General features: G+C 62.5%; 40 protein-coding genes and 2 pseudogenes (1 of these 42 cut by a window edge). 18 read left to right on the top strand and 24 right to left on the bottom strand.

Translation table 11 applies throughout. From position 1 onward, the window contains the following. Nucleotides 1-112 precede the first annotated feature (112 nt). The 5 genes from ACI2KG_RS18950 to ACI2KG_RS18930 all read right to left on the bottom strand — a co-directional run bounded on the left by ACI2KG_RS18950 (nucleotide 113) and on the right by ACI2KG_RS18930 (nucleotide 6,180). Nucleotides 113-307 (bottom strand): hypothetical protein, encoded by a 195-nt coding sequence (locus tag ACI2KG_RS18950; RefSeq protein ID WP_404662931.1) that lies wholly within the window; start codon nucleotides 305-307, stop codon nucleotides 113-115. A 2-nt stretch (nucleotides 308-309) separates the two neighbouring features. Then, the gene (locus ACI2KG_RS18945) at nucleotides 310-462 is read right to left on the bottom strand and encodes a hypothetical protein (RefSeq protein ID WP_404662930.1); all 153 of its coding nucleotides are present in this window, start codon (nucleotides 460-462) and stop codon (nucleotides 310-312) included. A gap of 94 nt (nucleotides 463-556) precedes the next feature. Further along, the gene (locus tag ACI2KG_RS18940) at nucleotides 557-3,703 is read right to left on the bottom strand and encodes an efflux RND transporter permease subunit (protein ID WP_404662929.1); all 3,147 of its coding nucleotides are present in this window, start codon (nucleotides 3,701-3,703) and stop codon (nucleotides 557-559) included. Between the two features lie 16 nt (nucleotides 3,704-3,719). Next, on the bottom strand, nucleotides 3,720-4,934 hold the full coding sequence (locus ACI2KG_RS18935; protein ID WP_404662928.1) for an efflux RND transporter periplasmic adaptor subunit: 1,215 nt from the start codon (nucleotides 4,932-4,934) through the stop codon (nucleotides 3,720-3,722). Beyond that, a complete protein-coding gene (locus ACI2KG_RS18930) occupies nucleotides 4,927-6,180 on the bottom strand; it encodes a TolC family protein (protein ID WP_404662927.1) in 1,254 nt (417 codons plus the stop codon). The genes ACI2KG_RS18935 and ACI2KG_RS18930 overlap by 8 nt, the downstream gene beginning before the upstream one ends. Nucleotides 6,181-6,504: 324 nt before the next feature. Between ACI2KG_RS18930 and aroQ the strand changes: the two genes are divergently transcribed. Continuing rightward, nucleotides 6,505-6,954: a type II 3-dehydroquinate dehydratase gene (aroQ, locus tag ACI2KG_RS18925; protein ID WP_404662926.1), complete on the top strand. Its 450-nt coding sequence runs from the start codon at nucleotides 6,505-6,507 to the stop codon at nucleotides 6,952-6,954. Continuing rightward, nucleotides 6,951-7,799, top strand: coding sequence for a shikimate dehydrogenase (locus ACI2KG_RS18920; protein ID WP_404662925.1), 849 nt, complete (start codon nucleotides 6,951-6,953; stop codon nucleotides 7,797-7,799). Before aroQ ends, ACI2KG_RS18920 begins: the two co-directional genes overlap by 4 nt. A gap of 100 nt (nucleotides 7,800-7,899) precedes the next feature. Here ACI2KG_RS18920 and ACI2KG_RS18915 read toward each other — a convergent pair whose 3' ends face one another. Together ACI2KG_RS18915 and ACI2KG_RS18910 are read right to left on the bottom strand one after the other, a co-directional pair. After that, a complete protein-coding gene (locus ACI2KG_RS18915; protein ID WP_404662936.1) occupies nucleotides 7,900-8,415 on the bottom strand; it encodes a thioredoxin family protein in 516 nt (171 codons plus the stop codon). Nucleotides 8,416-8,425: 10 nt separating this feature from the next. Continuing rightward, the gene (locus ACI2KG_RS18910) at nucleotides 8,426-8,701 is read right to left on the bottom strand and encodes a DUF2790 domain-containing protein (protein ID WP_400617343.1); all 276 of its coding nucleotides are present in this window, start codon (nucleotides 8,699-8,701) and stop codon (nucleotides 8,426-8,428) included. A 220-nt stretch (nucleotides 8,702-8,921) separates the two neighbouring features. Between ACI2KG_RS18910 and ACI2KG_RS18905 the strand changes: the two genes are divergently transcribed. From ACI2KG_RS18905 to ACI2KG_RS18890, 4 genes are all read left to right on the top strand, one after another. After that, nucleotides 8,922-9,662, top strand: coding sequence for a response regulator (locus tag ACI2KG_RS18905; RefSeq protein ID WP_201207473.1), 741 nt, complete (start codon nucleotides 8,922-8,924; stop codon nucleotides 9,660-9,662). Then, a complete protein-coding gene (locus ACI2KG_RS18900; RefSeq protein ID WP_404662924.1) occupies nucleotides 9,659-10,945 on the top strand; it encodes a sensor histidine kinase in 1,287 nt (428 codons plus the stop codon). The genes ACI2KG_RS18905 and ACI2KG_RS18900 overlap by 4 nt, the downstream gene beginning before the upstream one ends. A gap of 255 nt (nucleotides 10,946-11,200) precedes the next feature. Further along, nucleotides 11,201-11,818 (top strand): ferric reductase-like transmembrane domain-containing protein, encoded by a 618-nt coding sequence (locus ACI2KG_RS18895; protein ID WP_404662923.1) that lies wholly within the window; start codon nucleotides 11,201-11,203, stop codon nucleotides 11,816-11,818. Between the two features lie 15 nt (nucleotides 11,819-11,833). Continuing rightward, nucleotides 11,834-12,322, top strand: coding sequence for a DoxX family protein (locus ACI2KG_RS18890; RefSeq protein WP_404662922.1), 489 nt, complete (start codon nucleotides 11,834-11,836; stop codon nucleotides 12,320-12,322). Nucleotides 12,323-12,458: 136 nt separating this feature from the next. Here ACI2KG_RS18890 and ACI2KG_RS18885 read toward each other — a convergent pair whose 3' ends face one another. The 9 genes and pseudogenes from ACI2KG_RS18885 to ACI2KG_RS18845 form a co-directional block, all read right to left on the bottom strand. Continuing rightward, on the bottom strand, nucleotides 12,459-13,154 hold the full coding sequence (locus ACI2KG_RS18885) for a DUF2063 domain-containing protein (RefSeq protein ID WP_404662921.1): 696 nt from the start codon (nucleotides 13,152-13,154) through the stop codon (nucleotides 12,459-12,461). Next, nucleotides 13,147-13,979 (bottom strand): annotated as a pseudogene (locus ACI2KG_RS18880) (DUF692 domain-containing protein). The gene ACI2KG_RS18885 and the pseudogene ACI2KG_RS18880 overlap by 8 nt, the downstream one beginning before the upstream one ends. Nucleotides 13,980-14,056: 77 nt before the next feature. Then, the gene (locus ACI2KG_RS18875) at nucleotides 14,057-14,548 is read right to left on the bottom strand and encodes an EF-hand domain-containing protein (protein ID WP_404662920.1); all 492 of its coding nucleotides are present in this window, start codon (nucleotides 14,546-14,548) and stop codon (nucleotides 14,057-14,059) included. Between the two features lie 174 nt (nucleotides 14,549-14,722). Continuing rightward, the gene (locus ACI2KG_RS18870) at nucleotides 14,723-15,274 is read right to left on the bottom strand and encodes a DUF4174 domain-containing protein (protein WP_404662919.1); all 552 of its coding nucleotides are present in this window, start codon (nucleotides 15,272-15,274) and stop codon (nucleotides 14,723-14,725) included. Nucleotides 15,275-15,466: 192 nt separating this feature from the next. Next, complete coding sequence (locus ACI2KG_RS18865) at nucleotides 15,467-19,918, bottom strand: NEL-type E3 ubiquitin ligase domain-containing protein (protein WP_404662918.1); 4,452 nt, start codon at nucleotides 19,916-19,918, stop codon at nucleotides 15,467-15,469. A 154-nt stretch (nucleotides 19,919-20,072) separates the two neighbouring features. Then, entirely contained in the window at nucleotides 20,073-24,545 is a 4,473-nt protein-coding gene (locus ACI2KG_RS18860; protein WP_404662917.1) for an NEL-type E3 ubiquitin ligase domain-containing protein, read from the bottom strand. A 90-nt stretch (nucleotides 24,546-24,635) separates the two neighbouring features. Further along, nucleotides 24,636-26,996 (bottom strand): DNA polymerase II, encoded by a 2,361-nt coding sequence (locus ACI2KG_RS18855; protein WP_404662916.1) that lies wholly within the window; start codon nucleotides 26,994-26,996, stop codon nucleotides 24,636-24,638. A gap of 366 nt (nucleotides 26,997-27,362) precedes the next feature. Further along, nucleotides 27,363-28,133, bottom strand: a pseudogene (locus ACI2KG_RS18850) (MFS transporter); the annotation flags it as partial. 32 nt (nucleotides 28,134-28,165) lie between these two features. Beyond that, nucleotides 28,166-29,086 (bottom strand): LysR substrate-binding domain-containing protein, encoded by a 921-nt coding sequence (locus tag ACI2KG_RS18845; protein ID WP_404662915.1) that lies wholly within the window; start codon nucleotides 29,084-29,086, stop codon nucleotides 28,166-28,168. A 160-nt stretch (nucleotides 29,087-29,246) separates the two neighbouring features. Here ACI2KG_RS18845 and ACI2KG_RS18840 point away from each other — a divergent pair, with 160 nt between their 5' ends. The 7 genes from ACI2KG_RS18840 to ACI2KG_RS18810 all read left to right on the top strand — a co-directional run bounded on the left by ACI2KG_RS18840 (nucleotide 29,247) and on the right by ACI2KG_RS18810 (nucleotide 34,703). Further along, complete coding sequence (locus tag ACI2KG_RS18840; protein WP_404662914.1) at nucleotides 29,247-30,035, top strand: YqcI/YcgG family protein; 789 nt, start codon at nucleotides 29,247-29,249, stop codon at nucleotides 30,033-30,035. Between the two features lie 2 nt (nucleotides 30,036-30,037). Next, nucleotides 30,038-30,664 carry a LysE family translocator gene (locus tag ACI2KG_RS18835; RefSeq protein ID WP_400617367.1) on the top strand — a complete coding sequence of 209 codons (627 nt, stop codon included), beginning with the start codon at nucleotides 30,038-30,040 and terminating at the stop codon, nucleotides 30,662-30,664. Between the two features lie 39 nt (nucleotides 30,665-30,703). After that, nucleotides 30,704-31,786: a hypothetical protein gene (locus ACI2KG_RS18830; RefSeq protein ID WP_404662913.1), complete on the top strand. Its 1,083-nt coding sequence runs from the start codon at nucleotides 30,704-30,706 to the stop codon at nucleotides 31,784-31,786. 137 nt (nucleotides 31,787-31,923) lie between these two features. Next, nucleotides 31,924-32,619 (top strand): sel1 repeat family protein, encoded by a 696-nt coding sequence (locus ACI2KG_RS18825; RefSeq protein WP_404662912.1) that lies wholly within the window; start codon nucleotides 31,924-31,926, stop codon nucleotides 32,617-32,619. A gap of 241 nt (nucleotides 32,620-32,860) precedes the next feature. Next, a complete protein-coding gene (locus ACI2KG_RS18820; protein WP_404662911.1) occupies nucleotides 32,861-33,553 on the top strand; it encodes an AzlC family ABC transporter permease in 693 nt (230 codons plus the stop codon). Then, nucleotides 33,550-33,864, top strand: a complete 315-nt coding sequence (locus tag ACI2KG_RS18815) for an AzlD domain-containing protein (protein ID WP_112252371.1) — start codon at nucleotides 33,550-33,552, stop codon at nucleotides 33,862-33,864. Before ACI2KG_RS18820 ends, ACI2KG_RS18815 begins: the two co-directional genes overlap by 4 nt. Next, entirely contained in the window at nucleotides 33,861-34,703 is an 843-nt protein-coding gene (locus ACI2KG_RS18810; RefSeq protein WP_404662910.1) for an AraC family ligand binding domain-containing protein, read from the top strand. Before ACI2KG_RS18815 ends, ACI2KG_RS18810 begins: the two co-directional genes overlap by 4 nt. Here ACI2KG_RS18810 and ACI2KG_RS18805 read toward each other — a convergent pair. Continuing rightward, nucleotides 34,685-35,914, bottom strand: a complete 1,230-nt coding sequence (locus tag ACI2KG_RS18805) for an MFS transporter (protein WP_404662909.1) — start codon at nucleotides 35,912-35,914, stop codon at nucleotides 34,685-34,687. The genes ACI2KG_RS18810 and ACI2KG_RS18805 overlap by 19 nt on opposite strands. A 343-nt stretch (nucleotides 35,915-36,257) precedes the next feature. Here ACI2KG_RS18805 and ACI2KG_RS18800 point away from each other — a divergent pair, with 343 nt between their 5' ends. Further along, nucleotides 36,258-36,485, top strand: coding sequence for a hypothetical protein (locus ACI2KG_RS18800; protein ID WP_023381060.1), 228 nt, complete (start codon nucleotides 36,258-36,260; stop codon nucleotides 36,483-36,485). Nucleotides 36,486-36,608: 123 nt separating this feature from the next. On the opposite strand, the gene ACI2KG_RS18795 is transcribed toward ACI2KG_RS18800, so the two are convergent. From ACI2KG_RS18795 to ACI2KG_RS18775, 5 genes are all read right to left on the bottom strand, one after another. After that, nucleotides 36,609-37,088: a copper chaperone PCu(A)C gene (locus ACI2KG_RS18795; RefSeq protein WP_404662908.1), complete on the bottom strand. Its 480-nt coding sequence runs from the start codon at nucleotides 37,086-37,088 to the stop codon at nucleotides 36,609-36,611. Further along, the gene (locus ACI2KG_RS18790; RefSeq protein ID WP_400617385.1) at nucleotides 37,089-37,697 is read right to left on the bottom strand and encodes an SCO family protein; all 609 of its coding nucleotides are present in this window, start codon (nucleotides 37,695-37,697) and stop codon (nucleotides 37,089-37,091) included. Nucleotides 37,698-38,042: 345 nt separating this feature from the next. After that, nucleotides 38,043-38,627, bottom strand: coding sequence for a Fe-S biogenesis protein NfuA (nfuA, locus tag ACI2KG_RS18785; RefSeq protein WP_003250416.1), 585 nt, complete (start codon nucleotides 38,625-38,627; stop codon nucleotides 38,043-38,045). 58 nt (nucleotides 38,628-38,685) lie between these two features. Beyond that, nucleotides 38,686-39,720: an acyltransferase family protein gene (locus ACI2KG_RS18780; RefSeq protein ID WP_404662907.1), complete on the bottom strand. Its 1,035-nt coding sequence runs from the start codon at nucleotides 39,718-39,720 to the stop codon at nucleotides 38,686-38,688. Nucleotides 39,721-39,928: 208 nt separating this feature from the next. Further along, nucleotides 39,929-42,247, bottom strand: coding sequence for a fatty acid cis/trans isomerase (locus ACI2KG_RS18775; protein WP_404662935.1), 2,319 nt, complete (start codon nucleotides 42,245-42,247; stop codon nucleotides 39,929-39,931). 179 nt (nucleotides 42,248-42,426) lie between these two features. On the opposite strand from ACI2KG_RS18775, the gene metH reads away from it, so the two are divergent. Together metH and ACI2KG_RS18765 are read left to right on the top strand one after the other, a co-directional pair. Further along, nucleotides 42,427-46,134: a methionine synthase gene (gene metH / locus ACI2KG_RS18770; RefSeq protein WP_404662906.1), complete on the top strand. Its 3,708-nt coding sequence runs from the start codon at nucleotides 42,427-42,429 to the stop codon at nucleotides 46,132-46,134. 159 nt (nucleotides 46,135-46,293) lie between these two features. Beyond that, complete coding sequence (locus ACI2KG_RS18765) at nucleotides 46,294-46,509, top strand: DUF2970 domain-containing protein (RefSeq protein WP_043201995.1); 216 nt, start codon at nucleotides 46,294-46,296, stop codon at nucleotides 46,507-46,509. A gap of 320 nt (nucleotides 46,510-46,829) precedes the next feature. On the opposite strand, the gene ACI2KG_RS18760 is transcribed toward ACI2KG_RS18765, so the two are convergent. Further along, entirely contained in the window at nucleotides 46,830-47,906 is a 1,077-nt protein-coding gene (locus ACI2KG_RS18760; RefSeq protein WP_404662905.1) for an ABC transporter substrate-binding protein, read from the bottom strand. Between the two features lie 213 nt (nucleotides 47,907-48,119). Here ACI2KG_RS18760 and ACI2KG_RS18755 point away from each other — a divergent pair, with 213 nt between their 5' ends. After that, the gene (locus ACI2KG_RS18755) at nucleotides 48,120-49,772 is read left to right on the top strand and encodes a nitrite/sulfite reductase (protein ID WP_404662904.1); all 1,653 of its coding nucleotides are present in this window, start codon (nucleotides 48,120-48,122) and stop codon (nucleotides 49,770-49,772) included. Next, nucleotides 49,756-50,250 carry a DUF934 domain-containing protein gene (locus ACI2KG_RS18750; RefSeq protein WP_400617391.1) on the top strand — a complete coding sequence of 165 codons (495 nt, stop codon included), beginning with the start codon at nucleotides 49,756-49,758 and terminating at the stop codon, nucleotides 50,248-50,250. The genes ACI2KG_RS18755 and ACI2KG_RS18750 overlap by 17 nt, the downstream gene beginning before the upstream one ends. Before the next feature lie 66 nt (nucleotides 50,251-50,316). Here the strand turns inward: ACI2KG_RS18750 and ACI2KG_RS18745 are convergent, their stop codons facing one another. Next, nucleotides 50,317-53,112, bottom strand: the 3' portion of a protein-coding gene (locus ACI2KG_RS18745) for an NEL-type E3 ubiquitin ligase domain-containing protein (protein ID WP_404662903.1). It continues 2,364 nt past the right edge of the window; the window shows 2,796 of its 5,160 coding nt (coding positions 2,365-5,160); its start codon lies beyond the right edge, outside the window; it ends in the stop codon at nucleotides 50,317-50,319.

The raw sequence follows: 53,112 nt of genomic DNA, 5'->3' as shown, positions 1-53,112 counted from the left end.
CCATGCGCCATATTGTGGGAGCCTGGCTTGCCGGCGATGGGCCGCAACGCGGCCCCAAATTGCTTAACTGACCGGCATTAGGGCAAGCCCGCGAAGGGGCCAGTTCAGGCGGTCAATCAACCCGGCCTATGACCAGGCCTCCATCAGCCACGCGCACGACGCTTACCGGCAGCACCGTCGGCAATTGCTCCAGCAGCGCCTGCGCCTGACGGCTGTCGAATTCACCCGAAAAGCGCAAATCACCCGTGTGTTGATCCGCCAGGCGCAGCGGCAGCTTGCTGTAAGGCTGCAAATTGGCATGTACCACGGTTAGCGCGCCTGCCCTTCGACCAGCTCCAGCTGCCGGCTGCGCAGGCGCCTTTCAATCCGCAGGCGGCTGCCTGAATCCAGCACCAGGTCGCAGGCAAAGTGGCGGTCGCGAAAGCGCTGGCGCATATAGCGGACGAGGTCGTCATAATGCAACGTCTGCGCGTCAAGCAGTGCCTGGTTGGGCGGTGTGTGGGCTAAGGCATGCGTTTGTCTGCCGGCGATGGGCCGCAACGCGGCCCCCGGGCCCTTAACCCTCCTGCGCCTCTTCGCGCCGGTACGCCCACTGATACAACGCCGGCAACACCAGCAAGGTCAGTGCCGTGGAAGACAGAATCCCGCCAATCACCACCGTCGCCAGCGGCCGCTGCACCTCAGCCCCGGTCCCGGTCGCCAGGGCCATGGGTATGAACCCCAGCGACGCCACCAGCGCCGTCATCAGCACCGGCCGCAAACGGGTCAACGCGCCTTCTTCGACCGCCGCCCGCAGCGTGTGCCCTTGCTCACGCAGCCCACGGATAAAGGCAATCATCACCAACCCGTTCAGCACCGCCACCCCCGACAGGGCAATGAACCCCACGCCGGCAGAAATGGACAACGGTATATCCCGCAGCCACAACGCCAGTACCCCGCCGGTCAGGGCGAACGGGATGCCGGTAAACACCAGCAGGCCGTCCCTGAGATTGTTGAACATCATCAGCAACAGCGCCATGACCAGCAGCAAGGCCACCGGCACCACCACCTGCAGCCGCTGCGCCGCCGACTGCAACTGCTCGAACTGGCCACCCCAGCGCGTCCAGTAACCCGGTGGAATCTGCACCTGGCCAATCAAGGTCTGCTCGGCCTCTTCGACGAACGAACCCAGGTCGCGCCCGCGCACGTTGGCGCTGACCACCACCACGCGCTTGCCATCTTCGCGGCTGACCTGGTTCGGGCCCAGTTGCAGCTTCAACGTGGCCACCTGCGACAATGGGATGAAGCCGATCTGCCCTGCCCCCGCTGCAGCATTGGCCGGCACCGGGATCAGCAGGCTGGCCAGGCCGTCCACATCGGTACGCAAAGTCTCAGGCAGGCGCACCACCATGTCGAAGCGCCGGTCGCCCTCATACAGCGTGCCGGCTTTACGGCCACCCACGGCAATGGCGATGGCGTCCTGGACATCGCCCACGTTCAGGCCATGGCGGGCAGCCTTGTCGCGGTCGATGTCGATGGTCAGCACGGGCAGGCCGGTCGTCTGCTCGACCTTCACCTCGGACGCGCCAGGCACGCGCTGCAGGCTGCTGGCGATCTGCGCGGCGGTGCGGTTGAGCACGTCCATGTCATCGCCGAACAGCTTCACCGCCACATCGCTGCGCACCCCGGAAATCAGCTCGTTGAAGCGCAGCTGGATCGGCTGCGACAGCTCGTGGTTGCTGCCCGGCACGCTGGCCGCCGCGCGTTGTACTTCGGCAATCAGTTCATCCCGTGGCTTGCCCGGGTCGGCCCACTGCTCGCGCTGGCGCAACATGACGTAGGCGTCGGAAATGTTTGGCGGCATCGGGTCGGAAGCAATCTCGGCGGTACCGGTGCGGGCGAATACCCGTTCCACTTCCGGCACCTGGGCGATGATCGCCTGCTCCAGGCGCTGTTGCATGTCCACCGACTGTGACAGGCTGGTGCCCGGCACCCGCAGGGCCTGCAGGGCAAAGTCGCCCTCGCTCAGGCTGGGGATGAATTCGCTGCCCATGCGGCTGGCCATCACCCCGGACAACAGCACCAGGGCGGCGGCCCCGGCAAACGCCAGCTTGCGCCGGCCCAGCACCCAGGCCAGTACCGGGGCATAGCGCTGGCGCGCCGTGCGCATCACCAGGCCTTCTTCTTCCTTGACCTTGCCGGTGACGAACAGGGCAATGGCGGCCGGCACGAAGGTGACCGAGAGCATCATCGCCCCCAGCAAGGCCATGACCACGGTAAAGGCCATGGGGTGGAACATCTTGCCCTCGACCCCGGTCAGGGCAAAGATCGGCAGGTACACCACCATGATGATCAGTTGCCCGTAGATCAGCGGCCGGCGCGCCTCGCGGGCGGCGGCAAACACCTCATGGAAGCGCTCGGCACGGGTCAGTATGCGGCCATGGCGCTGTTGGGCATGGGCCAGGCGGCGGATGGCGTTTTCCACGATCACCACCGCACCGTCGACGATGATGCCGAAGTCCAGCGCGCCCAGGCTCATCAGGTTGGCACTGACCTTGTTGCTGAACATGCCGGTGAAGGTAAACAGCATCGACAGCGGAATGACCATGGCGGTGATCAGCGCCGCACGGATGTTGCCAAGGAACAGGAACAGCACGGCAATCACCAGGATCGCACCTTCGACCAGGTTCTTCTTCACCGTGGCGATGGCTTTTTCCACCAGATTGGTGCGGTCGTACACGGTCACCGCGACCACCCCCTTGGGCAGGTTGCGGTTGATCTCGACCAGCTTGGCGGCAACCGCCTGCGACACGCTGCGGCTGTTCTCGCCAATCAGCATGAACACTGTACCCAGCACCACTTCCCGGCCGTTTTCGGTGGCCGCGCCGGAGCGCAGCTCTTCGCCCAGGCCCACTTCGGCGACATGGCTGACACGGATTGGCGTGCCATCGACACTGGAAACGACCACGTTGGCGATATCCTCGGCCGAGGCCACCTGGCCCGGTGCGCGGATCAGCAGTTGCTCGCCATTGCGCTCGATATAGCCGGCGCCGACGTTGGCGTTGTTGCGCTCCAGCGCCGCGATCAGGTCGTTGAGGGTGAGCTTATAGGCCGCCAGGCGCTTGGGTTCCGGTGCTATCAGGTATTGCTTGGCATGGCCACCAATGCTGTTTACCTCGGCCACCCCAGGCACGTTGCGCAGCTGCGGCTTGATGATCCAGTCCTGGATCACCCGCAGGTCAGTCAGGGTGTAAGGCGTACCGTCCTCCTTGAGTGCGCCTGCCTCGGCTTCCACCGTCCAAAGAAAGATCTCCCCCAGCCCGGTGGAGATCGGCCCCATGCCGGCCTCGATGCCCTCTGGCAATTGCTCGCGCGCCACCTGCAAGCGCTCGTTGACCAATTGGCGGGCGAAGAACAAGTCGGTGTCGTCCTCGAAAATGACCGTGACCTGCGACAGGCCCGAGCGCGACAGCGAGCGCGTCTGCTTGAGCCCGGGCAGGCCGGCCATGGCGGTTTCAATGGCGAAGGTGATGCGCTGCTCGGTTTCCAGCGGCGAGTAGCCCGGGGCGGCGGTATTGATCTGCACCTGGACGTTGGTGATGTCCGGGACGGCGTCGATCGGCAGCTTCTGGTAACTGTGAATACCCACCGCGGCCATCAGGACCACGGCCAGCATCACCACCAGGCGCTGCTCGATGGCAAATTGGATCAGGCGTTCGAACATGCGGGAGTCCCCGTGATCAATGGCTGTGCGCGGCCGAGCCCTTGCCCAGCTCGGACTTGAGGACAAAGCTGCCGGCGGCAGCCACCTGGGTACCGGCGGCCAGGCCGCGGGTGATTTCTACCTGGCCGGCATCGCGACGGCCGGTCTGCACCGGGCGCACCTCGAAGCCTTGCTCGGTACGGGCAAACACCACAGTCTGTTCTTCCCAGGTTTGCAAGGCGGTTTCCGGTACCACCACGGCGGCAGTGAAGCGCTCGACGCTGACCGCCACATTGACGAACAACCCGGGGCGCCATGCGCCATCAGGGTTGGCAAGGGTGGCACGCACAGTGGCGGCGCGGTTCTGCTCGCCGAGCAGGCTGCCGACGTAATTGACCTTGCCCTCGACCTGGGCGCCCAGGTCTGGCGCACTGACCATGACCTTGCGGCCGGTGACCACCTTGCCCAGGTCACGCGGGGCCACGGCGAAAGTGGCCCATACCCGGCTCAGGTCGGACAGGGTGAAGGCGTTGCTGGTCTCATCGACCACCTCACCTACGGTCAGGTGCTTTTCCACCACCACCGCATCGAATGGCGCGCGCAGCTCATAGCGGTTGCCGGCACCGGCCGGGCCCACGGCAGCGACCTTCTGCCGGGCATTGGCCAAGGCAATCTCGGCCTCCTGCAGCGCCTGGCGCGCCTGCAGGTAATCCTGCTCGGCGCTGATGCGCTCCTGCCACAGCTGCTGTTCACGCTGGTACGTCAGGCGCGCCAGTTCCAGGCGGCGTTGGGCGGCCTGCTGCTCGCTGCGCAGGTCAGAAATCTGCTGGCTGGCGATCACTGCCAGTACCTGACCACGCTTGACGGCCTGCCCCAGCTCGGCCTGCACGGTCTCGACCACACCCGGCACCCGCGGCACGACATGCGCGGTGCGGTCCTCGTCGAAGCGGATTTCACCCGGAAAGCTGATAGCAGTGCCCAGCTCACGCGGGGCGGCGGCAGCCACCTGCACGCCGGCCGCTTCGATCTGGGCGATAGACAAGTGCAACTGGCCTTCTTCATCGCCATGGCCTGCTTCTGCATGGCCATCAGCGGCCTTCTCTTCTGCATGGCCGTGGCTGTCTTCGCCATGGTCGTCGTGGCGGGCTTCTGCCTTGCTCGCCTGGCCGAGGTTGCCGGTCCAGGCCAGGCCACCGAGGCCCAGCGCGGCAATGGCAGCGGCCAGAAGGGCTAGCTTGCGTGGGTTAGTCATTGTTGCTCCTGCTGTTCATTTTGTTACCCAGGCCGTCGAAGTCGCCGTAGATGCGCTCGACCTGTGCGCGTGCGTCGGTCGCCGAGGCCAGGGCCTCGAGGTACAAGCCGCGGGCCTCGATCAGGGTGCGCTGGGCATCGAGCACATCGAGGAAGGCGAACTTGCCCATTTCAAAACCGCGGGTGGCGGTGTCCACGGCCTGCTGCGCGGCAGGCAGGATGGTGCGGTCATAGGCGTCGACCTCCTGCATGGCCGTGCCCCACTGGCTGACCGCGCTGCGGGTTTCGCTGCGCAGGCGCAACGCCACGGCGTTGCGCAGGTCACGCGCCTGGTCGGCACGGCGTGCGGCCGCCAGCACGTTGCCTTGGTTGCGGTCGAACAGCGGCAGCGGCATCGACAGCCCGACCACGTTCACCCGCTCGCGGTCTTCACGGCTGTATTGGCTGCCGAGGCTGACGGTGAGGTTGGGAATACGCTGGGCCTTTTCCGATCCCAGCGACGCGTCACCGCGCTCGACCTGGGCGGCGGCCAGGCGCCATTCCACGGTTTGTTCAACGTGCGCGAGCAAGCTGTCGACATCGGGCGCAATGCCGGGCGAAAGGTTGGCCGCCTGCAACTGCTTAAAGCTGGCCAGCGGGCTGCCGGTCAACCGCGCCAGGGCCTGGTAAGCCACACTGCGCTGGGTTTGCGCGCGGCGTACTTCGGCCTGGGCCTGGGCCAGTTGCACCTGGGCACGGGTGGCTTCCACCGGCGATGACTGGCCGGCAGTGACCCGCCCCTGTACCACTCGCAGCCCGCGTTCGGTCAGGGCCTGCGACTGCTGCGCCAGCTCCAGCGCGGTCTGCGCGCGCAAGGCCGCATGAAAGGCCTGCACCACATCGGCACGCAGGCCATTGCGCTGGCGCTCCAGGTCGAGCTGGGCAATCGCCTGGCCGACACCGGCCACGGCGATACGCGCACCACGCTTGCCACCCAGTTCCAGCGGCTGGCTGAGGGTGACGGTAGTGGTGCTGGTGTCGCGGCGGGTGTCTTCAACCTCCCAGGCCAGCTCCGGGTTGGGGATCAGCCCGGCCTGGCGCCGTTCGCCATCGGCAATGCCGATTTCACGGCCGGCCGCAGCCAGTTCGGGGTTTTGGGCAAAGGCGGCGCCCAGCGCCTGGGGCAGGCTCAGGCGCTGGCTGGCCTGGGCGCTGGCGGCAGCCGCGAGCAGCAGGCAGAGCAAGGCGATCTTGCGGGGGATGGGCACGGAACAAGTCCTCGTCGGCGAAACGTTGGCGAGGGACTGTAGAAAGCTGTGCTTATCGGGGCGGTGGCAGGAAAATTACAATTTTGTAATCAAGCAGCAAGGTGCCTGTTCCGGCCCTATCGCAGGCGAGCCAGCTCCCACAGGTGCGCCACAGGGCTCCAGCTTTGTGAAGGACCTGTGGCTCGCCGGCGATAGGGCCAGATCAGGCCACATCAAAGTTCGATAATCGCCCACTTTCCCGGCGCGGCGACCTCGCCCAATTGACGAAACTAACCAGTCAGTACAAAACTACGCGCATCCAACAACAACAAAGCGATGCCCGTCATGAAGCCCCTTATTCTCGTGCTCAACGGCCCCAACCTGAACATGCTGGGCACCCGCGAGCCTGCCCAATACGGCCACGAAACCCTTGCCGACGTTGGCCAGGGTTGTGCCAACACTGCCCAAGCCCACGGCCTGGAAATCGAATTCCGGCAAACCAACCACGAAGGCGAACTGATCGACTGGATCCACGCCGCGCGCAACCGCTGCGCCGGCATCGTGATCAACCCCGGCGCCTGGACCCACACCTCGGTGGCCATCCGCGATGCCCTGGTGGCCAGCGAAGTGCCCGTCATCGAAGTGCACCTGTCCAACGTGCACAAGCGCGAGCCGTTCCGTCACCTGTCGTTCGTCTCGTCGATCGCCGTCGGTGTCATCTGCGGCCTTGGCAGCCATGGTTACCGCATGGCCATCAGCCACTTCGCCGAAATGTTCCAGGAGCGCACTGCATGAGCCAGCACGCCATCCTTGCCGGCCTGATCGGCCGTGGTATTCAGCTGTCGCGCACGCCTGCGCTGCATGAACACGAAGGTGACGCCCAGGCCCTGCGCTACCTGTATCGGCTGATCGACGCCGACCAGTTGCAACTTGACGACAGCGCCCTGCCCGGCCTGCTCGACGCTGCGCAGCACACCGGTTTTACCGGCCTCAACATCACCTACCCGTTCAAGCAGGCGATCCTGCCCCTGCTCGACGAACTGTCAGACGAAGCACGCGGCATCGGCGCGGTGAATACCGTGGTACTCAAGGATGGCAAGCGGGTCGGCCACAACACCGACTGCCTGGGCTTTGCCGAAGGCCTGCGCCGCGGCCTGCCTGATGTGAAACGCCGCCAAGTCGTGCAGATGGGCGCTGGCGGTGCCGGTTCGGCCGTGGCCCATGCCCTGCTGGGCGAGGGGGTCGAGCGGCTGGTGCTGTTCGAAGTGGATGCGGCCCGTGCGCAAGCGCTGGTGGACAACCTGAATGGCCATTTCGGCGCAGGACGCGCCGTACTCGGCAATGACCTGGCCACGGCCCTGGCCGAGGCGGACGGGCTGGTCAACACCACGCCGGTAGGCATGGCCAAGCTGCCAGGCACACCGCTGCCAGTGGAGCTGCTGCATGCGCGCCTATGGGTGGCAGAGATCATCTACTTCCCGCTGGAAACCGAACTGCTGCGCGCTGCCCGGGCACTGGGCTGCCGTACGCTGGATGGCAGCAACATGGCGGTGTTCCAGGCGGTGAAGGCGTTCGAGCTGTTCAGCGGGCGCCAGGCGGATGCGGCGCGGATGCAGGCGCATTTCGCCAGCTTCACCTGATAGATTGGTGCTGGGTTCTTCGCGGGCTTGCCCGCTCCCAAAGGGGTTTACGGAGCCCTTGTAGGAGCGGGCAAGCCCGCGAAGAGGCCGGCGCAGGCGATCACCCTTGCTCATCCAACAACGCCTGTATCACTTGCTCCTGCCCACCGTAATCCCCCTCGCCAAAGTGCACATGGCGCACCTGCCCCTTGCGGTCGACAAAGTAATGCGCCGGCCAGAACTGGTTGCCCCAGGCATTCCACACCTTGTGGTCGTTATCCACCGCCACCGCATAACCGATCCCAAGCCTGGCCACCTTGTCGCGCAAGGTGCCGACATCATGCTCATAGTCGTACTCCGGCGTGTGCACGCCCACCACCACCAAGCCCTGATCGGCATACCGCCGTGCCCAGTCATTGACATGCGGCAAGCTACGTTGGCAGTTGATGCAGTCCCAGGTCCAGAAGTCCACCAGCACCACTTTGCCCTTGAGCCCCGGGGCATCCAGCGGTGCCGAGTTCAGCCACTGGCTGGCCCCCGCCAGCGACGGCATGGCGCCGTAGCTGTCGCGGGCCATCAGGTGCCCGGCCAGGCCCAGACCCGTGAGGGCCAGGGCTAAGCCGCCTGCTTTCACCATCAGGCGCCGATCAATTCTCATGGCAACCGCCGGTGGCGTAGGTGCGGTACTGCACGCTCTGCTGCTGGCCGTGGGAATCGAGGTAGTCCATGCGGGTATTCACCAGGCCACAGGCGTTGCTCTGGTCGTCCTGCACCGACAGCACTTTCTTCACATCCAGATGCTCACCGTAACGGTACTGCATGGCCCCGTCGTCATGCATCGGTGCACTAGCGGCCTGGGCGGCAATGGCCCCGAAGCTGAGCACGGCAAACAGGCTGGCACTGGCGAAGGTCTTGAAATTCATGGCATCTCTCCTGGGTAACACGTGGGTGTGGGGAGTGTTGCTCCCCGGTCGAGAGCCATTTCACCCCTGCCAGGTATCCCGGATGTGTCGTGCGAGGCTGTGGTGTGCTTCCTGCTGTATCTGTAGCCCAGCCAGATACACTGCAATACAAACCCCCGCAGGCAAGCGCGATTGCGCTCGGTACACTGCGGCCAACCCCACTTGCACAGGAACGCAGCGCATGGAACACGTCGATCACATTCTGATCGTCGACGACGACCGCGAGATCCGCGAACTGGTCGGCAACTACCTGAAGAAGAACGGCCTGCGCACCAGCATTGTCGCCGACGGCCGGCAGATGCGCGCCTTTCTCGAAGCGAACAGTGTCGACCTGATCGTGCTGGACATCATGATGCCCGGTGACGACGGCCTGCTGCTGTGCCGCGAACTGCGCGCCGGCAAGCACCGCAACACCCCGGTACTGATGCTGACCGCGCGCAATGATGAAACCGACCGCATCATCGGCCTGGAAATGGGCGCCGACGATTACCTGACCAAGCCGTTCTCGGCCCGTGAACTGCTCGCCCGGATCAACGCCGTGCTGCGCCGCACGCGCATGCTGCCGCCCAACCTGACCATCAGCGAAAGCAGCCGCCTGCTCGCTTTCGGCCAGTGGCGCCTGGACACCACCGCACGCCACCTGCTCGACAGCGAAGGCACCCTGGTGGCCCTGAGCGGCGCTGAATATCGCCTGCTGCGTGTATTTCTCGACCACCCACAGCGGGTGCTCAGCCGCGAGCAACTGCTTAACCTGACCCAGGGCCGCGAAGCCGACATCTTCGACCGCTCCATCGACCTGCTGGTCAGCCGCCTGCGCCAGCGTCTGGGCGATGACGCCCGTGAACCCAGCTGCATCAAGACCGTACGCAGCGAGGGTTATGTGTTCTCGCTGCCAGTGCAATTGCTCGAGTCGCCGTCATGAAATGGCCGCGCACGTTAGCCTCGCGGCTGGCACTGATCTTCTTCACCGGCCTGGTACTGGCCTACGGCCTGTCGTTCGGCCTGCAGGCCTACGAGCGCTACATCAGCAGCCGCTCGATGATGCTCAGCAACCTGGAGCAGGACGTGGCCACGTCGGTGGCGATCCTCGATCGCCTGCCAGCAGCCGAGCGGGCCGCCTGGCTGCCACGCCTGGAGCGGCGCACCTACCGCTATCGCCTCGACCAGGGGCTGGCTGGCAAGGCCATGCCCAGCAGCGACCCGCCGATGGCCGCCGAATCGATCGTCAAGGCCATTGGTAGCGACTATCACCTGACCTTCCAGGAAATTCCAGGCCCCAATGCGCACTTCCAGGCACACCTGAACCTGGCCGACGGTGCGCCGCTGACCATCGACGTAACCCCGTCGCCGGTTCCGGTGGCGCGCTGGCTGCCCGTGGTACTGCTGATCCAGCTGGCCGTGCTGTTGCTGTGCACCTGGTTGGCGGTACACCTGGCCATCGGCCCACTGACCCGCCTGGCCCGCGCGGTCGACAACCTCGACCCGGACAAACCCGGCGTGCAACTGGATGAAAGCGGCCCGCGTGAAGTGCGCTACGCCGCTGCGGCCTTCAATGCGCTGCAAGCGCGCATCGCTGCCTACCTGAAGGAGCGCATGCAGTTGCTGGCAGCCATTTCCCACGACCTGCAAACCCCGATCACGCGCATGAAACTGCGCGTCGAAGTGATGGACGACGGGGTCGAGAAAGACAAGTTATGGAGCGACCTGGGCGAAATGGAGCACCTGGTGCGCGAAGGCGTGGCCTATGCCCGCAGCATGGACACCAACACCGAAGCCCCCTGCCGGATCAACCTGGACGCCTTTCTCGACAGCCTGGTGTTCGACTACCAGGACAGCGGTGCCCGGGTCGAACGCCATGGCAGCAGCGGCAGCCTGCTGGAGACACGCCCGCATGCGCTGCGCCGGGTACTGGTGAATTTGGTCGACAACGCGCTGAAGTTTGCCGGTGCCGCCGAGCTGGAAGTGTGCCGTGAGCACAGCACCACGGTGATCCGCGTACTCGACAACGGGCCTGGGATACCCGCTGGCGAACTGGACGAAGTCCTGAAGCCGTTCTACCGGGTGGAAGGTTCACGTAATCGCAGCACCGGAGGTACCGGCCTGGGGCTGGCGATTGCCCACCAGCTGATCCAGGCCATGGGCGGTCGGCTGACCCTGAGTAACCGCGACAGTGGCGGGCTGTGCGCACAGATCGAACTGACCTAAGAGCCAGGCGCCGCTCTCTGGAGCGGCCTTGTGTCGCGATCGGGCCGCAAGGCGGCCCCGGCGATGCATGCTGCGAAGCTGAAAACCTGGGGCCGCTATGCGGCCCGATCGCGACACAAGGCCGCTCCTACAAAAGATCGATGTGTTCAACAGATTTCTACAAACCGATACACAACCAGACCCACCCCGACACACTGCAGATACCCCACCCCCACACACTCCCGGTCAATTAACCAAAACCCGGGAGCCTGTCTGATGAAACCCCTTGCCCTGCCCTCTGGCTGGAAACTGTTCACCGCCCTCGCCGGCCTGACCCTGGTGATGGCTGCCGTGGTCCTTGCCAGCCAACCTGACCCGGACGGCTTGCGCAGTGCCATTCGTGCCACCGCGCGCAGCTCGTTCGCCCTGTTCCTGCTGGCGTTCCTGGCCTCGTCGCTGGTGACCCTGCTGCCTGGCACTGTCAGCCGGCGCATCCTCCAGGAGCGCCGCTACCTGGGCCTGGCCTTCGCCTTTTCGCACACCGTGCATGGCCTGCTGATCTACCGCTACGCCCAACAATTCCCCGAGCTATTCTGGGCTGGCCGCACGCTTACCTCCAGCCTGCCCGGCAGTGTTGGCTACCTGTTCCTGCTGCTGCTCACCGTCACCTCGTTCAAAGCGCCCATGCGCCTGCTGGGCGGCCGTGCCTGGCGCGCCCTGCACAGCAGCGGCATGTGGTTGCTGGCGGCAGTGTTCTGCCTGTCGTTCTACAAGCGCATCCCCATGGGTGGCTGGTACCCACTGGCATTCGCCCTGATGTTCAGCGCTATCGCCATCAAGCTCACCGCCAGGTTGGCCCGTCAACAACGCCGCAATGCCCAAGCCCTTTCTTGAACAGAGAACAGTAAAATGACGACCTTGACCCGTACCCTGACCCTCTTCGACCAGTTCGGCACCTGGAGTGCAGACCTGCCCTTGCGGCTGTTTCTGGCCTGGGAGTTTTTCGAGTCCGGCCTGGAGAAATTTGGCGGCAGCAACTGGTTCGCCGACCTGCAATCAAGCTTCCCGTTCCCCTTCAACCTGCTGCCCGCCGAGCTGAACTGGCAGCTGTCGATGTGGGCAGAGCTGATCCTGCCGTTGCTGCTGTTGCTCGGCTTGGCTACCCGCCTGGCATCGCTGGGCTTGATGGTGGTGACGGTGGTAGCGATTGCTGCCGTGCACTGGCCGGCGCACTGGTCGAGCCTGGCTGAGTTGGCGCAGGGCTATGCGATTACCGACCAGGGGTTTGGCAACTATAAGCTGCCGCTGATCTACCTGGTGGCGTTGCTGCCTTTGCTGCTGAAGGGGGCTGGGCGCTTGAGTCTGGACCATTGGTTGCGGGGGCGGTTCAACAGGTGAGATCGCCGGGGCCGCTCTGCGGCCCATCGCCGGCAAGCCACACACACAGGTACAGCGCAAGACTAAAGATTTGCGCTATACCTGTGGGAGCTGGCTTGCCGGCGATTGGGCGCAACGCGCCCCCAGATACACGCAACTAGCAGGAACCGATGATGACGCCCTGCTCGCGCAACCCCTCCAGCAACGCCAAACCCTGCGTCAAATCCCCGCCCAACGCTGCCAGCCGCGCCCGCCCGCTACCCTGCGCCACCAGCAACTGATAGGCCATCGGCGCCAACCGCGCAAAGCGCACCTGCAGCCCGGCATCGCGATAAACCAGCAACAATGTCGGCGACTCTGGGGCGACTTCCGGCCGGTATTCCCCACCAATGCGCTCCACCGGCCAACGATAGGCCAGCACCCGTGCCACACAGGACAGCAGCGGCTCACCCTCCAGCAAATCGCCAGCCGGGTCATGCGCCGGGTCTTGGGCATCACTCAGGTACAGCTGCGCCTCGACCCACTCATAATGCGCCAACTCAAGCTGCCAGGGCGCATCCAGCTCTACCCCCTGCAAATAATCGACGAAGGCTTCGGCAATCTCGGTAAACAATGGCGTCTGGCTGCGGTAGTTGGCGTAGAAGTCACGCATGCGGGCATGCCAGCGCTGCTCGCCCAGCGCCTGGCGCATGACCGGGAAGCTGCCCGCCAGCAAACCCTCGATGGCGCCGTAGAACAGCTCGCGGTAAACCTTCAGGCGCCGGGCCTCGACCCCAGGTGGCGGTGCATGACGCTGTGGGTCACGCAGGTGCCGGGCCAGCGTGTATTGCTGCTCGCGCAAGGTCTCACTCATCGGCTTGCCCTCCCACTGTGCGCTGCACCGCGCGAATGCGCGCCGTTTCGGCCAGCAGCTCGGCCAGTGGCGGGTAGTTGAAATCCCGCTCCAGCACCGTCGGCTGCGCGCCGAAGCGCGCACAGGCAAGCGCATAAAGCGCCCACACATCTTCCTTTACCGCTGCCCCGTGGGTATCCACCTTGAGGTCTGGTGCCTCATCGTAATGGCCGGCCACGTGCATGCCGGTTACCCGCGCCAAGGGCAAACCGTCGAGAAATGCCCGGGCGTCATAGCCATGGTTGCAGGCATTGACGAAGACATTGTTGACGTCCAGCAGCAAGTCACAATCGGCTTCATCGAGCACCGCCCGGATGAACTCAAGCTCGCTCATGGCCTGGTAAGGCGCGGCGTAGTAGCTGATGTTTTCCACGGCAATGCGCCGTTCCAGCTGCTCCTGGGCCTGGCGTATGCGCGCGGCTACATGGTGCACGGCTTCGTCGGTGAACGGGATGGGCATCAAGTCGTACAAATGGCCGTCATCGCTGCAGTAGCTCAGGTGCTCGCTGTACAGGCGCACCTGGTACCGGTCGAGAAACTGCCGGGTCTGGTCGAGGAAATGGCGGTCCAGCTGCGCGCTGCCGCCCAGTGACAACGACAACCCATGGCAAGTGATGGGAAAACGCTCGGCCAGCTGGGCCAAGCCCTTGCCGTAGGCGCCGCCCACGGCAATCCAGTTTTCCGGCGCACATTCAAGAAAATCCACAGCGCCAGCTTCCAGGTCAGCAGCTCGGGTAACAGGCCGCGGCGCAGGCCAAGCCCGGTGTTAAACGGTTCAGGGTGCATGAACAAGTCTCCGCAACAGGCACAACGCCCCGCCTGACCAGCAGGAAGGGCGTTGCGAGGTTTCATGGGGTAGAAGGTCAGGGCTGGCCGGTCAAGTGGCTGAACAAGCCATCAGGCATGGCTTTGCCATTGGCCTGGTAGATCGCCTTGAGGTGGTCTGCCGCTTCCTGTTCGGAGATGAAACCGTCATGGTTGCTGTCGATCTTGTCGAAATCACCGGCGCGGTCCTTGGCCACCGCCAGAAACTCATCACGCGAGACCTTGCCATCGTGGTTGCTGTCGGTGTTGGCGAAAGAGGCGTCACCACACTTGCCTTCGCCACACTTGCCCTCCGCGCCGGCCTTGGCGCTGGCGCCGCATTTGCCCTCACCGCATTTGCCTTCGCTCTGGCTGGCCTTGGCGCTGCCGCCACACTTGCCTTCACCGCACTTGCCCTCGCCCGCCACCTTGGCTGAGGCCAGCTGGTAACCCTGGGCCAACGGTTCGACGGCAAACGCGCTGCTGCTCAATGCCATGCTGCCGATCAGGGCGGCGCCGAGCAGGCCGAGGCTGTTTCGTACCTGAGTCATGGTGATGCTCCACTGTTGTTGAAAAGTGGAGCCATTAGGCCGGGAGGGTTTGTCGTGGATGTATCGTGCAGGGCGCACTTTTGTATGAGAACGGGTCTGGCGTGCGGCCAGATACAGAGGGATACACAACCGCCGGCAAACGGCCCCGGATTACCCTGAGGCCGTCACCTGCGTTCAGTCCTCCAGCGGTTTGGGCGGCGCTGCCGGTTTGGCAGGCTTGGCCGGTTTGCTGTCCTTGGCCTTGGCCTCCGGTGCTGCCGCAACAGGTTCAGGCGCACTCACTGCCTTCTCGCTGGCAGGCAGGTCGTCGACTGCCTTGAAGATCACTTCGGGGTCAAGGGCAGTATTCTCTTCGTCATCCTTGAGCATATGCCGCTCACCATCCTTGCCGACCAGAATCACCTTGGTGCCCTTGCTCGCGCCCAGCCTCAGCTCACGGATCAGGGCCATGGTGGTCTGCTGCTCCAGGTTTTTGTCTTCCCGTTTACCCATCATTTGCGCCACGCTATACAGCACCAGGCTGCGCTCCTTGAACTTCGCCTGGGTAGCCGGGTCTTCAAGCGCCTTGTTCAAGCCGCGCAAGGTCGGGTCGGCACTGCTGGGGGCAATCACGACCAATGGCCTGGCCTTGCCCAGTTCCTTGGCCAGGGGACCATCACTGTCGGCAGCAAAAACAGGTGCGGTAACCGCGACCAAGGCGGCGAGGGTCAATGACCGGACGAGCATGCGTATCTCCTTATTCTCTCGATAAACCAGAAGACTACAGATCAGGGAGAAAGATCCGATAGGCGAGCGTAAACCACCCGGGGCATCAATGTTTCAACGAAAGGTAACCGGCCATTACCGGTCATGGCCACGCTCTCGCAAACCCATGGCAGGTTCCATACGCACTGGTAAGGTGAGCATAGTCCAAAGCGCTCACACCCACCGCTGCAAAGCCGCAGTGGTCAGTTGCAGTTCAGTCTGTTCGGTCCACTGTTTTATCTGCACCATCAATGCCTCGGCAGCCAGTTCGTCGGCATCCGGCTGCAGTTGGTTCTGCAAATGCTCCGGCACCTCCAGTTCGCGGGCATAGCGTTGTTCCATGTAGCGGCGCCAGAACGGTTGTTCCGCCATCCACACCGACACGGCTTCCGCTGTTTCGTTTTCCCTAATGCGGTCACGCACATTGGCGACCTGCGCATCGCTCAGGTTCGGAATGCCTTCATGAAGCATGCTGCGCACATTGCCCGGTAACTCCAGCGCGTCTCGCAGGCGGATCGAATAGGCCAGCGCCCATTCGATCGACTCTCTGCCAACGCCTCGGGCATTGGCCTCGTGCAAGGCAATCAGGTCGATCTGTCTCTGTCTCCACAGCTGCCGGGCGATTTTCACCAGAGCACCTTCCTGATCAGCGGCCGGGGCCGCGCGTTCCGCTTGCCAAACCAGCTTGCGGATTTCCAGTTGCCCAAGCACTACCGTAGCGTTGTCAGCGCAGTTCTCGATCAGCGCACTGGAGAATATCTCCTCTGCCAACTGCGGCTCGTCCTGCATACTCACCATTAGTTCCAGCACTCGAAGCGCAAGTGTTTCACCGTGAAGAGGGTGTTTGAAGTCACGTGACCGAGTGAGCTGTGACAACAGGCTCAGGAAATTACTGGAACCATCCATCTGCTCGACGCATATCCAGGCGCTTGCCAGCCCTTCACGCTCTATACCCTCCAGCCGATCCAGCCAACGCAGCCTGAGCGGCACCAGGCTGGTACTGGGGATCTCCCAGTCGACCTGCATTTCAGCCGCCTGATGCGCTGTAAGTGGATTGCCCGATAACCGTACGTAACCCGTCTGCCATAACTGCGAATCAAGGAAGCCGGCTGGCAGCGAGGTCAGGCGATTGTTTGCGGCATCCAGGAAGTACAGCTCCGAACAACTCAACAGGCCTGCCGGAATCGCAGCCAAACCGGTATTGCGCAAACGCAACTCCATCAAGTGGGGCATGCGGCTGACAGAAAACCCGGTGGACAGGTTGTTGTTCGACAGGTTCAGGTACCGCAGTTGACTGCAGGATCCGAGTACATCAGCGTGAGTGCGGTCAAGCACTATCCTGTTGCCAGAAAGGTCCAGAATCCGCAAGCTGCCGAGTTCGCTCAAGCCTGCCGGCAAACGACGCAGCAAGTTGCTGCTCAGCCCCAATGTCACCAGATTGGGAAAACATCGCAAAAAGCCGTCCGGCACCTCCGTGAGCAGCAAACTGCCGAGGGACATTTCTGAGACATGTGTAAAGTTGAATGCTGCCCCAAGCTCCGGCAATGAGCGCAATTCATAACCGAAGTAATGCCATGCCGTAGCCAACCGACCCGGTTGCGAATAGTCCTGATAAGGGATCAACTCCCGCCAGCACAGCATCATCGCCTTGCGAAACCTCTTGCGCTCGCTCTTGTCACTGGTCAGCGTTGCTTGCCACTCCCAGTTCCTCAACTGCCTCTCCAACGCACGTGCCTGCTGTTCTAGCATGCCCAGTTCCCGCTCGGTATCACGTCCTGCCGCATGCAAGTTCACCAGCCAGGTGTTGATTTGTTCATCACTGTAGGCCGGGTACAAGTCGCGCAGCCGGGTAGCAAACGCACGCGGTCGTGACGACGGGCGGGCAAGACGCCCCTGGATACCGCCCAGCGGATAACCGACCCTGCCGTCAGCCAACCGCATGGGTGTCAGCAGCCAAGGTTGCCTGTAATCCTTGCCAAGCACCTGTGCAACCCTGTCGGTTCGCCCGTTTACCTGCGCTGCCAAAGATCGGCGCAGGCTTTGCGGGTCGGTTTCATTGATGCCCATAGCGGTAAAATCTGCACTGTCGAGCGCGACCCTGAGGGTTTCAAACAGCTCACCTGGGCCTGCCAACTCGCCCCCCAGCGCATCTTCAAGTTCGAACAACCCTGCCTTGTGCACCAGCCTGAAGGTCAACCCGCCACCCTCGGTGACGAATACCGGATTTGGCGCATCACCATCGTAAAGGCGCCAACGCGGCCGCACCGCCCTTGCGTCCTGGCTTTGCAGCAAGGTCAGCGCAGCCTTGGCCTGGTCAAGGGTCTGCGGCGTATCAATAAACAATGCCTCGCAAGCCCGGGCAACGCGAATGCGCAGTGCGCTCAGCCTGGCCTTGTCGACCATGCGGAAAGGCACCGTACCCTTGACCAAGGCGCGGTAGTCTTTCCCATCCACCGCCAGGCCTTTTACCAGCTCACTCGCGGCCGCCCGGTGCAAGCTTGGGAACGCGCGGCGCAATGTCGCCAACGCCTCGTTTTCAGGTGCTTGCTGTTCGTTGTACAACTGCTGGAAAAGCTGACGCCGCTTTAGCGAAAGCTGCGCGACCAGTTCCGGCCCTTCCTGTTCAGTCACCCCTGGCAATGCGCGGGCTTTGAGCAATAACGCCTGATCATCAGACCATCGCCCGGCCTTCAAACAATCAAGCAAGGCCTGAATGCGACTGTCGATCAACAGCCTATCCAGCGTGTCGAACACTTCTGCTTCGGGTGGCCGGCCATACACATGCAGTGCCCGCAGGTTATCCGTTTCCAGGCCATGCATGGCCATGGCCTGGTCGATCTGCTGATCGTCAAGGCGCGCGAAGCGTTCACCCAGGCGCCGGAACATCCGATGCTTGTCCGTCCAGCTGGCAGGCTGCTCGGTCCACAAGCGCCATGCGCCGGCACCATTGTGGCGTAATAATGGGGCATGACCACGGTGGGGCTTGAAATGCCATTCACCCTCGGCGGTCTGCTGCACTTCGTAGTAATGGCCGTCCAGGGTGATCCAACTCCTGTCTTGCGCGCTGTAAATACCCTTCAGGTCAGCCACAGCGCCGGTAGGTGGCGCAGAGGTGCGATAAGGCAGCAAGTCGCCGTTCCAGAGCTTCTGCGTTCCATCATCCAAGCGCGCCGGCACCCAGGTATCCAGTGCGGCCCAGGCACGGCTCGCTTCGCGCCATATCACTGCAGTAACACCAACGAACGCCAGCTCGCGGGTGACATTGAGCAAGTGATCCATGGCGGCGTTGCTGTCCCCTTCGCGCCAGTCTTCCACGGCATGGAACAAGTCGCCCAGCAGGTCCCACACCATGGCTGTCAGCAACATTGCGTTGAGCGCAGGAATGAACAAACCAGCCACACTGGCCAGTGTCCAGGCCACGTTGGCCATCCGCTTGTCATGTGCCTCCTGCTCCCGACGGTCCATATCTGCAACCGGTACCGCTATCACCGCAGCGTCGTCCTTGATATGCGCAATGCGCGCCGCAGCAAGGTGATCGAACAACGGCAGCGGATAATCCAGCAGGTGCTGGTCCATCTCCCGCGTTGCTGCATCGACTACAGCCTCCAGTTCCGCAGCAACCCTGGAAAAAAACTGCACACTGTCACGACGCCGTACAAAGCGCTTGAAGAATTTCTGATAGTCCGCACTGCGCAGCCGTTTGCCCAGCCCCTTGCGAATAAAGGTTTCCAGATCAGGCGCCACATTCCAAGGGCCCTTGGAATCGTCAGGTATGTAAACGATGACTCGGCGACTGAAATTGAAAAGCCACCCTTCGTGCAGCACATCGAGCACGACAATTTGCTGCAGGTCACAGCCGAAGACCCTGAGTTGCCTGGCCACCACCTTCGATTCGTAGAATGTACCTGGCCGCCCCTCCTTGCACAGGTCCAGCACCAGTTGCAGCTCAGCGCCGTTGAGCACGCCCTCGCTCTTGGCTTTGCACGCATCGATCACCATGCACGAGCGATACAACCTGGCCAGCGTCGAAGTCATGTCCTGCCAACCACCGGCCTGGCTGGCTGGCGCGTTCAGCACGCTGTCGAGGTGACGTTGGTAGTGCCCCCCAAGGTCAAGTTGCCGGCACATCCGCGCAAACGCGGGGGCGCCAAGCGTGCCGACACTGAGCGCCTGGCTATCGACGATGCAGTTGTCCTTGTGCTGCTCATTCCTGCCTTCGCCTTCGGTGAAGTTGCACAGCGCCGCCTCAATCAGCGGGACGTCGAAGTAGTCCTTTTCCCTCAACGGGTGGCGCCCCCACGATATACCTTGCTTGTGTGCGATGCGGGTATACCAGCTGCGCAAGTACAAATGATCAATGTCGTGGGACGTGCCCGTTTTTTCACGTACGGCGCGCTGCAGCAACGGCTTGGTGAAACTGTCGATACTCTCGATACGTGCCAACTCGCGCTTCAGCCATTGCCGACAGGCCAGGCTGTGCCTGAACGCATTTCGCAACGCTTTGTGCTGCGCCTCATACACCCCATTGACCGGGATACTCTGATCGGAGGGCGAGACAATACGCAGCTGACGAAGCCATCTGGGCAGGCGCGTAACGATCAGACTGTCCTGATAGGCCTGCTCCATGGCAAGTACATCAACGCGCGGTAATTGTTCTGACGTGAACGTGGCCACCTTTTCGAACCTCTGTCTGTTGCAAAGGCTCGACGTTAAGAAAAAAGCCGACAGACCGTAGCGTAGTTATCTACCGCACCCTCTGATCAAGTGCGGTTATCAGGCTTCAGCCCAGAGGCACTGGCGGGCGCAATGCAACAGCAGGCAGCGAACTGCTGATCGCTTCACGCGTCAGCTGCCGCTGCGTGTGCAACATACGCTGCTGCATTCGCGCTTGCAGCTGGTCATACTCCTGCTTCGGCGCCCCGCGTGCGTCCAGTGCCTCCACCTCATCGTGCAGAGACTGCGGCACTTGCAGAGAAGCCTCATGCGTTTGCGCCAGGTACTCCGTCCAGAAGCGCTGCCTCAACAGGAAGTCCGCCAACGCATCGACCGTCTGCAAGCGCCGCACGTGGTGCGCGGCGCGGGCAAGGTCATGTGCTGACAACGCGGCAACCCTCGGGTTGAGCATTTCATCATGTTCAATAGGCAGATCCAGTTGTTCAACCAGCCCCAGGCGATAGGCCAAGGCATATTCCAGAGACTCTTCTGCGTTGCCATCGCCGATAGCATGCAGCGAGGCCAGCTCATCCAGCACCTCCAGGCGCCAACACTGGCCACCGACGTACAGCAAGGCCCGCTGCCGGTTTTCCACGCCCGGTTCATGCATGGCCTTCCATACCTTCACCCGAACCTCCAGGTCACTGAAGCGCAGTGTTGCGTTGTCTTGGCAGTGCTCAGTGAGCGAGTGCGCGTACAGTTCAGTTTGTAACGCTGGGCGCGCGCTCATGTAGTCGATCATGATTCGCACGCGCAGCGCCAGGTAACGGGCCAGGGCCTCGGTGTGGGTATCGGCAGAGGATGCGAGCCTTCCCAGCAAATTGAAAAAATCCACCGAACGCCTGTCCCTTTTCAAGCCGCTCCATAGATGGGCTAAGCGATCACGCTCCTTGCCATTGACCAGATCAAGCCAGTGCAGCTGAGTGGGCAACGCTTCATCCGTCACGTCACTCCATGTGTCCTGCACGCCTTCCAACGGGTTGCCAGCAAGCCGCACCCGGCGGCTGCGCCACAATGCCGACTGATAAAAGCCGAAGGGCAACGTGCGGATTTGATTGTCCCCCAGATCCAGCGTATGCAACGCTGTCGCCTGCATCAGCGATTCAGGCACTTCTTGCAGCTGGGTGTTGCCCAGCATCAGCACCCGTAATTGCTGCATCTGCTGAAGGGAAAACCGTCGCCGTAACGGGTTGTCCGACAGGTTCAGGTACACGAGCGAACGGCAACGGGCCAACAGATCAGTGGCGCGCCCGTCCAGACGAATCTGGTTACCGCAAAGGTCAAGAACCTCCAGGCGTTCTGCCAGCCCAGCCGACAGTGGCAGGCTGCGCAGCCGACAGTGGGTTACATTCAGCGACGTCAAAGCGCGGAAGGCTTGCAGAAAATCATCCGGAATCCTGCGCAACTGCAGGGTGCGAAGCGAAACGCTCGTTACATGGGAAAAGTCCACGCTGGCGGGAATGACAGGAAGTTCATCGAGGTTACTGGCAAAAGATGTGAGTTCATAGGCATTCCCGGCAGCAGTCAGCTGGGAGGGCAAAAGACGCCGCCAGCAATCAAGCAGCCCGCGAGCAAACTCACTGCGCGACCTCCAGGCCCAGAGCTTTGGCGTTGCCCGTTTCCAGCTGCGTAATTGCCGGGTCAGTGTCTTCAACTGTTGCTTCAATGCCAACAGTTTGGCTGCAGGTGGCGTATTTGAACGGCGCGCCATGGCCAGCCAGTCGTCGATCTGCTCATCACTGAACCCAGGATAAAGATCACGCAGCTCGGCAGCGAGGTTCAGCGCCCCTCGTCGGCCTGGTGCCAGCCAATTGCGCAAGGTGCAGAGTGGATAGCCGATGCGATTCTGATCGAGCCGCTGAGGCGGCAGGAAAAGCCCGACAGGCCGCTTCATTTTCAACACCTCGGCGATGTCCAGTTGCCCCTCCATCACGCGCTGCGCGACCGCGATGCGCAAGCCCTGTGCAAACGGCTCGCCTACCCCTGTCGCCTGGCGATACCCGGCACTGCAGCCCAGGCCCAGCACCTCGAAGATACAACTGGATGAGCCTGATACTTCACCCAACGGGTCTTCCAACTGGAACAACCCCTGCGCAAAACGCAGCCGCAATGCTGGGCCGACACCTGCGGTACTGGCCAAAGGCTGCAAGGCGCTACCATCGATTAATTGCCAGCTCGGCCCGGCTTCAGCACCCGGCAGTTGCTCGATTGCCGCCAGCACTGTACGCGCCGTATCGAGATTCTGCGGCAAGTCAAACAGCAGCGACTCACGCACACGCACCCGCCGGATGCGGCGCGCCAGCTCGCCGGCATGGTAGGTCTGTTCATGGCCCGCAGCGTCCAGCAGCGCTTGCGCCGCCAATTGGTGCAAACCGGGAAAGTCTCGTCGCAGCTCACGGGTATCGGCAGTCACCGGATTCTGCTCGTAGTACAACTGTCTCAGTAGCGAGTGGCGCCGGCGCCAGACCTCGTCAGCCAGGCCCTCATTTGCCAACGCTTCGCCACCGCCCCATTGCCGTACCCGGGCCAGCAACGCTTCGTCCTCCACCCCCTCGCCGCTGCGCAACTGGTTGACCAATCGCTGAATGCGGTTGAACATCGCAACACGGTTTACCGTATCCACCAGGCAGGGGTCCGGCGCCCGATTGCAAACATGCAGCCCGCGCACATGGTCGGCATCGATATCGTGTATCGCCATGACCGGGTCAACCTGCTCGGCAGGTACCTGACTGAACGCGCCCCCCAGCCGATTGAACATGCGCGGCACGTCGTCCCACTCCACGGGCTGTTCGCACCACACGCGCCATGCCCCGGCGTCGTTGTGCCGCAACAGCGGCCCATGACCCTCCACCGGTTTGATCTGCCATTCACCATCGGCGCGTGGCAGCACCTCGAAAAAAGCCCCCTCCATCTTTACCCAGGACCGCCCTGCCAGGCGGTAGACCCCCAATGCATCGGCGGTGGCCTGAACCGGGGGCGGCGCACTGCGAAACGGCTGCAGGTCGAACCGCCAGAGTTTTTCGCCGCCGCCCTCCAGGCGCGCCGTCACCAAGGGGTCGGCCAGGCTCCATTGGCGCCTGACCGTGCGCATCACTACCGCCGTGATGCCCAACTCTACCACTTGCCTGACCACATCCAGCACATGGTCCAGTACCGCCCGGCAGTCATCCTCGCGCCAGGCCTCGACAGCATGAAACACCTCCTTTAGCAGGCCCCAGCCGGCTGCAGCCACCAACAAGTTGTTCACCCCCGGTACGAACAACCCCACAACACCGGCGATCATCCACGCGGCGTTCAGCAACCGATCTTGGCGCGCCTGCTCGACCTGTCTGTCCACCTGGGCAACCGGCACGGCAATGAATGCTGCGTCGTCCTTGAATTGGTCGATCCACGCCTGCGCCAGACAGGGGAACAACGGCAATGGATAATCTGCCAAGTGCTGGTCCATGTCACGGGACGCCCAGTCGGCAACATCCTTCAACTCGCTGCCGACTCGCGCAAAGAATCCCGGACGATCGCGGCGGCGGACGAACCGGCTGAAAAACTGTTGATAGGGTTGCTCGGCCAAGCGCTTGCCCAGGGTCCAGCGAACGAAAGCGTCCAGGTCGGTGGCAGTGCTCCACGGGCTGACCGGATCATCCGGGATATAGACCAGCAGCCGCGTGCTGGACTTGAACCCGACGAAGTTGTCGAAGATATCAAGCACGACGATCTGCTCGAGCCGGCACCCGTACACCGTCAACTGCCGAACACGAACCTCCAGCCCGGCAACGGTGCGAGGTTGGCCCTCACGGCACAGTGCAAGCACCGATTCAAGATCGTCTGCTGTCAGGCGCCCTTCGCTCCGGGCGCGGCAGGCGTCGATCAACATCGACGACCAGTGCAGCCCTTGCAGGGACGACATCACGTCGTAGCCACTTGCAGTAGCGCTCGCCGGAGCCGACAGAATCCCATCCAGGTGCTGCTGATACCGCCCCCCAAGGTCCAGCCTGCGGCTGCAACGGGCAAACGCGTCCGCCGTCATCGGTGCAAACGGGGCACCGCCGCGATCAACCAGCCGATCATGACGCGGCAGCTCATCACCGCGTGCTTCCCCCTCGGTAAAATTCGCGAGTGCGGCGGTGAGCAGTGGCACGTCATAGCTCTCCTCCTGCTGTTGGGGCAAACGGCCAAAGGGGTAGTCGGGTTTGGGCGAAATACTGAAGTAATGGTGACGAAGGTGCAGCCCGTCATTGGCGATCGGATAACCGAGTTCATCATTCAGCGCGCGCTCGAGCAGGGGTTTGCAGAACGGCAAGATATCCACGATCCGCTGCAGTTCAAGCGTCAGACGCTGCCAGCTGAGCAGGCTGGTTTTAAGGGCTTCGAGCAGGGCCGTCAGCTGTGTTGGGGTCAGGCTCATCGGCGTCGATCGCGCCTGGGTCAACTCACCTGCAACACGAAGGTTACGCAGCCAGGCTGGCAGCGCATGGGCGATCAGGCCATCCTGAAAGCCTTGTTCCAGTGCCTGGGTATCCACTGCGCCCTGCACGGATGTCATTGTGTCAGCCATTACCAGCCCTCTGCATCATCGAGGGTGCAACGCTAACCGCATGCCTTGGCCCAGCAGTGCTATCCAGATACCTCAGCTTCAGAACAACATCAGCTGACGGCCCGTCAGGGCAGCGAAGTCATCGCCAACGAACGGCAGGATCGCATCGGCCACGGGCTGTAACTGGCGGCTCAAATAGTGCTCGTAGTCAATTGGCGCCTGCTGGTTTTCCAGCGGTTCGGGGCCTGACGTGGTGATCAGATAACTAATCCAGCCGCCCCGCTGGTACTGCTGGGGCCGACCCAGATGGCGGTTGTATTCGTCAGCCAGACGCGCGGCACGTACATGCGGCGGCACATTGCGCTGGTAATCGGCCAACGGCCGGCGCAGGCGCTTGCGGTACACCAGCAGCTCATCGAGTTCACCCGCCAGTGTCTGTTGCACATATTGGCGCACATAGTCACGGTACGGCTGGCCACGGAAGATGCGCCCGTACAGTTCCTGCTGAAACTGCCGGGCCAGCGGCGACCAGTCGGTACGCACCGACTCCAGGCCCTTGTAGACCATTTCCTCGCTGCCGTCGGCCCGTTGTACCAACCCGGCATACCGCTTCTTGCTACCCTCGTCCGTACCCCGAATGGTCGGCATCAGGAAACGCCGGTAGTGCACTTCGAACTGCAGTTCGAGCGCGCTTTCCAGGTTCATGGTTGCGCGCAAGTGTTCACGCCACCACAGGTTGACCTTGGCCACCAGTGCACGGCCGATGCCCGCCGCAGCGTCCTCGCCATGGGCGCCCTTGAGCCAGACGAAGGTGGAGTCGGTGTCGCCGTAGATCACCTCATACCCCTCGGCCTCGATCAGCGCCCGGGTCTGACGCATGATCTGGTGACCGCGCATGGTGATCGACGAGGCCAGGCGCGGGTCGAAGAAGCGGCAGCCGCTTGAACCGAGCACCCCGTAGAAGGCATTCATGATGATTTTCAGCGCCTGTGATAGCGGCGCGTTGCCTTCGCGCTTGGCGGCTTCCCGCCCCTGCCACACCCGCTCGACGATGGCCGGCAGGCAATGCCGGCTGCGCGAAAAGCGGCCGCCCCGGAAGCCTTCCACCGAGTATTCATCATCGGGCAGGCGCAAGCCTTCGATCAGCCCCACCGGGTCGATCAGGAACGTACGAATGATCGACGGATACAGGCTCTTGTAATCCAGCACCAGTACCGAGTCGTACAGCCCCGGGCGCGAGTCCATCACAAAACCGCCCGGGCTGGCTTCGTCCGGGCGGCTTCCAAGGCTGGGGGCAACAAAGCCCAGACGGTGCATCTGTGGAATGTACAAATGGCAGAAAGCAGCCACCGCCCCCCCGCTACGGTCCACGGCAAGGCCGGTGACCGACGACCGCTCCAGCAGGAATTCGAGCAGACGGGTGTGGGCGAAAATGCGCGTGACCAGCTCGCAGTCCTTGAGGTTGTAGCGCGCCAGCGCCGGTTTATCCTCGCGGAAGCGGCGGTTGATTTCATCCATGCGCTGGTACGGCGTATCGATCGCCTTGCCTTCGCCGAGCAAGGTCTGGGCGACGCTCTCGAGGCTGAACGACGGGAAGCTCCAGGTTGCCGAGCGCAGCGCCTCGATGCCATCGATCAACAAACGCCCTGGGGCATCGGCGAACACATGGCCGCCACCGGCATGGCTGCGCAAGGTCATGGGCGCACCGTTGCGGCCCAATGCCAACGGCACTTGCAACTGTTTGGCATGCTCATGCAGCAAGCGCAGGTCGAACTGGACCAGGTTCCAGCCAATGATTGCGTCCGGGTCGTGCACGGCCATCCACTGGTTCAGGCAGGCCAGCATCTGCGCGCGGTCATCGCAGTAGTGCAGGTCGAAGTCGACGCCTGCCGGGTTGCCGTTCGGCGCGCCGAGCATGTACACCTGGCGCTGGCCGCAGCCCTCCAGGGCAATGCTGTACAACTCACCGCGTTCGCTGGTTTCGATATCCAGCGACACCAGCCGCAGCGCTGGGCGATAACCTGCAAACGGCTTGAGCTGGGCGTCGCAGAGTACGCCCTGAGCATCCGGTTTGCCGGTGAATTGCACCGGGGCGGTGATGAAGCGCTCCATCAGGTAGCGCTCCGGCGGGCGGATATCGGCTTCGAACACCTCGATGCCGGCACTGCGCAGGCGTTGCTCCAGTTGCATCAGCTGGCGGTGCTGGCGGCAATACAGGCCCAGCACCGGGCGCTGGTCGAAGTCCTTCAGGCTCAGCGGCTTGAGCTGTACCCCCGGCTCCTTGGCCAGCAACACACGGGCGTGTTCGGCCCGCGCCTGCGGGATGAAGGCCACCGATTCCTGCGGCGCCAGGCGCAGCTGCCGTGGCCCCTGATCGGTGGCCAGCCAGAACTCCACGCAAGTGCCTTCGGGCGTGTCATGCCAATGTCGGGTCAGGACAAAGCCCTGCTGCAACTCCACCGCGTCAACCTCAGGGTCGTCTGTTCAGGGGGGATTCTACCTGCGAAGTGCATGGCGTGAGCGATTTAGCGCCTGGGAGATCGAGCGCAGCAGGTGTTCACCGGAAGATTTTCAGCGTCTGCGAGATCGAGCGCCGCCCGCGCGGCGCTTCGCGGGGCAAGCCCGCTCCCAAATTTGTTTCGGGCCAGTCCATCCTGTGCCAGGCGCGCGCGACCGCCTTGTTTGTACGACGCGATATCGAGCCATGCGCCAAAGAGGGGCGCGCGCAAATCCCACAGAAATAATTGGCCCGAAACAAGTGTGGGAGCGGGCTTGCCCCGCGAAGCGCCGCGCGGGCGGCGCTCGATCTCCCAGGCGCTGAAGCCCCTAAGCCAAACGCCTCCCAGCCACAAAACCATTACCCCGCCCGGCCCAGGCCAGCAGCCAGGCCAGCGCCGTCAGCCCCAGCACAACCCCACCGAACCCTTCCACCCCTACCCCACTCAGCAACAACCCGCCAATGATCCCGCCCAGGGCAATGGCGCTGTTCCACACCGTAACCAGCATCGACTGCGCCACATCACCGCCCTCGCCCGCCGCATCGGCGCAGGCAGTCTGCAACAGGGTCGGTGCGCCACCATAGGTCACCCCCCACAAGGCAATGCTCAGGTACATCAGCCACGACGAGGCCTGCCCCAAGGCCAAAGTGGCCAGGGCAAAACCGGCCAGGCTCAACAGCACAAGCATACGCAAATGGCGGTCGACCAGCAGCACCAGCAACACCCCCGGCGTGCGCAGCACCTGCATCGCCGCCGGGCGCTTGCCGGCAGCCTGGCCCGGATAGTCCGGCACTGCGCGTAATACCCAGACCACCAGCAGTAACGCCACCAGGGTGACCACCACAAACGTGGCGCGCCAACCCAACCCCGCCCCCAGCCAGGTGGCGATCGGCAAGCCAAGCGACAAGGCAATCGGCTGGCCAAGCATGGCCAACGCCATGGCCCTGCCCTGCTGCGCTGCCGGCGCCATGCGCCGGGCATGCCCGGCAATCAGCCCCCAGGCCAGCCCTGCCGCCGCGCCTGTGAAAAAGCGCAGCACCAGCGTCAGAACGTTGCTGTTCGACAAGGCGGTCAGCCCGTTGAACAGTACGAAACCGATGGTGTTCATCGACTTCATGCTGGAACGGGTATTCAACCGTACAGGTAGTTGATGTCCTTGTAGGCCAGCGGCGGCACCTGGCCCTGAAGGAAGTCGCGCAGCTTGTGCATCTGCCGCGCCTTGGGGCTGGCCTTGAGCCAGGTCATGTAGTACCCGTCGCCGGTGGCCACGGCATGCTTGAACGGTGTAACCAGGCGCCCGGCCGCCAGGTCGGCACTGGCCAGCACCAGGTCGACCACCGAAATGCCCAGGCCTTGCTGGGCTGCGGAGATGCCTTGGTCGAGCGTGTCGAACACTTGCCCCTGGTCAATGCTGATGTCCAGCGCGTCCATCCGCGCCAGCCAGCGCCGCCAGTCGCGCCGGTCGGGGGACGGGTGCAGGAATTCGCAGCGGGTCAGGTCGGACAGTTGCGGTTGCACCTGGGTCAGGTAATCCGGGTGACACACCGGTATCAGCCATTCATCGAACAGCTTGAAGCTCTCGATATCGGCCGGAAAGCGCCCATTGGCCAGCAGGATGGCGCAGTCGTAAGGCTCGGAATAGAAATCCACGCTGTCGATGTCCATCCACACACTCGAGAGCTGCACGCTGCAGTTGTCCTCGTGCTTCTTGAACGCATCCAGCGCCCGCAGCAGCCAACGCACAGTCAGCGTGGACGGCGCCTTCAGGCGCAGGCCATAGCGGTCCTGGCGCAGCAGCGCGCAGGCATTCTCGATGATCTTGAAACCGACTTTCAGCTCCTGCGCCAGCAGGCGACCGTGCTCGGTCAGGCTCAGTTTCGGCCCGCGACGCTCGAACAGGTCGCAGCCGAACATGGCCTCAAGCGTCTTGATGTGATGGCTGACAGCTCCTTGGGTGAGGGCCAGCTCTTCCGCCGCGCGGGTAAAGGAGCCATAGCGAGAGGCCACCTCGAAGGCACGCAGGGCGTGCAGGGCCTGAATCCGTTCCGACATGGCAGCGTCCCGAGCATGAGTAAGACTAATAGTAGGTCATAGTTCCACCCGTTTTACAACGTCAGGTGGCTCTCGGAAAATGCAACTAAATAACAAACATAACCAAGATCCTGCCTGCAAATGACTGGAACGTTCATTCAATTCAACGCCTGGGGAAATCATGTTTACGGGATATGGAAATTGCTATCGCCTGGATGCGCTAGAGCTCACCGCTGAACATGGTCACAACTCGCAACACTGGACGCACACAACCATAGAACACTTTCGCAATACGCTCGCCAACCCCGAATTCCCATGCCTGTTCGGCCGCAAGGCGGTGAACGGCGAAACCTGCCACATCCTCTTCGCCCGCGCCGAACAGCTGGCCGATGATATCGCACAGGGCCTGGCCGATTATGTGCGCACCGTCGCACCGATTGCACCCAAGCAGCGCATCGGCAGCCCCCTGGTGGTGTTCCTCGAAACTGCAGCGGGCAGCAGCCTGAGTGAACAGCAGGCACTGGCCTGGAAGGTGCTGCGTGGCGTGCATGCGCGCGACCCGCACCCTTGGCCACAGGGTATCCCGACCGACCCCGACGATACCGGCTGGTCGTTCTGCTATGCCGGCATGCCGCTGTTCATCAACATGAATTTCCCCGGCCACCAGCACATGAAAAGCCGCAACCTGGGGCCGCACATTACCTTCGTCATCAACCCGCGGGAGAACTTCGACGAAGTGGCCAACGCCAGCACCGAAAGTGGCAGGCGCATTCGCGCACGCATTCGCGAGCGCGTGCACCACTACAACGACGGCGTCGTGCCCGACACCCTTGGCGCTTTCGGCGATACCGACAACTACGAGTGGAAGCAGTATCAACTGCAGGAGGCGGGCTCGCTCAACCCGTCACGCTGCCCGTTCCACGCCCATGCCGCACACCAGGCGACGCCTGACAGACTGATCGAGAACTGACCGTGAATACCGCACTCACCGCCACCTATGCCCTCACCGTCCTGCTACTGATCGCCACCCCCGGCCCGGTGGTGGCATTGATCGTCAACACCGCGGCCGCCTCCGGCTCGCGCAAGGCCATGTTCACCGCCGTCGGCACCAACTGGGCCTCCCTGGTGCTGATTGGCGCGGCCGCCTGGGTCATCCTCACCAGCGCCGCCATCGACAAGGCCTGGCTCAGCATCATGAGCCTGCTCGGCTGCCTGTTCATCGGCTATATCGCCGTGGGCACGCTGAAGGAGGCCTTGCAGGCACCCGCCCAAGATGCCGCAAGCGACGCGGCCAAGCCTGGCCGAGGCGGGCTGCTGCAGGGCTTCATGGTGGGTATTTCCAACCCCAAGGACATCATTTTCTTCATTGCCTTCTTCCCGCAGTTCATCCAGATCACCGAATCGTTCGGCAAGAGCATGGTGGTGTTGTCGTTGCTGTGGGTGGCCATCGATTTTGCCGTACTCAGCCTGTACATCTTCGCCATCGGCAAGATCGCTTCGCAGCGCAGCAACCGTGTCATCAGCCTGGCCTCGGGCGTTGCCCTGCTGCTGATTGCCGCTGGCGGCCTGCTGTATAACCTCAAGGAACTGGCGGCCTGAACGTGAAGCGCAGTACCCGACGCACCCGCAGGAGAGCGCATGACCACAACTGACACCAGCCCGCCTCCTGCCCCGTTGCAACAGGACTACCAGCGCTTTCTGCTGCTGGGTAGCCGCCGTGCCCCGCACACCGTGCACGTGCACGAAACCGGCTACCGCTCCGGCACCATCAACACCGATGCCCTGGGCCTGCGCTACAGCCACTGCGCCGGCAAGCGCTTTTCGGCGGCCGAGCGCGGCGGTGCCTCACGCATCAACCTGCTGGTCGGTGGTTCCACGGCCCTGGGCATCGGTGCCAGTTCCGACGAGCACACGGTGGCCTCGCACCTGTCGGTGCTCACGGGTGAAGTGTGGCTGAGCCTGGCCGGCTGCGGGCTCAATGCCAGCCAGGAACTGCTGATGTTCCTGACCCACCAGCACCGTCTTGGCCAAATCGGCCACGTGGTGGTGCTTAGCGGCCTCAACAGCCTGGCCCACGAAGCCCTGTGTGAAGTGCTCGCCAGCCCTGGCGACGCGCAACACGCCAAGGCCTACCAGGCGTTTCTGAACAGCTTCAGCGAAGGCCTGCAACCTGCCACACCGCCCCGTCGGCAGTCGCTGTGGCGGCGCATCGGCCAGGCCTTTGCTGCGCCAACGGTTGAAACCCCGGTCAGTTGGACGCTGTCTTCGCCGGAAAAGCGCCTGGCACGTGCCGCTGACAACATTGGCCGGACCTTGCGCCAATGGGACCGGCTGCTGGCAGACAGCAATGCCACCCTCACCTTCATCCTGCAGCCGTTGCTGCCTTGGTGCCGGGAAACCCTACCCGAGGGCGAACAGGCCATGCTGGCCGCCCTCGAGCAGCAACCCGGCAATTTCGATCGGCTGCTGGACGGCGCATTCGACAGCCAGTTGCACTCGGCGTTTTTCCGCCGCATCAAGAGCCAGGCCGACCCGGTGCCCTGCTACGACATGAACGGCATGCTCAGCAGCTCGCCGGTGTTCGGTGCCGACCTGTTCATCGACCGCCTGCACCTGAACGATCTGGGCAACAATGCCTTGGCCAAGGTGATCACCGCCAAGCTTGGCCTGGCCCAGGAAAAGCACGCCCAGCGTAACGTCACCCCCATCAGGCTCGTCTGACAATTGCACAGCGGTCTTTCGGCCAGCCCCTTGGCTGGCTAGAATACGTCGTCGTTCCGATTTTCCCGAGGCGCACGCTTGACCGCCATGACCTTCGAAACCGCCCATTCGCTTTTCACTGCCCATGGGGTTCACCTGTGAGCCTTGTGCGAAGCCTGCCCGCGCTGGTGGTCACCTTGATGCCGCTGGCTGCGCATGCGCTCGAGGTCAGCATCGACCCGCATGCCGACCTGCTCTACCGCCAGGCCTTGCCGTTGCTGGAGCAAGCCGACAGCCAGGACATCGCCAGCAACACGCTGCGCACCGCCTTGGGCGGTGATCCCGAGCTCAACCGTCAGGGCCAGGCCATGGCGCATACCTTGCCGACAGCCGTTGCCCTGCTGAAAAAATCGGTCGAGCTGGGCCACCCGGTCGCGCAATACCGCCTGGCGCTGTACTACATGACCTACCTGCCCACCACACAAATTTCGGAGGCCGCCTGCCCGCTGCTTGAAGCCAGCCTCAAGCAAGGTTTTGCCGCCCCTGCGCCAGCCATCGCCACCTGGTGCCGCCCCTACAACAGCAGCGATGAGTACCGCACTGCGCTCGAGGCCATTCCCAACATGGCCACCGTGTATGCCCCCTATTATCCGCAACCTGCCAGCCGACTGGCCTGTAGCCGCAGCCGGCCCCAGGGCATCGAGATGCTCTGGGGGCGCCAGCGTGATTACCAGGCCGAAGTGTACCGCCTGCTCGGCGATCTCGACCCACAACACCGCCTGAGCCTGCTGCAGAAGGCCGTGGAGATCAACGGTTGCGTGACCGCACAGCAGCATCTAAGTAGCCGCCCCTGATCCCTCTTACTGGCCAAGATTGACCCTTGTAGGAGCGGCCTTGTGTCGCGATGGGGCGCGCAGCGGCCCCTGCAATATTTGCGGCGAAGCAGAAATTTTCGGGGCCGCTGCGCGCCCCATCGCGACACAAGGCCGCTCCTACAGGGATCCCGCACGCCAGCCAGCACGCAGCAAGATCGTTCAAGCCACCCCCCGCCCCGTCTGGCATGCTGGCCTGCCACGTAACCGCACTGCAGCCATCATGCCCCACATCGCTCGCCAAGCCTTTCTCCACGGCGCCATCGCCATTCTCCCGCTGTCCCTGGCCGTCGCCCCCTGGGGTTTGCTGGCCGGCTCGATGGCCATCGAAGCCAACCTCAGCGCCTGGCAGGGCCAAGGGCTGTCAGCCATCGTTTTTGCCGGCGCCGCGCAACTGGTGGCCATTGGCATGCTCAAGGGCGGCGCGAACCTCGCGTCGATCCTGCTGACGACCCTGCTACTGACCTCGCAGCACCTGCTGTATGGCCTGTCGATGCGCCCGGTGCTGTCCAGCCAGCCACTGCGTTGGCGGCTGGGCCTGGGCTTTCTGCTGACCGACGAATTCTTCGCCCTGACCAGCCAGTACGACCAGCAACAGTTCAACCGCTGGTACGCCCTGGGGGTGGGCCTGACCTTCTATGTCGCCTGGAACCTGTTTACCCTGGCCGGCATCCTTTTGGGCCAGAGCATTCCGCACCTGGACCAGTTCGGCCTGGACTTCTCCATCGTTGCCACCTTCGTCGCCCTGATCGCCCCGCTGGTGCGCAACCTGGCCACCGTCGTGTGCGTGGCCGTATCGCTGTTCTGCTCGGTGCTGTTCAGCTCCTGGCACTGGGAAACGGCGCTGGTGGCCGCAGGCCTGCTGGGCATGAGTGCCGGCTTTATCTGCCAGAAATTCGCCGGAGCACGCCCATGACCTGGATCCTGATTTTCGCCATGGGCGCCATCGTGTTCCTCAACCGCTATGCGTTCCTTGAGCCACGCCTGCCGCTGCGCCTGAGCTCCAACGCCCGGCAGTTCCTCGGCTTTGCCGTGCCGGGTATGCTCACCGCCATTTGCGGCCCGATCATCTTCATGCCCGAGCACCAGCTCAACCTCAGCCTGCTCAACCCCTACCTGCTGGGTTCGCTGGTGGCCATCGCCCTGGTGCTGTTGACCCGCAGCGTATTGCTGAGCATGCTGGTGAGCATGTTGATCTTCTTCCTCCTGCGCAGCTGGCTGGCATGAGCACGCCCCTGCGCGAGCAGACACACCTCTGGCAGGCGCCAGCCCTGGGCGACGTCGAGATGCTGCACGCGCGCTACTTCCAGCAGCGCTTCGCCCCGCATGTGCACGAAGGTTATGTGTTCACCGTGATCGAGTCTGGTGCCCAGCGTTTCTGGCACCGTGGCAGCGAGCACCTGGCGCCGGTCGGCAGCATGGTGCTGATCAACCCCGACGAACTGCACACGGGTGCCACCGCCCATGAAGCCGGCTGGCGCTACCGCGGCTTCTACCCAGAGCATGAGCGGGTTACCGGCGTGCTCGACGAACTGGAACTGGGCCGCCACGGCATGCCCAGTTTCAAGGACAGCGTGATTCAGGACCCGGCCCTGGCCATCGCCTTCAGCCAGCTGCACCAGCTTTCCGAAGCCGGCGCCAGTGCCCTGCAGCAACAGACGGCCTGGCGCCAGGCGGTGCTGGCCCTGGTGCAACGCCACGGGCAATGCGCCGAGCCCTCGGCCCCAGGCAACGAACCCCTGGCCGTGGCCCGCGCCCGCGAACTGCTGGAAAGCCAGTTGGCCGACCCGCCCTCACTGGAAGCGCTGGCCGCCGCAGTCAACCTGTCACCGTTTCATTTCGCCCGGGTATTTCGCCAGGCCACCGGCCTGCCGCCACATGCCTGGCTGAAACAGCGGCGCCTGGCCCGCGCGCGGGAAATGCTCAAGAGCGGCCTGGTGGCGTCAGAAGTAGCGTTCGACCTGGGGTTTGCTGACCAGAGCCATTTGAGCCGGCAGTTCAAGCAGGCTTACGGGGTGTCGCCGGGGGTTTATCGGCGAGCATGTGTTCAATCCTTGCCTTCCTGATCCAGGGGCGGCTGCACGGCAACGTCTTTCAAGTTCCAACGTATTGGCGCGATGAACAACATGAACGTCATCCATACGAAGGTTGCCGGCCCTGCAAGCATGAAGACCAGACTGGCAATCAACCCCGAAACGGCATCGCCAATGACGGCGGTAAAATAATAAAGAGAGAAGTTTCTGCCAACCTCATGTTCGCTCGACAAGCACTGGATGTTTGTAACTATGGCAATATCGACGAAGGCACCGATGAAGCCGACCAGAAGCAGCATCAGCAAAAACAGCCAAGGATTGAACTGGAGCGCGACAGCTGCGGCAAAAAACAGCGCACCGTACAGCAACCAATAACGCAGCACCAATCTCGCACTCGTACGAGGATTAAAGCGTGTATAGAACACACCCCCTAAAACAGTACCCGCTGCAAGAAGCGAGAAAACGTAACCCACCGCCGCCTCAGCGTCGAAGTGCTCCAACAACGAAGCAGGCAGAATAAAACGAATCACAGAGGTCGCGAACATTGCGCAAAGGGTCGTGCAACCAATGACAGCAAACAAAGGCGCGTTACTAAACCTGAGTTGGCTCACACTGTGAACCGTATCCCGAACCATTACACGCCCATTGAAAGCAAGCCGACGGCCTTTGCTCGCAGGAGCCAGAGTGAGGAGTGAAATACCAGACAACACAAGGCACAGGGCGAAGAACAAAAACGTCGTTTCACGAGACAAGATCAACACAAATGCCGAGAACACGAGTGGCCCGACAATTGAGGCAGCATCCTCAATCACTTGAAGCGTGCTGTTTATTGAGGCGAGTTCGTGCTTTTCCACCAGATCCGGAAAGTAGGCTCTAAACGTGGGCGCATAAACGCAGTCGAGCGCTGTCATGAGCATTGAAAGACCGACCAAAACAGAAAATGCCGGCGAGAGTAAGCTAAATGAAGCAAAGCATGCGAGTGCAAGCACTGCCTTCAGCACCTCAACAGCAAATAAAATCAGCCTCTTGTCGGCGTTGTCCGCCAACCAGCCGCCCAAGGGCGAGAATATCAGGCTTGGCAAGTAACGAAAGAAATAAGCGATGCCGATCATAAACAGGTCTGCATCGGTCATGGACACAATGGCTACGGCAAATGCCGCCTCGAAGGCAAATTCTCCACATTTGGAAAATGCATAGCCTAACGCTAACGGCCGCGTTCCGTGGTTACGACTGAATACCCGCATAATGAGTGCGCCCTGAGCAGTCTGTATAGACAGGCCAGATCTAAAACCCTTCTGCGACTGCAATCAACGACCAAGTTGTAACAGCATTGTCACTGCACCCACCTGCGAAACCGGGACTGGGAAAATTCCTACATTCTGAACACTGTCGCCCAGCAGCTAAAGCCCAAACTGCATGCGGCGAGGCGGCATGAGATTAAACACTTTATTTATCGATTTTGATAAGTAACTTGTTATTACTTTCGCGCCAAGGCAGCCCTTCGCCGGCGCCCTGACTTTGTTGCCAGCGCAGCAGAGACCCGCCAGTCCTCTGCTACACTGTCAAGGCTGAATGGAGGATCCTGCCATGTCCGAAAGAGAGCTCACCACCCTCCTGTCGCTGATGAACCAGCGCCAGGCCTGCCTGAGCAGTGCCTGCAAGGAGATTGCCGACTGGATCGACCGGCAGGGCGACATGCCCGCCGCCGGCAAGATCCGTGCAAGCCTCAAGGCCCTGGAGGCCGATGAAGCCCAGGTCCGCAAGACCTTGACCTCGTTGACCCTCGACAGGCCATTGCCCAGGTTTCGCAGCTGATTGAGACTGGGGCCGGTGTGGGAGCGGGCTTGCCCCGCGAAGCAGGCAACGCAGTGAATGGCACCGGCTTTGCCGGTGTTCGCGGGGCAAGCCCGCTCCCACAGGCAGCCCCATTCAAAGCTGTCAGTGCTTCATGTGCATATGATCATGCCCGCCCGCCTCGGCGTTCAGCGCACGCACTTCAGCCTGCACGTCCACGCTTTCCTTGGCGCCCTTGGCATCTTCAATCGTCAGGGTCAGCGGCACTTTGTCGCCTTCTTTCACCTGATCGTTCAGGCCCATCAGCATCACGTGCAGGCCATTCGGGTCCAGGGTCACGGGCTTGCCGGCTGGCAGCTCGACAGCGTTCACCTCACGCATGCCCATCACTTCACCGTTCATGGTCATTTCATGCACCTGCACGGTCTTGGCCACGGGCGATGCCACGCTCACCAGCTTGCTGTCGCTGCTGGCGGTCAGGGTCATGAAGGCACCGGTGGATGGCTGGTGCGGCACCGTGGCACGTACCCAGGCATCGCTCACGGTGGTCTGGGCGAAAGCAGGAAGTGCCAGGCCCATCAGGACCAGGGCAGCCAGGCCGCGTTTGATCGGTTGCATCGACATTCAGCAGATCTCCATCAGGGTGACCAGGTCTTCGGCGCATTCCTTGGCATTCAGGGAATGGCCCAGGCTCAGGCGCAGGGTGCCACGTGTATCGTAGACGTAGCTGGTGGACGAGTGAGAAATGGTATAGGTGTCCCCGGCCGGAACCTTCTCGTAGAACACCTTGAATTCCTTGGCCACCGCGGCAATTTCCTCGGGGGTGCCAGTTAGCGCGACGAACGTCGGGTCGAAGGCCTTGACGTAGGCGTCCAGCACCTCGGGGGTGTCGCGTTCCGGGTCCAGGGTGATGAACACCACCTGGAACAGGTCACGGTCACGGCCACGCAGCGTCTTGCGGATCTGTGCCGCACGCGCCAGCGTGGTTGGGCACACAGCCGGGCACTGGGTAAAGCCGAAGAAGATCATCGGCATGCTGCCGTAGAAGCTCGACAGGGTGCGCACATTGCCTTGCGGGTCCTTCAGGCTGAACTTGCGCCCGAGGATTTCGTTGCTCATGTTCTTGCCGTACTTGAACTCGAGCCCCCGGGCCGGGCTGCAGCCCGCCAGCAGGCCGAGCCCGAGAACGCCCATGCCGGCGACAACTGCACGCCGGCTATATAGATCATTCATGAAACCATCCTTTACAGGGAAGGTGCCGACCCTCGGGACGGGCCGGTCGAAAAACCGGGGCATTCTGGCATGACGCCCAGAGGGGTTCTACCCGACCAAGGCGAGGATCGCCTGCAGCCCTTTGAATACGGGCTGCGGCCTGTTGTCGCAGGGGTTGAAACCGTAACACTTTGTTGCTAAGAGAACCGCTGATACGCCATCCATGTAGGAGCGGCCTTGTGTCGCGATCGGGCTGCAAAGCAGCCCCGGGATCTTTGCCATTCCGCAAGATTGCCGGGGCTGCTTTGCAGCCCGATCGCGACACAAGGCCGCTCCTACAACGATCGCACCAACTCAGCGTCGGCCTTAGTAGTAGGCGTTCTCTTTCTGCGAGTGGTCAGTCACGTCACGCACGCCTTTGAGCTCCGGAATACGCTCGAGCAGGGTGCGCTCGATGCCTTCCTTCAGGGTCACGTCGGCCTGGCCGCAACCCTGGCAACCACCCCCGAACTGCAGCACGGCGATGCCGTCGTCGACCACGTCCACCAGGCTGACCTGCCCGCCGTGGCTGGCCAGGCCGGGGTTGATCTCGGTCTGCAGGTAGTAGTTGATGCGCTCGTTGATCGGGCTGTCTTCGTTGACCATCGGCACCTTGGCGTTCGGTGCCTTGATGGTCAGCTGGCCACCCATGCGGTCAGTGGCGTAATCGACCAGGGCATCTTCCAGGAACGGTACGCTGACCGCGTCCAGGTAAGCGGTGAAGCTCTTCAGACCCACGGCGGTGTCGTCAGGCTTCTCTTCGCCCGGCTTGCAGTAGGCAATGCACGTCTCTGCGTACTGGGTGCCCGGCTGGGTGATGAAAATGCGAATGCCGATGCCAGGCGTATTCTGCTTGGAAAGCAGATCGGCCAGGTAGTCATGGGCGGCGTCGGTAATGGTTATAGCGCTCATGTAGGTTCCTCACAGACTTGCCGCCAAGTGTACGCCAACCCGGCCTTTGTACAAAGTCCTAGTAATTGACTCGGGAAAGCGCATATTCCGGCGTTCCCCCCCGTGGTTCCGCCAGCCAGGCCTGCATGCGCCGGTACAGGCCGCGCTCCAGCCAGTGGTAGCTGAACCACGACATTAGTCCAATGGACGGCACGCACAGGGCAAACACCAGGTACGGGTTCAAACCCAGCCGTTCGCTGGCAAACCAGCCGGCATAAAGCACCAGCACGTGAATCAGGTAGACCGAATACGAACAGTCGCCCAATGCCTTGAGCACCTGGTTACCTTTGAACAAGGGCTCCATGGACACAAACGCCAACACGATCATGGCACTCGGCAGCCCCCAGTGCAGCAGGCGCTGGGAAGCGTCCAGGTGATAAAGCGCGAAGCCTGCCACCGCCAACAGCGCCAGCGGCACCCACAACCCCTCACGAATCAGGCCACGACGGTAAACCACACCCAGGCCGATACCCAGCAGAAACTCGTAGATGATGCCGTTGTTGTAGAAGTGGCTGAGCAAACCAAGGCGGCCCAGCACCTCGCTCACCACCAGCAGCGCCGCCGTCATCAGCAGTTGGAGGTGACGATGGCGAACCAGGAATGCCAGACCGAACAACAGGTAGAAGAACATCTCGAAATTCAGTGTCCAGCCCACGTTCAGCGTTGGGTAAAGACCATAACCACCGGGGTTTTCCGCTGGAATGAACAGCAACGAGAGCAATAAGTGGTGCCAATCGAATTCCTGATGCGGCATCCATTGACTGAAGGCCAGCAGCAGCGCCGCCATGAGTGCCGTGTAGAACCAGTAGGCCGGGACGATACGCAGCGCCCGGTTAAGCAGGAACTGGCGCGGTTCGATGGCTTTGTCGCGGGTCGACAGGTAGATGACCAGCCCGCTGATGACGAAGAAGATGTCGACACCTACGGCGCCACGGTCGGTGAGCAGTTGGCCGATGGGGCCGGTGGCGTGGAAGTCGAAGAAGATCTGCATGAAATGGTGGCAAACCACCACCCAGGCGGCGAACGCCCGCAGTGCCTGAAGCGAATACAGCATGAAATACCCTGCGCTTGGCGGTGCATTGAGGCCTTTGGGAGCGCTGTGCGCCCCATCGCCGGCAAGCCAGCTCCCACAGGGACCACGTAAACCCGAAGGCGACGCAGGACCTGTAGGAGCTGGCTTGCCGGCGATTGGGCTGCAACGCAGCCCCCGGACCACCCACCCTTTCCGACCGCAGGGCACCCGGAAAGGTCAGCCAACCTGATCAGAGGTTCTCATAGCGGTTCATGTCCAGCACACCCGCTTCGACCGGCTGGGTCTCCTTGATGTAGCTGTTCAGGTCATGGAAGTAACGCCAGAAATCAGGGTGACTGCGGCGCACGCCCCAGCGCATGACAATGCGCTCGAACTTGGCGGCATCATCCTTCGCATACTCCATGTCCTCGACGAACTCCGGCACATCCGCAGTCGGAATATTGAAGATGAAGTTGGGGTAGCTGCTGAGCACGCCCGGGTACAAGGTCAGCGTGTCCAGGCCAGGCTGGTAGCGGTACGCCTCACCCAGCAGGAACGCCACGTTGCTGTGCGCACGGTTGCGCAGCAGGCTGTAGACCTGGCGCTGGCCACCCTGCCCTTCGATGCGCAGCATGGTCGCCTCGGGCAGCTGGTTGATCACCTTCAACCCGGCAGCCGGGCGCGACACCAGGCGGCTGAGCGACTGCTCGGCATTGCGGAACTCTTCACCAAGCTGCGGCGCTTCACTCACCTGCGGCCGTGAGCAGAACGCGCCCTGGCAGCGGTTGATCGGGTCAGGCGCGGCATTCAGGCTACCGGTACGCTGCAGCAGCTTCAGGCCAAAGTCGCGCTTGGGGTTGCGCGGGTCGAGCTTGATGCCGCTCGGCGTGTCGGTGTCGATGTCTTCATAATCCATCCACATCTTCACCTTGCCACTGTTCTGGTACCAGTCGCTGAGGATTGCCTTGCGCTGGTCCGCCGGCATCAGGCGCAGGAAGTTGACCTCGGCGCCGTTGCGGATCAGGTCGAAGTACAGGCGCGTCTGCAACTGGTGCGAAACGTTGCCGTACACGTCGAAGTTTACCGCCAGCTGGTAGTAGGTGCGCTCGAACAGCGGGTAGTCGAACAGCCACACGGTGAGCGGCACATCACCGATCAGGCCCTTGGTCACCGAAGCACTGTCGAAGTGGCGGAAAATGCTCAGCAGCGCGTTGTCGTTACCGGCCCACAGCGTCGACCAGCCCGGTGCCGGCATGTCGGCATAGGCTTCACGGCGCAGCTTCTCGTAGTCGTTGCGCTTGTCGCGGTAGGCATGCCACAGGCTCAGCACACTGCCCACGTCATCGATTTGCCCGGGCATGGCCAGTAGCGGCGTAGCCTCGCCACGGTACTGGGCATCGGTGATGTAGCGGTCGTGGGCCGGCTCCTGGAACAGTGCCCAGAAGTTGTCGCGGATCACGTCGGTGGCGATCTGCCCACGGCAAACCGGGCCGCGGATGAAGGTGCGCACGAAGTACTCGGCGTTATCCAGCATGAACTGGTAGCGCGCCACCGCCGGGATCGCTTCGAAGGTTTCGAACGGGTTGGCCCGGTGGCGCGGGCCATAGCCGGGCAGCGCAATGGCATGCCAGTCACCGGCGTAGAACAGCTGCTTGACGCGCTTGAGCTTCTGCGGCCCCATCGGGTAGGTGATGTGCGTCTTGTGCACGATCACGCCCTGCACCGGGATCAGCCGGTAATAGAAGTCGGTGCCCGGTGGGTCGTTGGGCCGGCGCGTGGCGATGATGTCGGCCGGCTGGCCACTGGGCGTACGTGAGCGCACCCATTGGAAGAAGTGGCCCTGCTCGCCACCGACAAAGTAGATGTGCGCCAGGAACAGGTGCTCGTACAGCCAGCGGCCAACCAGTGCTTCGGTGGAACCCGGGCGGTTCAGCAGTTCTTCCCAGTCGGCAATCTGCTTGGCTTCGGCCGCACTCGGCTTGATCGGCTGGTACTCGACCGGCGCTCCAGCGGCCAGCCAGCGGCGCAGGGTGTCATATTCCTTGTCGGTCAGCCCGGTCACCGCCAGCGGCATGCCCTCTTTGGGGTGGGCGCCGGCATAGGCATCGAACTCGTGCGGCAACGGGCACATGTTGTTACGGCTCAGGCCCAGGACGATCTCCTCGGGCAGCTTGGCGTTGGGCGTAAGCGGGGTCTTGTGACCCAGTTCGAGCATGCGCGCCATCAGCGCGGCCTGGCTGCCCTGGTTGTCGAGTACCGAGTAAAAGCCCTTCTTGCGCCATTCACCCTCGCTGTGGGCGTCGTAGAACAGCCGCGTAGTGGGTACCGCCGTGCTACGTTCGCCCTGGTACACCGGGACCTTGCTGGCCCCGCGTACCGCGCCTTCGGGGCTTTCCAGCTTGAGCTGGCAGGCAGCGTCGTTGCAGGCGTGGCAGGCCACGCACTTCTCGGTGAAGATGGGTTGTATATCCCGGGTGTAGGAAATAGCCGGGCTCGACTGCGGGGCTTGCCCGAACACCGCGCCGCTGATGAGCAGGGCGAAGGCGCCGGCAAGGAAACGATGCACCATGTGCGGAAAGTCCTGGTTCTTGAAAGCCATCACGATTTGTTGCCTGGTCGTCCTTGGTGCTGAACGTCGCTGGCGCCCCAACATGAGCCATTTTCATGCAAATGGGCGATACACCTAAAAAGCGCGCAGCTTTGTTATGATTCTGCACCTTCTGTTATTTGCCCGACCAGGTAGTTCCTATGTCCGACCGCAGCGCTCGTCTCCAAGCACTCCAGAACGCACTCGAAGAGCGCATCCTGATCCTCGACGGCGGCATGGGTACTATGATCCAAAGCTACCGTCTCGAGGAACACGACTATCGTGGCACGCGTTTCGCCGATTGGCCAAGCGATGTAAAGGGTAACAACGATCTGTTGTTGCTCAGCCGCCCCGATGTGATCGCTGCCATCGAGAAGGCCTACCTGGACGCCGGCGCCGATATTCTCGAAACCAACACCTTCAACGCCACGCAGATTTCCCAGGCTGACTACGGCATGGAGTCGCTGGTCTACGAGCTGAACGTCGAAGGTGCACGCGTCGCCCGCCAAGTGGCCGATGCCAAGACCCTGGAAACCCCGAACAAACCGCGCTTCGTCGCCGGCGTGCTCGGCCCGACCAGCCGCACCTGCTCGATCTCCCCGGACGTCAATGACCCCGGCTACCGCAACGTCACCTTCGACGAACTGGTAGAAAATTACGTCGAGGCCACCCGCGGCCTGATCGAGGGCGGCGCCGACCTGATCCTGATCGAGACCATCTTCGACACCCTCAACGCCAAGGCGGCGATCTTCGCCGTGCAACAGGTGTTCGAGGACGACAACGTCGAACTGCCGATCATGATCTCCGGCACCATCACCGACGCCTCCGGCCGCACCCTGTCGGGCCAGACCACCGAAGCGTTCTGGAACTCGGTGCGCCACGCCAAGCCGATTTCCGTGGGCCTGAACTGCGCCCTCGGCGCCAAGGACCTGCGCCCGTACCTGGAAGAACTGGCGACCAAGGCCGACACGCACGTTTCCGCCCACCCCAACGCCGGCCTGCCGAACGCCTTCGGCGAGTACGACGAAACCCCGGCCGAAATGGCCGCGGTGGTCGAAGAGTTTGCCGCCAGCGGCTTCCTCAACATCATCGGCGGTTGCTGCGGCACCACCCCGGGGCACATCCAGGCCATTGCCGAGGCCGTGGCCAAGTACAAGCCGCGGGAAATCCCGGAAATCGCCAAGGCCTGCCGCCTGTCGGGCCTGGAGCCGTTCACCATCGATCGCCAGTCGCTGTTCGTGAACGTTGGCGAACGTACCAACATCACCGGTTCTGCCAAGTTCGCCCGGCTGATCCGCGAAGAGAACTACACCGAAGCGCTGGAAGTCGCCCTGCAGCAGGTCGAAGCCGGCGCCCAGGTGATCGACATCAACATGGACGAAGGGATGCTCGACTCCCAGGCGGCCATGGTTCGCTTCCTCAACATGATCGCGGGCGAGCCGGACATCTCGCGCGTGCCGATCATGATCGACTCGTCCAAGTGGGAAGTGATCGAGGCGGGCCTGAAGTGCATCCAGGGCAAGGGCATCGTCAACTCCATCTCCATGAAGGAAGGTGTCGAGCAGTTCAAGCACCACGCCCGCCTGTGCAAGCGCTATGGCGCCGCCGTCGTGGTGATGGCCTTCGACGAGGTCGGCCAGGCCGACACCGCCGCGCGCAAGAAGGAAATCTGCCAGCGCAGCTATGACATTCTGGTCAACGAAGTGGGCTTCCCGCCGGAAGACATCATCTTCGACCCGAACATCTTCGCCGTCGCCACCGGCATCGAAGAGCACAACAATTACGCCGTCGACTTCATCGAGGCCTGTGCCTTCATCCGTGATCACTTGCCGCACGCGCTGAGCTCGGGCGGTGTGTCCAACGTGTCGTTCTCGTTCCGTGGCAACAACCCGGTGCGTGAGGCGATCCACTCGGTGTTCCTGTACCACGCGATCCAGAACGGCCTGACCATGGGTATCGTCAACGCCGGCCAGCTGGAGATCTACGACGAGATCCCGGCAGCACTGCGCGAGAAGGTCGAGGACGTGGTACTCAACCGCACCCCGCACGGCACCGATGCCCTGCTGGCGATCGCCGACGACTACCGCGGCGGCGGCGCCATCAAGGAAGTGGAAAACGAAGAGTGGCGCTCGCTGCCGGTGGAAAAACGCCTGGAGCACGCGCTGGTCAAGGGCATCACCGCGTTCATCGTCGAAGACACCGAGCAATGTCGCCAGCAGTGCGCACGCCCGATCGAAGTGATCGAAGGCCCGTTGATGAATGGCATGAACGTGGTCGGCGACCTGTTCGGCGCCGGCAAGATGTTCCTGCCCCAGGTGGTCAAGTCGGCCCGCGTGATGAAGCAGGCCGTGGCCCACCTGATTCCGTTCATCGAAGCCGAGAAAGGCGACAAGCCGGAAGCCAAGGGCAAGATCCTGATGGCCACGGTCAAAGGCGACGTGCATGACATCGGCAAGAACATCGTTGGCGTGGTGCTGGGCTGTAACGGCTACGACATCGTCGACCTTGGTGTGATGGTACCGGCAGAGAAGATCCTGCAAACCGCCCGCGAGCAGAAGTGCGACATCATCGGCCTGTCCGGCCTGATCACCCCGTCGCTGGACGAGATGGTCCACGTTGCCCGTGAAATGCAGCGCCAGGGCTTCAACCTGCCATTGATGATCGGTGGCGCCACCACCTCCAAGGCGCACACTGCGGTCAAGATCGAACCCAAATACAGCAACGATGCGGTCATCTACGTCACCGACGCCTCGCGTGCGGTGGGCGTGGCCACCCAGCTGCTGTCCAAAGAGCTGAAGCCGGGCTTCGTCGAGAAAACCCGCCAGGACTACGTGGAAGTGCGCGAGCGCACCGCCAACCGCAGCGCCCGCACCGAGCGCCTCAGCTACGACAAGGCCATCGCGGCCAAACCACAGTATGACTGGGCCAGCTATCAGCCCGCGGTGCCCTCCTTCACCGGCGTCAAGGTGCTGGAAGACATCGACCTGCGCACCCTGGCCGAATACATCGACTGGACGCCGTTCTTCATCTCCTGGGACCTGGCCGGCAAGTTCCCGCGCATCCTTACCGACGAGGTGGTCGGCGAGGCCGCCACGGCGCTGTACAAGGATGCCCGCGAGATGCTCGACAAGCTGATCGACGAAAAGCTGATCAATGCCCGCGCGGTGTTCGGCTTCTGGCCGGCCAACCAGGTGGCAGACGACGACATCGAAGTCTACGGCGCAGACGGCCAGGCAATGGCCACCCTGCACCACCTGCGCCAGCAGACCATCAAGCCGGACGGCAAGCCCAACTGGTCGCTGGCCGACTTTGTTGCGCCGAAAGCCAGCGGCCTGACCGACTACGTGGGTGGTTTCATCACCACCGCCGGCATTGGTGCCGAGGAAGTGGCCAAGGCTTACCAGGACAAGGGCGACGACTACAGCTCGATCATGGTCAAGGCCCTGGCCGACCGCCTGGCCGAAGCCTGCGCCGAATGGCTGCACGAGCAGGTGCGTAAAGAGCACTGGGGTTATGCCCGCGACGAGCACCTGGACAACGAGGCGCTGATCAAGGAGCAGTACAGCGGTATTCGCCCGGCCCCGGGCTACCCGGCCTGCCCTGACCACACCGAGAAGGAAACCCTGTTCCGCCTGCTTGATGGCACCGCCATCGGCGAGACCGGGCCGAGCGGCGTGTTCCTTACCGAGCACTTTGCGATGTTCCCGGCGGCAGCGGTCAGCGGCTGGTATTTTGCCCACCCGCAGGCGCAGTACTTTGCGGTGGGCAAGGTCGACAAGGACCAGATCGAGAACTACAGCGCGCGTAAAGGCCAGGATGTGAGCGTGAGTGAGCGCTGGTTGGCGCCTAACCTCGGGTACGACAGCTAAAACCGTTGGGGCCGCTTTGCGGCCCATCGCGACACAAGGCCGCTCCTACAGGGGAATGCAATCCCTTGTAGGAGCGGCCTTGTGTCGCGATGGGCTGCACAGCAGCCCCAATTGCCACCTACACTGTCCCTGATTGCCTCTGATTCTTCAGGAGCCTCCATGGACGATTCCAGCCAGGGCAAACCCCCGACCTTCTGGCAGATGCTGCACAGCATCCTCGCCGCCGCGTTCGGTGTGCAAAGCGGCAAGAACCGCGCCCGCGACTTCACCCACGGCAAAGCCAGCCACTTCATTGCGCTGGGGACGCTGTTCACCCTGGTGTTCATTGCCGTGCTGATCGGCCTGGTGCAACTGGCCCTGCACCTTACCCGTTAGCCGGTGCGGTCCCTGTGGGAGCGGGCTTGCCCGCGAAGAGGCCGGCACAGGTAAAACAAAAAGCGCCCGCGAGATTCCCTCCCGCAGGCGCCCTGGCTGCATCACGGTCTTGAGTTTCAAGTCACTGGTGGCTGACCCAATACACGGCAGTGACCACCACCAGAACGATCAGGCACAGGATCGCCCAGGCATCGACACTGCTGTCAGCTTTGCGGACCTTGGTTGAGTTTCCCATTGCATTGCCTCTTGTAGTGGTTATGGGAATGCACTTCACCACCAGCAGTTAAGACGAGCAATGCCCTTCCCTCAAGCAGGGTCTTTCAATATTCGACCGGTGACGTCAGAAACGGGTACTGATAGCCGGCTGGCTGCCCTTCGGCACTGTAATGTTGAAAATCGACGCCGTAGTCGTCCCGTTCCAGCAACTTCAGCCAGCGCCTGGCCTTGGCCTGGTCAATGGCCTGCAACACCGGGGCACTGTGCTCGCGCAGGCCATCGCGGCTCAACGCCAACCCCTGGGCATCATCGTGCAGCATCACCATGGCCCACCCGCCCAGGGTGAAGTGCCCGCCCATCAGCACGCTCAGGCGCCCGTCGATACGCGCTCGCAGGGCCTCAGGCGAGTTGTTGACGGCACTGAACAGCACATCGCGCCCAGGCACACGCCCGGCCTCTTCGAAGGCCTGCATGGCGCCGAAGGCCATCTCGTCATTGGCCGACCACACCAGGCGGGTGGCCGGGTAGCGTTCCAGCAACTGCTGAGCCTGCTCGTAGGCGCGCTGGCGGCTCCAACCGCCATACACCACCTGGCGCAGACGTACCTGAGGGAAGTCGGCCAGGGCACGGCGCATACCCTCCTCGCGCAACTGCGAGGCGGGGGTGGTCTTGACCCCGGCAAACGCCACCAGGTCCACCGGCAAGCTGTCGCGGGGCAAGTGCGCGACCATCTGGTGCAGCATCTGGAAGCCTGCCTGCTCGTCGTTGCTCGTCAAGGTGCCCCAAGGCTCGGCATATTTGTCGGGCTGGGCCTGGATGCTGCGGATCTGGCTGGCGGTGAGGCCGTTATTGACCAGCAACAGCTTCACCCCGGTACCCCGCGACAGGCGCAGCACTTCTGGCGCCACATACTGCTCGTTGACCAGCACCAGGTAATCCGGCCGCTGTGGCCCGCCGAGAATCGCCCTGGCCTGGGTCAACGCCAGGTCGGCCCGGCGCTCGCTGTATTCCACCCGCAGGTTCATGCCCAGCTCATCGGCGGCGGCCTGCATGAAACGGCTGTAGCTGGTCCAGAAAGCTTCGGTAGACAACCCCGGGTTGATGAACACCACCGAAGCCGGTTGTGCGCTTGCCGCCAGCGGCAAGGCAAGACACACGCTTTGGCACAACGCCTTGAGCATGGGCTGACATCTCTGCAAAGCAAACGCCGGATTATACTCGCCAGGCCCGGCCCCGGGCACAAATGGCAGTCAGTCTCACATAGTCCATTTGGTTCTTTTCATATGCAAAAACATCACTTTAGCGCATAAACGCAACCTGCTATCGTTCCCCGGCTCCGAACCGGAGTGCGCGGCCGTGCGCGCGAATAGCTGCATGCCTGAGACAGGACTTTTATGTACGTATACGACGAGTACGATCAGCGGATCATCGAGGACCGCGTCAAGCAGTTCCGTGATCAGACCCGCCGCTACCTGGCCGGTGAGCTGAGCGAAGAAGAATTCCGCCCTCTGCGCCTGCAGAACGGCCTATACATCCAACGTTTCGCGCCGATGCTGCGTGTCGCCGTGCCGTACGGCCAGCTGAACGCCAACCAGGTCCGCACCCTGGCCAAGATCGCTCGCGACTACGACAAGGGCTACGCCCACATTTCCACCCGCCAGAACGTGCAGTACAACTGGCCGGCGCTGGAAGACATCCCGGACATCCTCGCCGAGCTGGCCAGCGTGCAGATGCACGCGATCCAGACCAGCGGCAACTGCCTGCGCAACACCACCACCGACCAGTTCGCCGGTGTCGCCGCAGACGAAATCATCGACCCGCGCCCATGGTGCGAGATCGTCCGCCAGTGGACCACCTTCCACCCGGAATTCGCCTACCTGCCGCGCAAGTTCAAGATTGCCATCAACGGCTCGCAGGAAGACCGCGCTGCCATCGAAGTGCACGACATTGGCCTGGAGCCGGTGCGCAACGACGCCGGCGAGCTGGGCTTCCGTGTACTGGTCGGTGGTGGCCTGGGCCGTACCCCGGTGGTCGGCTCGTTCATCAACGAATTCCTGCCATGGCAAGACCTGATCAGCTACCTCGACGCCATCCTGCGCGTGTACAACCGTTACGGTCGCCGTGACAACAAGTACAAGGCGCGGATCAAGATCCTGGTCAAAGCCCTGACCCCGGAAGTGTTCGCCGAGAAGGTCGAGGCCGAAATGGTCCACCTGCGTGGCGGCAACACCACCCTGACCGAAGCCGAAGTACAGCGGGTATCGCGCCACTTCGTCGACCCGGAGTACCTGGCCCTCGATAACGTCGACTACGCCGCCCAGGACGCCGAATACCCAGGTTTCGCCCGCTGGCGCTCGCGCAACACTCGCGCTCACAAGCGCCCGGGTTACGTAGCCGTGACCCTGTCGCTGAAGCCCACCGGCGTTGCCCCTGGCGACCTCACCGACAAGCAGCTGGACGCCGTGGCCGACCTGGCCGAGCGTTACAGCTTCGGCTTCCTGCGTACTTCGCACGAGCAGAACATCATCCTGGCCGACGTCGAGCAGCGCCAGTTGCACGCGCTGTGGCTGGAACTGCGCGAAGGCGGCTTCGCGACCCCGAACATCGGCCTGCTGACCGACATCATCTGCTGCCCGGGTGGTGACTACTGCTCGCTGGCCAACGCCAAGTCGATCCCGATTGCCGAGTCCATCCAGCGCCGTTTCGACGACCTGGACTACCTGTTCGACATCGGCGAGATCGACCTGAACATCTCCGGCTGCATGAACGCCTGCGGCCACCACCACGTGGGCCACATCGGTATCCTCGGCGTGGACAAGAAAGGCGAGGAGTTCTACCAGGTATCGCTGGGCGGCAACGCTGCACGCGGCGCCAGCCTGGGCAAGATCCTTGGCCCGTCGTTCGCCCAGGATGCCATGGCCGACGTGATCGAGAAGCTGATCGCCGTGTACGTCGAGCAACGTACCGAGGAAGAGCGTTTCATCGACACCTACCAGCGTATCGGTATCGACCCCTTCAAGGAACGCGTCTATGCAGCGAATCATTAAGAACAACCAGATCGTCGACGAAACCTGGCACCTGCTGCCCAAGGACTTTTCGTTCGACGAGCTGACCAACTGTGACGACTACATCGTGCCGCTGCAGATGTGGCGCGACCACGCCCACGTGCTCAAAGCTCGCGATGGCGGCCTGGGCGTGTGGCTGGACAGCGACCAGGAAGCAGAAGAGATCGGCGAAGACGTGCAGTACTTCCAGGTCATCGCCCTGAACTTCCCGGCCTTCACCGACGGGCGCAGCTATTCCAATGCTCGCCTGCTGCGTGACCGCTACAAGTTCACCGGTGAGCTGCGTGCCATTGGTGACGTGTTGCGCGACCAGCTGTTCTTCATGGCCCGTTGCGGTTTCGATGCGTTTGCCATCCGTGCCGACAAAGACCCGGAAGACGCGCTGCAAAGCCTGAAGGACTTCTCGGTGACCTACCAGGCCGCCACCGACGAGCCGCTGCCGCTGTTCCGCCGCCGCTGAACATGGCAAGGCTGGCCCTGTCCATGACGGGCCAGCCTGCTTCAAGCCTGTGGAGGTCGCTGAACCTCAGGCTCGACGTCCAGGTGCCCGCAAGGTCAACTGCGGCTGCTGCTCCTGCGCCGCCCTTGCCTGCTCCTCCTGCAGCCGCACCACAGCCTGCCGTATGCGCAGCAGGGTCGCCTCGTTCAGGCGGTTATGCTCGAGGTTGGCATACTGCGGGTGCGCTTCAACCCAGGCCAAAGCCTGCTCACTCAGCGTCTCTATGCGATTACCTCGCAAATCCACTACCAGCTCCGGGTGGCTCTGCAGCAAACCAAGCGGAAAACTGCGCAGGCCACTATCCCGCAGGGACAGGTATTGCAGGTGAACGTTGAAACGCAATTGTGGCAGCGCACCTAACGGGTTTCTGCCCAGGGTGAGCACTTGCAGGCTGGAAAACCACTCCAGTCGTGGCTGGCTTTCGACATCCAGCGTGATGTGGTTGTCGTGCAGGTACAACTCGACCAGTCTGCCCAACTGATTGAGCCCATAGGGTACCGTCGTCAACTGATTGCCGCCCAAGTTGAGCGTTCTGAGCCGTGCCAGACTCATCAGTCCACTTGGCAGATCGGCCAGTAGATTGCCACTGAGTTGCAGGTTTTCCAGACTTACCAGCTGCATTAGCCGCTCTTCCAGGCGCGTCAACTGGTTGAACGAAAGATCCAGACTGCTCAGTTGCGTCAACCGTTCCACTGCAGCGGGCACTTCGCTCAGATCATTGCCGCTCACGTCCAGTTCTACCAGTTGGCCCAGGTGCTCCAGCCCTTCAACCGTACTTAGCTGGTTACCACCCAGTCTGAGCCGCTGCAAGCGTGGCAAATGCTCAAGCCCATCCAGCGTAGCCAACCGGTTACCGGACAAGTCCAGCACTGTCATATTGGGAAAGCGGCTGAGGAAATCTGCGTCCACCCTTCTGAGCTGCTGGTTGCACAAGGTGAAGCTGTTCAACCGGTCAAACATGATACCCGGCGCCAGCCTTGGTAACGAACTGATGCCCTGCCCGCCCATCTCGGTATCCGCAGACTCCCCACCCCCCCGGTACTGTGACTGCCATAAGTTGCGCAGCACATTCGCCAGATGTGTTCGCCCGACATGTTCGGGGTCGCCCTCCTGACCTCGCCAAAGCTGAAGGCTTTCTTCAAGACGCCGGGATAGATGAGCGAACGCACGGGTGCCCGGGCCATGTGGCGGTTGCAGGCGGTACCAGGCCCAAGCGTTTCCACGGGCAAGGCTCAACGTCAACGCCTGCTCTGCGGCACTGCGCTCTGCTGCGTCAGCCCCGGTCAACCCTGCAAATTGATCGGCATACGCCAACCGCACATGGTCTTGCCAGAAGCGTTGCTGCGCGAGGAACTGGCTGAGCTGATCAGCGCTCTCAGCCTCATAAACAGCCGCTTCCGCCGCAACCAGATCCTCCGACGTCACGCTGCTAACATGGTCGAAGTCGAGGTACCTGGGCTGGCCGTATAGCCCTAATGGCTCGGCAAGCCGGGTACGCAATGCCAGGTAGACTTCGTTGTCATTGACGTGCTGGCCGCTTGCCTGCAAATTTTCAATATGCCTGGCAGCAATGCGGTTCAACTGATCGAGCCGGAATTGCTCACGGCCCAGGTCGCGCAGCTCTCGCTCCAGGCGCCGGCCGCGCATGCCCTCCGTTCGCAACGCCACCTTCAAGCCGACCACCATTTCATCAAGCGTGGTGATGCGCCGAGGCATAGTTGTCATCTGGAACAGTGTTTCCCGGACCAACGTGTGACGATACATGGCCCAGAGCAGTTCATTGACCTGGCGACGAACGTCAGCCGGATCGTGCGCATAAGCCTCGCCGTTGCGCAGTTCTTCAAGAAATACAAAGAAGCCGACGCTGTCAGCATCTTGATTAAGGGTCTGCCACTCGGTTCGACATTGCGCAACAAACTGCTGGTTCATGCCTTCGAACCAGGGGTCTCCTGCTTGCGGCTGCAATTCGGCAACGGGCGGTGCTTGCGCAGCCAAACGCTCGAGGGCTGCCGCAGACAGCGGGTTACCCTGCAAGCGCACGCGGTCAGGACTGAGGCGTAGCGCCTGTGCTTGTGCTTCAGTCACCTCGACAATCTGGTTGTTGCGCAGGTCGACCTGCTGCAACCGGGTCATGTGAGGCGTCTGCGGGATCATCGTCAGACGGTTTTGCGACAAGTCCAGGCGCTGTACATTCGGGAACCGGGCAAGAAAGCTGTCGGCCGCGGCAGTGAGGTTCATGTCGCGCAGGTTCAGCGTAGTAATATGGGTAAAACTCACCGACTCGGGAAGCGCTGGCAGCGCTCCCAACCTGAACCCCGCCAGGTCCAGCGAGTATTCCCCGTGCTCCCCAGCAGCTTGCCTCTGCCAGGCACGCCGGATACGGCGGGCCATGCGTATCCGCCTGATCAGCTGTATCGGCCCGCTCGCCTGCCGGCGCCATTGCCCCAAAGCCCTATCCAGTGCGCGCAGTTGCTCGCACAGGTTCAAGAAGCGGTTCCACGGCAACACCCCCTGCCGCCGCGCGTTCGCCACAAACTCATCCACAAGGTCGTCACCCTGGGCAAAAAGTAACTGCATCCCGCGCCGCAATGCGCTGTTACTGCTCTCGCCCCGACCGCTCATGGGGTAGCCTAGCCGCCCATCGCCGAGCCGCAAGGGCGGCCTGAAGCCAAGCCCGACCGGCGCCATGCCTAGCAGCGTGGCGACCCTGTCACGCTGCCCGGCCGCCCACTGAGCCATTGCACGCGACAGTGCCTCGGGCGATTCGCCGGCGTTGCCCAAGGCGCTTTTCTGCCAAGGGTCAAGTTGCAGCCTCAATGCTTC

The organism is Pseudomonas sp. NPDC089407 (genome assembly GCF_044900445.1).
Classification (GTDB): domain Bacteria; phylum Pseudomonadota; class Gammaproteobacteria; order Pseudomonadales; family Pseudomonadaceae; genus Aquipseudomonas.
Note: the sequence above shows the minus strand (reverse complement) of the source record. Positions and strands in the feature narration are given on the sequence as shown.

Coding starts and splice junctions, on each gene's coding strand:
- ACI2KG_RS18860 (WP_404662917.1), bottom strand. CDS start 24,545: ATGACATCCGTGCAGGGCGCAGTGGATACCCAGGCACTGGAACAAGGC.
- ACI2KG_RS18895 (WP_404662923.1), top strand. CDS start 11,201: ATGAAACCCCTTGCCCTGCCCTCTGGCTGGAAACTGTTCACCGCCCTC.
- ACI2KG_RS18920 (WP_404662925.1), top strand. CDS start 6,951: ATGAGCCAGCACGCCATCCTTGCCGGCCTGATCGGCCGTGGTATTCAG.
- ACI2KG_RS18845 (WP_404662915.1), bottom strand. CDS start 29,086: ATGTCGGAACGGATTCAGGCCCTGCACGCCCTGCGTGCCTTCGAGGTG.
- ACI2KG_RS18795 (WP_404662908.1), bottom strand. CDS start 37,088: ATGTCGATGCAACCGATCAAACGCGGCCTGGCTGCCCTGGTCCTGATG.
- ACI2KG_RS18840 (WP_404662914.1), top strand. CDS start 29,247: ATGTTTACGGGATATGGAAATTGCTATCGCCTGGATGCGCTAGAGCTC.
- ACI2KG_RS18885 (WP_404662921.1), bottom strand. CDS start 13,154: ATGAGTGAGACCTTGCGCGAGCAGCAATACACGCTGGCCCGGCACCTG.
- ACI2KG_RS18900 (WP_404662924.1), top strand. CDS start 9,659: ATGAAATGGCCGCGCACGTTAGCCTCGCGGCTGGCACTGATCTTCTTC.
- ACI2KG_RS18805 (WP_404662909.1), bottom strand. CDS start 35,914: ATGCGGGTATTCAGTCGTAACCACGGAACGCGGCCGTTAGCGTTAGGC.
- ACI2KG_RS18755 (WP_404662904.1), top strand. CDS start 48,120: ATGTACGTATACGACGAGTACGATCAGCGGATCATCGAGGACCGCGTC.
- ACI2KG_RS18800 (WP_023381060.1), top strand. CDS start 36,258: ATGTCCGAAAGAGAGCTCACCACCCTCCTGTCGCTGATGAACCAGCGC.
- aroQ (WP_404662926.1), top strand. CDS start 6,505: ATGAAGCCCCTTATTCTCGTGCTCAACGGCCCCAACCTGAACATGCTG.
- ACI2KG_RS18760 (WP_404662905.1), bottom strand. CDS start 47,906: ATGCTCAAGGCGTTGTGCCAAAGCGTGTGTCTTGCCTTGCCGCTGGCG.
- ACI2KG_RS18820 (WP_404662911.1), top strand. CDS start 32,861: ATGCCCCACATCGCTCGCCAAGCCTTTCTCCACGGCGCCATCGCCATT.
- ACI2KG_RS18815 (WP_112252371.1), top strand. CDS start 33,550: ATGACCTGGATCCTGATTTTCGCCATGGGCGCCATCGTGTTCCTCAAC.
- ACI2KG_RS18790 (WP_400617385.1), bottom strand. CDS start 37,697: ATGAATGATCTATATAGCCGGCGTGCAGTTGTCGCCGGCATGGGCGTT.
- ACI2KG_RS18775 (WP_404662935.1), bottom strand. CDS start 42,247: ATGGTGCATCGTTTCCTTGCCGGCGCCTTCGCCCTGCTCATCAGCGGC.
- ACI2KG_RS18865 (WP_404662918.1), bottom strand. CDS start 19,918: ATGGAGCAGGCCTATCAGGACAGTCTGATCGTTACGCGCCTGCCCAGA.
- ACI2KG_RS18890 (WP_404662922.1), top strand. CDS start 11,834: ATGACGACCTTGACCCGTACCCTGACCCTCTTCGACCAGTTCGGCACC.
- ACI2KG_RS18780 (WP_404662907.1), bottom strand. CDS start 39,720: ATGCTGTATTCGCTTCAGGCACTGCGGGCGTTCGCCGCCTGGGTGGTG.
- ACI2KG_RS18830 (WP_404662913.1), top strand. CDS start 30,704: ATGACCACAACTGACACCAGCCCGCCTCCTGCCCCGTTGCAACAGGAC.
- ACI2KG_RS18910 (WP_400617343.1), bottom strand. CDS start 8,701: ATGAATTTCAAGACCTTCGCCAGTGCCAGCCTGTTTGCCGTGCTCAGC.
- ACI2KG_RS18940 (WP_404662929.1), bottom strand. CDS start 3,703: ATGTTCGAACGCCTGATCCAATTTGCCATCGAGCAGCGCCTGGTGGTG.
- ACI2KG_RS18750 (WP_400617391.1), top strand. CDS start 49,756: ATGCAGCGAATCATTAAGAACAACCAGATCGTCGACGAAACCTGGCAC.
- nfuA (WP_003250416.1), bottom strand. CDS start 38,627: ATGAGCGCTATAACCATTACCGACGCCGCCCATGACTACCTGGCCGAT.
- ACI2KG_RS18870 (WP_404662919.1), bottom strand. CDS start 15,274: ATGCTCGTCCGGTCATTGACCCTCGCCGCCTTGGTCGCGGTTACCGCA.
- ACI2KG_RS18905 (WP_201207473.1), top strand. CDS start 8,922: ATGGAACACGTCGATCACATTCTGATCGTCGACGACGACCGCGAGATC.
- metH (WP_404662906.1), top strand. CDS start 42,427: ATGTCCGACCGCAGCGCTCGTCTCCAAGCACTCCAGAACGCACTCGAA.
- ACI2KG_RS18875 (WP_404662920.1), bottom strand. CDS start 14,548: ATGACTCAGGTACGAAACAGCCTCGGCCTGCTCGGCGCCGCCCTGATC.
- ACI2KG_RS18810 (WP_404662910.1), top strand. CDS start 33,861: ATGAGCACGCCCCTGCGCGAGCAGACACACCTCTGGCAGGCGCCAGCC.
- ACI2KG_RS18765 (WP_043201995.1), top strand. CDS start 46,294: ATGGACGATTCCAGCCAGGGCAAACCCCCGACCTTCTGGCAGATGCTG.
- ACI2KG_RS18915 (WP_404662936.1), bottom strand. CDS start 8,415: ATGGTGAAAGCAGGCGGCTTAGCCCTGGCCCTCACGGGTCTGGGCCTG.
- ACI2KG_RS18935 (WP_404662928.1), bottom strand. CDS start 4,934: ATGACTAACCCACGCAAGCTAGCCCTTCTGGCCGCTGCCATTGCCGCG.